The organism is Sphingobacterium allocomposti, from assembly GCF_008124885.1.
Taxonomy (GTDB): Bacteria; Bacteroidota; Bacteroidia; order Sphingobacteriales; family Sphingobacteriaceae; genus Sphingobacterium; species Sphingobacterium allocomposti.
In genome coordinates this window covers 1-57,671 of the sequence record NZ_VNHX01000006.1, presented here as the reverse complement: position 1 = coordinate 57,671, position 57,671 = coordinate 1, and the positions used below count along the sequence as shown (strand labels likewise).

Genomic DNA, 57,671 nt, shown 5'->3' with positions numbered 1-57,671 from the left:
CTTACCGTAACGGATCAGGTCGTTGCGGCGCCAACCTTCCCAGCTGAATTCTCTAGCCCGCTCTTGAAGAAGGATTTCGAGATTCACGTCCGACAATACGGTGGCTTGACGTACTTGTCTCAGTTCGTTCACCAAGGTTAGCGGAGTCTGATCGTTGGTAGCTGCAGCACCTCTCAATAACGCCTCAGCCTTAATTAATAAAATGTCGGCGTACCTAAATACAGGTACATCATTGCTAGCATTGCGGTCGATGGCATTCGGGTCTGGCGCGTACTTGATATTCCGATATCCTTTTGCCCTTCCGAGTTCATCACCTCCGGCCTCAAACAGAGCTTCGTTGATCAATGTGACCTTCGGTGTGAATTCCAAATGATAGTCGATGGCCTCTCCTCCGTCTGCACCAGTATAATTAGCATCTAACCCCCGTTTTGTTGTTCTTATGATAATCGGATTTCCGGCGTTATCATATTGCTTTCCGGTGAGCCAGGATTGCGTACGTATATCGTCAGGATCGTTAAAATTCGCGTAATATTCCGGTGTGGTACTCGCCGGTCCGCTGATGCGGAAGTTGAGATTATATTTCTGTTGCAGCGCATAGTGTAAGCCATACCACGTAAACTGTTGGCCACTGGCCTGTGCCCAGTCATAGGGAATGGCAAAGATGAATTCCTTGGTGTGCGGGCCGTTGTTGGCTGCAAACATCCCAAAAAAGTCTGGGTTAAGGTCGTACACTCCCGAGGAAATGACGTGATCGGCAGCTTCTACTGCATCCTGATAGCGCTCCTGATTTGTGTACACTTCGGCGTTTAGGTACATCTTGGCAAGTAATGCGTATGCCATATACTTCGTTGGACGGCCATAGGTAGACACCGATACCTGGTCTGAAAGGTGTGGAATCACTCCAATCAATTCGCTTTCTATAAATTCAAAAATCTCCTTTCTTGATTTTTGTTCGGGAAGCTTGCCGCTTCCAAACTCGACACTTAATGGAATATTGCCATAGAGATCCATCATAAAGAAAAACGCCAGTGCGCGGATGGCCCGTACTTCAGCTTCGACCTGTGCCTTGGCGTCGCTGTCCGGAGCAGCAGCGAAAAGGGCCAGCACTTGGTTACTTGTGCTGATAACGCCATATCCCCAACGCCATACTTCTCCTACCTGAGGATGATCAGCATTCCAGGAATGGAGGTGGAGTTGCTGAAACCGTGCTCCGTCGTACCAGCCGCCGGCCCGTGCAGGCAATATTGCTTCGTCCGTGCTAAGCGTCTGGAGATGCCAATATGTTGTAGAATATAAGCCACGGAGTTGTTGGTACACCGCTCCTGATGCCAAAATGAGCTGGTTCTCGTTCGAAGGAAAATTGTCTGGCGTTAGTTCATTTTCTACAGGCACCTCTACATCTGTACAACTTTGCATTAAAACAGTCAGAAAAAATGGGATGATTGTAAATATTAGTTTAAATTTCATCGGATGCTAAATTAAAAGTTGACGTTAAGACCAAAGAGAAAAGACCGGGTCCGCGGATAGTAGTTTTTATTGTCTATGCCCGGCGTAAGCCCACCTAAGTTGATTTCTGGATCAAGACCTCTATACTTACTGATTAAGGCCAGGTTATTACCTGTTAAATAGATCCGCAGTTTACTGACCTTCGGAATATTGGTAAACGTATACCCCAGCGTGGCGTTGTCTAAGCGGACATAACTGGCGTTCTCGATGTAGCGGTCCGAGTAGCGGTTCGCGTTGCCGTCCTCCGGACTTTCGTTCATGGCGAAGACCGGCAGGTTATAACTCTCCACTTCGTAGGGACGGTTTAGGTCAGCATATGTCGCGTTGAACACTTTTCCGCCCAATGAACCTCTAAAGAACACGTTTAGGTCTATGTTTTTGTAGAACAAAGAGTTGTTCCAGCCGAATAATAGCTTTGGCTGCGCGCTACCTGCATATCTATAGTCTTGGAAATCTATGGGTTGCGTGGTAATATTACCCGCTTTGTCCAGGAACTGGGATACGCCGGCTTCGTTTTTCCCCATATACTGGAAAGTAAAAAACTGTCCGATCGGATAGCCTGCTTTTAAAATCTGAACGGCGACGCCGCTTTGTCCCTGTCCACCGGGATAGCCCTGAGGAATGGAGTCGGATGCAAATAGATCGTTTGACAATGAGACCAGTGTATTACTGTTGTGGGCGACATTCAGTCCGCTAACCCATCGAAACGTCTTATTCTGTATCGGCACAATATCCAAGGTAATCTCAAAACCCTTGTTTCTGATATCTCCTACGTTAGCTGTATATCGGTCTACGAAGTACTGTGTTGTCGATACATTGTAGTCCCAAATAAGATCGCTGGTCTTCTTGTCGTAATATTCAGCAGTCACATGAAGGCGGTTGTTCAGCAACGATGCATCGACTGCGACATTAGCCATGGCCGTTTTTTCCCAGCGTAAGTCGGGATTTGCATTCTGTGTCGCGAATATGGCGGTCGTGAAATTGCCATCATAGAAAAAGGTTCCAGCATTTCCGTAACGAACCTTGGAAATCAGTGGGTTGAATCCCAGTGAGTTACCTGTTATTCCGTATCCAGCACGTATCTTCAGGTCGTCAAAGATCCGTTGTCCATTCATAAACGGCTCTTCGGATATCCGCCATGCTATCGACCCGGCGGGAAATGTTCCCCATCGGTTGTTCTCTCCGAACGCTGAAGATGCGTCTCTACGCAACGATACCTGCAATAGGTACCTTTCCTTTAAGTTGTAGTTTAGACGGCCATAAAACGAAATTAAACGAAGCTTGGCATACTGATTGGTGCCCCAGTCGGTGCGGAAGTTGCCCTGTGGGCTTCCGAGGCCAATATTACTGAAGCCGAGATCATCGCTGGGAAAGTTACGGTTGTTCGCCTGGAAGCCATCACCGTTTAGATCTTCCTGCCAACTATAGCCGCCCAGTACTTCCAGGTGGTGCTGGGACCATCTGTTCTCAAACTTCAAGAAAGATTCCAACATTTTCCGGGTGTTTTCATAAGAGGATCGGTATGCCTCGCCGTTGAACCCCTGTTTGAGCGAATAACCGCTTTCGTAGTAAATTCCGCGATTGTAAAGATCCTTCTGCGTCGTCGCGCTGATGTTGTATAACAGATTAAAGGGCAGACGCAGCGACGCGTTTACGTTGAGCAATGTCGTGTTGTTTCTCAGCCGTTCTGTCGCTTGATTCTGCAAGGCAACGGGGTTGTAGTACTGTACTCTGGGTAAGTCTTCTGTATATGTTCCATCCGGTTGGAACACCGGGACCGTCGGCATAAAGCGAAGCGCATTGTAGAGGACAAGATCTTGGTTTGGTATAAGCTGGGAGTTACTAGAAGCATTGTTCAGATTAATACCGATCGTCAACTGGTCGTCGAGCAGACGCTGACTAAGATTGAGTCTACCGGTTAGCCTCTCTAGTCCGCTATTTCGTAGAATGCCGTTATTGTCGAAATAGTTTAGACTCGCATTGTAGGATGCATTCTTCAGTCCGCCGCTAAGGGATAAGTTGTGGTTTTGGATAGATCCGATTCTACTTATTTCTTTCTGCCAGTCGGTATCCGCGCCTTGCTCGTCCATAGGCTTCGCGGATCTGCCCATGGTCTCGAGATATGCTTTGCGCTGCGCTGCGTCCATCATCTCAATAGTTTTTGATGACTTTTCATTTCCGACGTACCCCGAGTAGCTGACGGATGTGCCTTCCGCGCGGCCGCTTTTTGTCGTAATCATAATAACACCGTTCGCTGCCCTGGTTCCGTAGATAGCCGAAGCGGAGGCGTCTTTCAATACGCTGATATCTTCAATGTCGTCCGGAGCGACCAATTTGGGATCGGCTCCGGGAATTCCGTCGATGACATAAAATGGTTCCTGGGCGGCGCCGGTTCGTAAGGTCGACGGTCCCCTGAGGCTCACCGAAGGCGTTTCATTTGGGTCGCCAGACCGCGTCACATTCAGTCCTGCGACTTTACCTTGCAACAGCTGCAGCGGGTTACTAAAACCGCCGCGATTGAAATTTTCCTGTTTCACCGTAGTCACAGACGTGCTTATCAGACGGCGAGACTGTGTGCCATAGCCAACTACCACCACCTCATCCATCTGAGACAAGGTGGGAGTAAGGCGAATAGTATCCGTTAGGCTGTTGATAGACAAAGAAGCGGGCTGATAACCAATATAACTGAAGGTCAATATATCGTTAGGCTCGGCCGCGATCTCGAAATAACCTTCCCCATTGGTAAATGCTTGTGCCGATTTACCACGGACATGGACAGATGCTGCAGAGAGCCCCTGATTGCTTATCTCGTCGACAACCACTCCCCTTCGGATATGTTGTTGCGCCTGGGAAGGACGCTCCTTAACGTAGATTGTCTTGTCAGCAATTTCAAATTTTAAGTTGGTCTGTTTCTCGATCTGCTGCAAAATATCGCGTAAAGGTTTATTATCTTGCTTTATCGATATTTTGACCTGTTTCGTACGGTTGTTTGGCATGTAAAGGAAGCGATAGTCTGTTTGCTTTTCGAGCACATCGATGACTTCCTTCATGCCGGCATTCGTGAGGTGGATACTGCACGTATTCTGGGGATCTTGTTTTGCGTAACTAAGGGTTGCTGATAGAAACATCAACACAAAGAGACCTAACGTTATCGCCAAACGCATTTTTTCGGAATATAAATTACTATGCATTGGTTCTAGGGTTGTATGGAAACTAGTTGTAAAGGAATTTTTATACACTTCGATAATCCTTCGTATACGAAGTTTCGTTACTTTTGATAATTAATAACATCTATTGATTCTACCGGCTACAGATTACTTTGGTCAGGCATTTGTAGCGGTACAGGGAAGTGGGCCAATCTTATTGGCTCACTTTGTTTTTTCCAATATTGATTTCTACATATATAATCTCCGTTTTAAGGTTCTAACCTGGGTTTAATAATCACAGTGTCTTTTTTAATATCGTAAGTTGCGCCGCTGATGAAGGCTATCTGCCTTAATGTCTCTTTTAGAGGAAGATTTATGAACGTGCCTTTTAAAGTCTGTGTGTTCTGTACCGGACCTTCCAGTCTAACTGCAATTCCGTACCATCGCGATAGCCGTTTTACAACCGTTTCCCACGTATCATAATGGAATGCCAACGTGTTGTTCTCCCAACCTACTGTCCCTTCTTTATAGAAGTCGCGCAGCGCAAAAGTCTGGTCGGAAAGCCGGTATGACACTTCTTTTCCGGGAGATAGGTTGACCGAGTGCGGATATTCGCCTGCCATATCCACGCGGACTTTACCTTCTAGCAGCGACACGGTGACACAGGAGTCCGTACCATAGGCGTTGACATTGAATTTGGTACCTAACGCCGTGGTCGAGACATTGCCGCTTCTGACAATAAGCGGAAGTTTGGCATTCGGCCGCACCTCAAATATCCCCTCTCCGTCAAGATGGAGCGTTCTGGTTTCCGCGGCATAATCCTTCGGTATTTTGAGTGTCGACGAAGCGTTTAATCGGACGACGGAACTATCAGGCAACGTGATGGTTTTATGTTTATGCGCGTCTGTTTTGATGATGGTAAAGGCCGGCCCAGAAACAGGCTGGAGATAGCGCAGCTGGGAGATCCAGAGAAAGGATAGCATTCCGAGCAGCACCGCTGCCGCAATATACCACTTGTAGTTTAATCGCCTGGCCGTTCGTTCCGCTGCTTCGCTGACGCTTTTTTGGTAATCGTCAGGCGCGGTCGTTTTCCATCGGTCCAAAGCCTGGAGAGCGTCCCCGTGCTCATGTTTTGCCGGAGGCTTACTCCATAAATCGGCCATTTCACTGAGAGCAAGAGCAAATTCCGGATTTACTTCCACCTTGTGCAGCAACTCCTGCACCTCCGCGTCACTCAGGTTTCCTTCTAAATACCCAATAATCAAATGTAGATCGTGCTCTTCCATGTATTGCATTTACATGGTAGTTGCAGTAAGCGATTTTTTTGATTACAGCGATTGGTTGATTTAATAATAAGATAACATCGGTAATATTTACTTAACCTTCTTCCATTGGTCATGGACAAAAAGGACAGCGCGATAGAGCAGCGTGCGGACGGTATGACGGCTTTTGTGTAAGAGATCGGCCACTTCGTTGTCGCTGAGCTGATGCTGCCACCGCAACAGGAAAACAGTTTTAGTCTGCTCAGGTAGGCGCGAGACGACGCTGTTCAGCCAGTCCAGCCGGTCTTTCTGCGTCAGGAGCTCATCGGGCTGGGGCTGTTGATCGATGACCGAGAGCGCGGCATCGGTATCCGAAATGCATTCGATCTTTTTCTGTCGGTACAACAGGTTCGTCTTATTTCTTGCGGCGCCAAAAAGATAAGCTTTTAGTGTCGACCGTATCTGGATTTTATCTCTGGCGCTCCATAAGTCGGTGAATAAATCAGCAACGCAGTCTTCGGCCTGCTCTTGCTGCAGGCCTAGGCTGCAACAAAAGGTAAGAAGGGATGTGTAGTACTTGATAAATATGCTGTCAAATGCTTTTGGATCACCATTCCTCATTTTACTGAGTAGTATGACATCCTCCTGTTCGCGCTCCATGGAGGCAATGATACGCTATTGAAATTAAGTTAGTAAAAACAGATTGTTAAATGCTCGTATACATATCCTGAACTTGACGTTCACAGACAGAAGGGCCATCGATACTCCGTTACAGGTTTACAAGGCCTTTAGCTATACGGCCGGATATATCGGCAGCAATGCCGACGCGCGGGGAGAGGGCATCATTTTTAACGCCGATGTTGGTCTGCATTTTGTTTTTTTTCGTAGATTAGGATTTTGAAACCTTACCTATATAAAAATATGATGAAGAAATACATCGGATATGCCGGCATGATGTGTCTTTTGGCTAGCAGTGTCACGTCGTGTACAGACACGGCAACAGAGAAGAAAGAAGCCGAAGAAGTGCATAATCCCGCTAGCCAGACGATTCCGGAAGAAGCAAAAGATCTGATCGGCCGGTGGGATCTGACGGTCGATAAAGAAGGGAAAGAGGCGCCATCGTGGCTGGAAATCAAGTTGTCGGGTTTTAGTACGCTGGTAGGCTATTATGTAGGCGATAGCGGCAGCAGCCGCCCCGTATCACACATTAAACTGGAGAACGGAAAATTTTCTTTCTCTATTCCACCACAATGGGAGGGGGGCGAAGGTGACTTTACCATAGAAGGCGAGTTGGTTGGGGGCCAGCTGAAAGGCACCGTCACAAGCAACAAAGGAAACAAATTTGATTTTACCGGCGTTAAAGCTCCCTATCTCGTGCGAACGGGGGAGGCACAATGGGGAACTCCTATCGAGCTTTTTAACGGAAAAGACCTGACCGGCTGGAAGACGTCAGAAGGAGAAAACTACTGGCATGTCGAAGATGGTATCCTGATAAACGATAAGGCAGGCGCGAACTTAATTACCGAGCAAAAGTTCGAGGATTTTAAATTGATTGCCGAGTTTCGATATGCTGAGGGAGGAAATTCCGGTATATATCTTCGCGGCCGATATGAAGTGCAGATAGAGGATTCTCCTAAAGATAGACATCCGGGATCGTTGTATTTCGGGGGCGTTTACGGTTTCCTCTCGCCTAACGAGATGGTAGCAGCCGGTCCAAACGAATGGAACAGATATGAAATCACGCTCCGTGGCCGCTTGGTGACGATCGTAGCAAATGGAAAGACGATTATCAGCAATCAGGAAATCCCTGGAATTACCGGAGGTGCTTTGGATAGCAAAGAAGGAGAACCGGGGCCGATTTATCTACAGGGCGATCATACAGGCGTCGAGTTTAGAAAGATTACCATTATCCCTGCCAAATAAAGGAGCAGAACGGCACATCAAAACAGGACCCTGGGCTGCACGGGCGTCCCTTAGCCGCGGGGCAACGAGGTGCGAGCGGAACAAGGCGCGCTCATGTGCGCCATCTTTATCGTCGTGGGGTAGAGGCAGAACGGCACAAGAAAAAACGGTGACGATGATGTAGCACATTTTAATCTGCGGGCATCCCTTTGATAGATGCCCGCAGAAGTACAGCTAAGTCGTTTTTGAACCACAGACCACCTTTGCTATTAAATCTGCAGCCAACTTTGCGGTCCTCCCGTCAATGTCATAGGTCGGATTGAGTTCGGCGATATCCACACTGATGAGCTTCTCGGAGCGGATAAGCTTGGTAAATATTGATCTAAAAAAGGCGTCGGGTAGTACACCATTGTATGCAGGTGCGCTTACCCCGGGGGCAAACGGACTGGCAAATACGTCGAGATCTACCGTGACGTACAATACATCTATGCCGTCGAGAAAAGAGTCGACCATCTCGTTGATGACAGTTTGGTTGGCAACATGAAAGTCGTCCGCCTCCACCCAGCGGACGCCAAGTTTCGCGGCGGCTTCAAAAAGAGCTTTGGTGTTGCTGATGCGTTGGATGCCCAGAGCGAGATAATGGATAGGTTCTCCTCGCAGCGCTTCATCCCTGGCAATTTCATAAAAACCGGTACCCGAATTGGAACCACCGGCCGGAATAGGCCGGAGATCAAAGTGGGCATCGAAATTAACGATGCCTATCCGTCCATTGGTGGTCTGTCGAAGCCCGGTGTAATGACCGTATGTCATCTCATGTCCGCCGCCGAGCAGCAGTGGAAAGCCTCCTTGGTTGACGATCATTTTTACGGCTTGCGCCAACGCCTTTTGAGCCCCTTCAAGGTCGTGCTGCGGGCAGCAGATGTCGCCGGCATCCAAGAGGACGGCCGGATCTACGTCGTGAAGCGGGATGTTACCCAAGGTCTGGCGCAGAAGGGCAGGTGCGCCGGCGGCTCCCGTTCTGCCCATATTCCGCTGTACGCCTTCATCGACCGGAAAGCCCAGCAGGACATAGCAACCCTTGATTGACCGTGGGCGACGCAGGTCGAGTGTAGACACCACCTGATGCCACCGCAACCCGGTTAAGTCGACGCCATCTACGCGCCCTGTCCAGATGGCTGGATCAGTGGCAGTATAGTAATTGTCAAAGTTGAACATAAGCGATTAGTTGAATAAACTGTCCAATACGGCGGGCTCCACATGTTGCGCCGCCGTCACCTGTAGTCCCGGAGACCGCTTAAGCTCTATTTCTATAGCCTGCCTCGCCTCTTTGTTTCTTGCCCATGCACGGCGGGCAATGCCGTTGTTTACATCATAGAACAGCATGTTCGTTAGTCTGCGGTCTGTCTCGTCTGTGCCATCGAGCACCAGGCCGAACCCACCATTAATAACCTCGCCCCATCCTACACCGCCGCCGTTGTGAATCGACACCCATGTGGCGCCGCGGAAGCTGTCGCCTATCACATTATGTATAGCCATGTCCGCCGTGAACTTACTGCCGTCGTAGATATTGCTGGTTTCCCGATACGGGGAATCGGTGCCACTTACATCGTGATGATCCCGTCCTAATACTACGGGAGATTTTATCCTCCCTTGTTTAATTGCACGGTTAAAAGCTTTTGCGATCTGTATCCGCCCCTGTGCGTCTGCATACAGGATACGGGCCTGGGAGCCGACAACCAGCTTGTTGGCTTCGGCTTGTTGAATCCAACGGATGTTGTCTGCAAGCTGCTGACGGATTTCCGGATAGGCGTTCTTCTGCAGTTCTTGGAGAACCGCTAGGGCGATCGCATCCGTCTCGCGCAGATCGTCGGGCCGACCCGAGGTGCATACCCATCTAAATGGCCCGAATCCGTAGTCGAAGCACATGGGGCCAAGGATATCCTGGACGTAAGACGGGTAGCGAAACGCCTGTCCGTCTTCGGCCAGTATGTCTGCACCGGCGCGGCTGCTTTCAAGGAGAAAGGCGTTCCCATAATCGAAGAAGTACGTTCCACGGGATACATGTTTGTTGATTGCGTCCACCTGCCGTATCAGCGACTGCTGAACAGCACGCCGGAAAGCGTCTGGATCACCGGACATCAGTGCGTTGGCCTCGTCAAACAACATCCCTGCCGGGTAATATCCCCCTGACCAGGGATTGTGCAGAGAGGTTTGGTCTGAGCCAATAGATATAGGAACGTTTTCGTCGAAGAAGGTTTCCCATACGTCGACAACGTTCCCGAGAAAAGCAATCGACAGGGTCTCTTTCTTTTTTATGGCATCGCGGACACGTTCCACCAACACCCGTATATCGTCAATTAGCACGTCGACCCACCCCTGCGCGTAGCGTTTTTGCGCCGCTGCGGGGTTTACCTCTGCGCAGACCGTAATGCATCCAGCAATGTTGCCGGCTTTTGGCTGTGCACCGCTCATACCTCCCAGCCCCGATGTCAAAAATACCTTGCCGGCGGTTTCCCCGCTCTGGTCAAGGATTTTTCGGAAAGCATTCATCACGGTAATGGTTGTTCCATGTACAATGCCTTGTGGCCCAATGTACATGTATGATCCGGCTGTCATCTGTCCATATTGCGTCACGCCCAGCGCGTTGTATTTTTCCCAGTCGTCGGGCTTGGAATAGTTTGGAATCATCATCCCGTTCGTGACAACTGCGCGGGGCGCGTCTTTGGAGGATGGGAACAGTCCCATCGGATGACCGCTATATATATGTAAGGTCTGCTCTTCGGTCATTGTCGCCAGATACTGCATGGTCACAAGATACTGCGCCCAATTTTGGAATACCGCGCCATTGCCGCCATAGGTGATGAGCTCATGGGGGTGTTGGGCGACAGCGGGATCCAGATTGTTCTGGATCATCATCATGATCGCCGCGGCATGCCGACATCTGGCGGGATATTCTTCTATCGGTCGGGCGTACATCGCGTATGTAGGGCGGAATCGATACATATAAATGCGGCCGTAGGCCTGAAGCTCGTCCAGGAACTCCTTGGCCAGGTGTTGGTGCCATTCTTGCGGAAAGTAACGCAACGCATTTTCCACAGCGAGCCTTTTTTCTGGCGCGCTAAGTACGTCTTTGCGTTTTGGAGCGTGGCTAACCGTTGTATCGTATGCGGGCTTCGCTGGCAGCTGAGCCGGAATTCCCTGTAGAATCTGTTCTTGAAACGTCATGACTGTCCTCCTTGTTCGAAAATTAAGCGACCATTCTTCCACACCTGCTGTGGCTTAAGCGTGCCCTGCAGGTATGCGATGTCTTGGTAGTTGTCTGTAGGGTAGATGTTGAAGTCGGCAAGCTTCCCCACTTCGAGCATACCGCGATCTGTCAGCGAAAGTGCTTTAGCAGCGCGAAATGTGATACCGGCGAGCAGTTCCGCTGTTGTCAATTTTTCTGCGGCAGCCAGAACCGATGCCTGTGTCATGAGCTGTCCCATCGGTGCTGATCCAGGGTTCCAGTCTGTTGCTATGGCTACACATGCGCCTGCGTCCAGCAGCCTGCGTGCGGGGGCGTAGCCACATCCCAGCCCCATTGATGCGCCGGGCAAGACGACCGAGACGGTGTCCGCTTGGCCAAGTAGCCTGATCGCCGCCTCTGTGGACGCTTCGAGGTGATCCGCGCTCACGGCACCCAGCCTGACAGCAAGCTCCGAAGCGCCCGGCGTAAACTGGTCGGCGTGAACGACAATGTCGAAGCCCCGTTCTTTGGCCAAAGACAGGTAGGGCTCAGCTTCTTCTATTGAAAAGGCGCTGCGTTCCACAAAGATGTCTATGCGATCGGAAAGGTTTTCGTCGCGTAGTACGGGAAAAAGCTTGTCAGCTATTGCCTGTAGATACGCCGACGCGCTTCCCGAAAAATCGGACGGCTTCATGTGAGCCGCTAAGCATGTAGGGATGATATCTATCGGAAGCTGCTGCGCCGAGAGCCTGATGGCACGGAGGATTTTGATTTCTTCTTCTAACGAAAGGCCGTATCCGCTCTTTATCTCCAACGTGGTGACTCCCTGTTGTATAAGCTGCTTCGCGCGCTGCACCGTCAGCGCTGCCAGTTCTTCGACTGTAGCATCACGCGTGTGGCGGACCGTGCTCCATATTCCACCTCCCGCTTCTGCAATTTCCAGGTAGCTCGCACCCGCATTTCGAAGCGCGTAGTCGTTGGCCCTGCTACCGGCGAAAGCAATATGTGTATGACAATCTATGTATCCAGGCAGGCAGACTGACGGGTTTTGAATCGTCACGTGCTCGACGTCTGAGCCGTATCGTTGCCGCAGTTGGTCATATTCTCCGATGTCGACGATGCGTGCATGCTCCACGACGAGACCGCCTTGACGGATCGGTTTAACCTGATCATCCTGTATGGCGCCACGAAGAGGTAGAGACTGAAGTGCAATAAGTTGCGTAAAAGGACCGATAAGTTGCTTTTTCATCATTTAAAAGTTGTTGAAAAGTGAAGCGTGGTGGCCATGATAGGGGACGCCATCGGCCGCAGCTACACGCTCGGCCAGCTGGACCAACGTGCCGGAGCGAACGAGATCATGGGCCGACTGCAGTATGTTTTCCATGATTTGATCTTCTTCTATGTGCGGGATCTGCCGGCGGATTTCCTGATGAACCGCTTCAATGATGGGAGTCGACCGCAATGGGCGATGAAAGTCTACAGCCTGCGCAGCGCAGAGCAACTCTATACTTAGTATGCGGCCAACGTTGTCGATCACCTGCCGCAGCTTGCGTCCGCTTATCGCACCCATACTCACATGGTCTTCTTGGCCCAATGAGGTGGGGATACTATCGGCACTCGCCGGAAAGCAGAGGCTTTTATTCTCGCTGGCAAGTGCTGCTGTGGTGTATTGCAGGATCATAAAGCCGGAGTTTAGGCCGGTGGAACGGAGGAGAAGCTTCGGAACGCCCGCGACATCTCCTTCCAACGAAAGGTACACCCTTCGGTCGGAAACGTTGCCGATTTCGGCCGTAGCCAAAGTAGCATAGTCCATAGGCAGCGCTATGGGCTGTCCGTGAAAGCTCCCGCCGCTGATCGTCAATTCGCTGTTAATGATGATAGGGTTGTCCGTGACGGAGTTAATTTCGGTCTCGACGGCATCTTTAAGATGGAGCCACGCCTGTCGGGACGCTCCGTGTATCTGCGGTATGCACCGTAAAGAATAAGGGTCCTGCACCCGTGAACAGTTTTTATGCGATTCGACGATGCCTGATCCCTGCAATAGGTTGAAGATCGTACCGGCCACATACTGGTTGCCGCGATGTGGCCGTAAGGCATGTAGTTCCTCCGAAAAAGGTTTTATGGATCCATTAAGCCCCTCGAGCATTAAGACTGCGATAAGATCGGCATTGGTCAGCAAATTATGCATATCCGCCACAGCGAGTACCCCGTGTGCGGCCATAAATTGCGTACCATTAATAAGAGCCAACCCTTCCTTGGCTCCTAGAGAGAGAGGCCGCAGACCATTCGCTTGTAAGACAGAAACCGTATCTACTGTCTTTTCACCGTTCCATACTTTCCCCAAGCCAATCAGGGGAAGAAAAAGATGTGACAGGGGCGCAAGGTCGCCAGAGGCGCCTACCGATCCTTGCTGGGGTACCACCGGAATGATGTCATTGTCCACGTGCCACAACATACGTTCGACCGTAGACCACTGTACACCCGAATATCCTTTTGCTAAGGCGTGAATCTTCAGAATAAGCATGAGCTTAGATAGCAGCCTTTCTATGGGGGCGCCAACGCCAACGGCATGGCTTTTTAGGATGTTTTCCTGAAGTTTCCGTGTATCGTGCACATCAATGAGCGTCGTACAAAGGGGGCCAAATCCGGTATTAATCCCGTAAACCGTTTGTTGAGACTGCACGATGTTCTCGACGTGTGCGGCGCTCTGGGCAATGGCCTGTTTAGCTGCGTCGGAGATAACTCCCCGCAGTTGTCCCCGCGCGAGCCTAATAGCTATATTACTCGTGAGATGGTCTATTCCATATTGGAAGGTATGCATGGCGTTCATCTTTAAAGGTATACATCAAATAAGTTCAAATTGACCAAATTTAATGCCTACCTTTAATAATTATAAATATCAATTTTATCAATTCTTAATAACCATGGGTTATCAAATAGAGTTGCGTCATTATCTTTATTTTCAGGTATTGGCTGAAGAATTACATTTTCGGAAAGCGGCGGAGCGTCTTTTTATTTCACAGCCGGGGCTTAGCCGGCAGATCAAGCAGATGGAAGATATCTATGGCGCGGTGTTGTTTGAGCGGGGAAAACACTACGTCCGGCTAACGCATGCAGGACGTTACCTAAAAGACGAGGTGGACGCGTTGTTCCACCACGTGCGGAAAATGGAACGGGAGGTGCGCCTTTTGGGGCAGCATGCTGTAATGGCATTAAGACTGGGTTTTATCGGCTCGGCGGTACAGTCGATATTGGCGCAGCTGCTCGTAACGTTGAAGCACGACTATCCGCATATCGATGTTGACCTGCAGGAACTCTCCAATGGGGCGCAAATTGATAAGTTGTTGCGCCGGGAATTGGATTTCGGATTTGTCCGTGTAGATGAGATACCCAAAGGGCTTACTTGTATTCCGGTATTGACCGAACATTTTTCATTGGTTGTTCCCAGACATTTTGCCGTACAGCCGGAGAATTTTGATGGACTCCACCTTTTGAAGAATGAACCGTTTATTTTGTTTTCGAAGGATTATAGCCACTCTTATTACGACCTTGTGATGAGCATCTTCCGGGATGCCGGTTTCGAACCACAGGTCGCGCTGCGTACCGTCAATGCGCTTTCAATCTTTAACCTCGTGGAACAGGGCCTCGGTGTGGCTATTGTGCCGGCGTCTTTAAAAAGGGGCTACACGACGAAGGTGAACTTTATCGACCTGCAGGATATTCCTCAGCGTACGACGCTGTCGTTGGCGTGGAATATTCATCAGGAAAGCAAAATCAATACGCTTTTTCTGGGTATCCTGCAAAAACATCTGCCGTGGAAAGCTGTTTAATCATATAAACATTCACTCGGGAACATGGTTAGGACATTTCTTTTTTTACTTTCTTTTTCGTTTGTGGCACATGCATCAGCACAGGGGTACGATTCGCGGTTGGAGGTGGTCGCATCCTTTGGCAGGTCGCAGCCGATAGGTGTAAGTGTATCGGGCACTAACCGCGTATTCGTATCTTTTCCGAGGAAAGATCCTTACATTGGGGGCTTGGCGGAAATTAGAGAAGGGGGGCGTATTCCGTTTCCCGACAGCCTGTGGAACGACAGACCTGCTGGGCATGAAAATGGATTTGTTAACGTACAGGACATCTATGTGGATACCGACGACCAATTATGGGTGCTGGATTCCAAGCCCGGCGCTGGAAACTCGGTGTTTGGCAAGGCCGGAAACGAAAGCCGCGAAGGCCAATTTAAACTTGTCCAAATCGATCTGGCTACAAATCGGGTTGTCCGACAGTACCGCTTCGAAGGACTCGATAAGTTCCGTTCTGCACTGAACGATGTACGGGTTGACACCGGCCGGAAGCTGGCGTATCTTTCGGATCCGGGACAGGCGGGACTCGTCATTTTGGATCTGGAAACCGAGGAAATACGCGTCGTTTTGGCGCATTCTGCATTTACGAAGGCGGATCCCACTTTAGTTTTACGGTATGAACAGAACGAGATGCGCGACAAGGACGGAAAGCCGTTTATGTCGAATGTCAACGGAATTGCACTCACCAAGGATAACCGTTATTTGTATTTTAAACCGATCAACGCGACGCGTCTGTACCGGATCGAAACGAAGTTTCTAGCTGATAAGTCGCTGAGCGGAGGTGAGCTCCGTGCGAAAGTGGAAGATATGGGGGAAACTGTTGTCACGCACGGTCTGGTAGCTGATAAGCTCGGGAATATTTACCTGACCTCATCATTGGATTACAGTATCAAACGCTGGTCGCCAAGCGGTAAAATGGAAACGGTTGTTCAGGACTCCCGCCTCATATGGCCCGATTCTCTGGGGATAGGGAGCGATGGCTATCTTTATTTCTCCTGCGCGCAGGTTAACAGGCTCCCACAATGGAATGGGGGAGAAGATCGGACAACCTACCCTTATCAGGTTTATCGCGTCAAAATCTTATAGACCGATTACGACCACCACGATATCTTCATTTTTGTAGGAGGGATAGTAGCGGGCGATAGCGCCGCTTTCTTTGTAGTACGAGAGTTCTTCATAGACCGCTCGCTTTAATACGCCTTTTCCTTTGCCGTGTACGAAGCGGATTTCGGTGTATCCCCAATATATGGCGGCGTCGAGCTGCTCCCGAAGTAGCGTAAGAGATGCTGCGAGTAGTTCGTCGGTTTCATAAGCCTCCAGATCGGGCAAGAAAGCATCCGCATGTAAATCCACTTCCTTCGGAGGTTTTGGTAATGATCTAGCCATTTCCAAAAATAATACTTATGTTTAGCATTCTAAATAGAAAACATCCGTATTTGCGCCGGAAGAGCCATGCGGGTTATGCAAGCTAAAACGAAAAACGAACATATCTGAAGTCGAAATGTACATGAAAGGAATATTTGCTGTGTTGCTTTGTGGAGCATCTTGTGTCTGCCAGGGCCAAACCTATCCAGACTCCGTAATGATGGAACGTATTTATGCCACCTCCTTTGTAGATGGCGAGGCTTATAAAAATCTACGTTATTTAACGAAGGAGATCGGGCATCGGATCGCTGGGTCGCCGCAGGCCGGAGAAGCCGTGCAGTGGTCCAGGTCGCTCATGCAGGAGCTACCCTTCGATCGCGTCTATTTACAGGATGTAAAGGTGCCGTACTGGGAGCGGGGAGCTAAAGAAGAGGCGTTCATCCTGCCGACCCGGGAACCCTTAAAGGTGCTGGCCCTGGGAGGCTCGGTCGCTACACCGGCAGGCGGTTTGGAGGCTGAAGTTATCGAAGTAGAGTTACTCAGTGAATTGCGTCGATATGGCGATGCGGTGGCTGGGAAGATCGTATTCGTAAACAAACCGTGGGACGAGTCGATTGTCGAGACAGGAGTAGCATATGGCTTAAATAGCAGCCAGCGTAGTAGAGGCCCTGCCGAAGCTGCAAAATTGGGAGCTGTGGCTTACCTTTTCCGTTCGCTTTCGTCGTCGCCCGACGACGATTTTCCGCACACAGGTGGTACCCGCTATGTTAAAGGAATTGACAGCATACCGGCGTTGGCCATTTCGGCCGTCGCTGCCAACCGGCTGTCAGAAGTGCTAAAAGAGAACCCTAAAACGAGGATACATATCAAGAATGCATCCCGCTGGAACGGAATGGTAGATACGCACAATGTGATAGCCGAGTGGACCGGATCAGAGAAGCCGGATGAGATTATAACCATTGGCGGGCATATTGATTCTTGGGATGTGGGAGAAGGTGCCCATGATAACGGGACTGGTACCATGGGCACATTAGACGCTATACGTACGCTCATGAAACTTGGGTATAAGCCTAAACATACCATCCGACTAGTCTTTTATATGAACGAAGAGAACGGCGTGCATGGGGCGACCCGATACGGAGAAGCGGCTAGAGACAAGAAAGAGCGGCTTGTGGCGGCGATAGAAAGCGATGCCGGAGGATTTGCGCCGCGCGGTTTCGACATTAAATCGTCGGCCGAAAAGGTTGCATGGATACAGCAACATTGGAAGCCCCTATTTGAACAAAAGTTCTGGGTATCCCGCTTCTTCGCAGGAAGTCCCGGTGTTGATTCAGGGGTATGGGGACAGCATTTTCCCAACACAATGATGTTCAACTTCCGTCCCGATCCGCACCGATATTTCGACATCCATCATACGGATAAGGACGTTTTCGAAGCCGTGGACAGAAGGGAATTACAGTCAGGTGTGGCGGCATTGGCTTCTCTGTTATATTTACTTGACCAACAGATCGACGAAATTGGTCAGAAATAACGTGCTCAGAGAAGTGGCCGGAAGGGCGACTGCCGGATATGCTCCAATTTGATCTGGAACAAAGCGGCCATTTTCTGTCCCCGGGATTTTGCTTCGTCGGCCAGCGTGCCTTGGAAGAGATCGTCTACTGTGGCCGAAAAGATCGTAAGCCATCGTGAAAAGTGTTCCTCCTGTATAGGAAGCTGGGCGTGTGGAGGAAAAGGGCGTCCCTGATAGGTGTGTTCATCCAGCAGGATCGTCTGCCAGAAGGTATACATCTTCTCAAGGTGCTCCGGCCAGCGGTCCTGTATTCTTTCGTTGAAGATCGGGCCGATGAGTTCGTCGTGCTGAACCTTTTCATAAAATGTGTTCACCAACACCTTGATATCGTCGAGCGTTTCTATATCTCTTTTCGCCATTGCATTTCCGCCTTTCTCTTTTTGTAAAGTTAGCAAACAAGCGAGGGAAAATACAGGACTTAAAACATAAAAGGTTGCACTGCCTATAAAAGCGTGCAACCTTTGACATTAATATGTATATTTCTCCACCGATTTAATCTGATTCTGTCCCTCGGTGAAAACCAATGTGGGTTGATAGGTGTCTGCCTCTTCGGGCGACATATTGACAAATGCAAGAATGTGAACCGTGTCGCCCACCTTGGCATGCAATGCCGCGCCTCCGTTCATGCAGACCTCGCCGCTTCCACGTTTGCCAGGGAGCACGTATGTCATGATACGGCTTCCATTGACCGCGTTATTGATATACACCTGTTCGTATTTTTTTATACCTGCAGCATCTAATAAATCGGCATCGATAGTAATCGAACCATTGTACGCCACGTTGGCTTCTGTTACTTTGACGGTATGAATTTTTGCTTTTAAAATTGTTAATTCCATATAGTTATGATATCGCTTTTATTTTATCTTGATTATTAAACTCAATTGCTGATGATTCTTTCCATTTGAAGATAAATAAGTTATCCTCTTGCAAAATGGTGTAATGTGTATGGCTAAAGTGGTAGGTAAAGCTATACGGCCTGTCTATGTGAAAGTGCTGTATGCAGAGTGTTTCTATGGTATATTGTAAATCGCCGTCGGCGCTGTATTTCGAAATTAGATATTGCGATTGTGTCTTTTTAGCGATATGTAGCCATGCTCCTTCGCCCAGTCCGCCCAGCCACTGAGCCGTAGCAGGTATAAGGGGTTTCCTTTCAGGACAAGCAACCATGCCGGCCGTTACATCGTCGCCAAGGAGGGCAGCGTACTTTTTGCTAAAGTTCTGTTTGAGTAAGCCGAACTGAAATCTAAGGGAATCTCTGCGACGCATATGCCAAACCTCCAAACGGTGTTCGTGGTAACAGAAAACCTGAGCGCTTTCAGCGGCATTGACAACGTTGCTTGTCGGGCTCGGTTTCATACATTCGGGATAGCAGATCCGCTGGCGTCTCCTATCGGTACTGTCCATCGCCTGCGCAAGGACTTGCGCGACAAATCGGGAGCAGCTGTTATTATCGGTTGCAAATGCGCCGTAGGGGATAGGACCTTCCGAGACGAGCTTCTCGGCATATGCTGCTCCTTTCTGGAACGAAACACCGCGGCATACGGAAAAGAGAAGCCGCCCGCCGCCGTGGGTAGCGGTCTCTTTTTGAAAAAGCTCGTCGAGTATTTCTTCTATATTGTGTATCTCTTTAGTCCCGGTAAGATGGGCCCTTGTAGACAACCGGAGTCTGGGGTCAAAGCGGGCGGATCGGGCGCGTCCAAAACCGCGCGGCACAAGATAACGTCCGAAGTCGAAATAAAGAATCTCACCGCTCTTGCTATCTATCAGAAGAATAGCAGCGTGCCCCACCTTGAAATTCAGATTTTTTACAATCCCTATCCTTTTAAGGTAGGCCATCCACCTTTCGTCACCCCGGGCCGTCTGATCTGGCCAGGAGATAGGTATAGCAATATCATTGAATGTGTGCATGTTTACAGTTAAAGGATATGTTGAGGATAATGAATCGCCTGCCCTTCGGCGGCATAAAGTTTGCTGATGTATCGGCTGCCATGATCTGGAAAAAAGAGGACGACATGGTCATGTCTCCCGATGCGCATCGCCTCCATGTATTTCGAAAGACAGGCGACAATAGCGGCACTGGAAAAGCCAATAAGGATACCCGTCTCTGCAGCGTATCGTCGGGCCGCCTGCTTGGCGTCGTCACTCTCCACCTGAAAGATATCATCGATAACTTCGACATCGAGCGATCCCGGAATAAAGTTTCTTCCGATGCCTTCGATGGGCTCGAACGGCTGTAAGCAGTCAGGCATGCTCCCGCTTTTCAGAAAGTGGCGCAGAACCGATCCCCGCGGTTCTACTCCCCATATTTTAATATGTTTGTTTTGTGCTTTTAAAAACCTCCCGACGCCGGATATAGTACCGCCGGTGCCGATGCCTGCGATGAAATGCGTTATCTTGCCCTGCGTTTGCTCCCACAGCTCAGGCCCCGTACTTTTGTAGTGCGCACGGATATTTTGCGTGTTGTAATACTGATTGGTAAAGTAGGCATTATCGTTGGTAGCAGCGTAGGATTGCGCTCGAAACTGTGTCGAATTAAAGTCATGCAGGCCGTTGGAGTTCTCGCAGATTTCGATCTCTGCCCCCGCCGACTGCAAAGCATCTATTTTTTCGTCGGAACAGCTTTTAGACACAAATATTTTAGAGCGATAACCCAAGGATTTGGCAATCAGTGTAATGCCCAGACCTGTGTTGCCGCTGCTGGCTTCGACAAAGGTGCCTCCAGGTTGTATTTTGTTGTTTGCGATCGCATCCTGCACCATATAGAGCGCTGGCCGATCCTTTGCAGACATGCCGGGGTTATGGAACTCTTCTTTGATGAAGATGTTCGTGTTGAACAGTGCCGAAAGTGTACTGCACTTGCGGACGGGAGTATTGCCTATGTGTATTGTCGTCAAGTTTTTTTCTAGTTGCTCCAATAATGAGATGATGTTTTAACAAACATTGGACCTATATAATAACGGGCAATCAGCGCATTTAGTTTGTCGGTGAAAAAGTTGCCACAGGCAGGGCACCTGTGACAACCATATTGAGAAGAGATAATGTGCTGTTATTTAGATTAAATATAAATAACAATACAAATATAGGCGCTTATTTCATATATACAATAGCATAATCAAAAAATATCCTATAAAATCGGGAATTTTGGTGGGTTGAAAGCGGCTTTCCGACCAAGAATATTAACAGCATTTTTACATAGCACGGAGCCCCGATGGTATATTTGCGCGTACGTTTTGTGTACTATTTTCTTGACGGCGTAAAATAGCGTGAATTTATACCGTTTATTTGCAAAGAAAAAAAAAGAGCCCTATATTTGTGCCACACAAAACAAAGGTGATACCTTTTCGGGGTGTAGCGTAGCCCGGTATCGCGCCACATTTGGGATGTGGAGGTCGTAGGTTCGAATCCTGCCACCCCGACCAGCCAAGAGGGAGCTCTCCGTCAACGACGGAGGGCTTTTTTTTATATTATCATGGCGAGCCAAGTTTACTTGAGCTCGCCATGATAATATAAAAGCCAAAGGCACTGCAAGTGCCAGCTTTCTCTGGCTGAGACTACCGCCCCCACACAGGATGATTGCGGCCAAGTGCGCGGGGTGGCAGGATGAGAGCCCTGGGTTCGATCCGCAGGAACTTTAGGGTAGGAGTTCGGGGATATGGGACATATATCATTTACCTTCCAGTAAGTCCATTTCGTTTTAAATTTTGAATAATCTAGTCGGAAAAATGCTCGTGGGAAAAGATACTGTGTGCTTTTTCTTTTCGCCTGTCCGATATCTAGAAATTCACTTTCACTGAGCTTTCATTATATAACCCAAAAACTCCTTCTGCTCCAATAATGTTGGAATAAAGGGGGCGGACCGTCTGAAATATGGACTCACCAAGGTAGCCCAGTTCATCTGATTCCTTTTTGAATCTAGCTAGTTCCATAGACAGAAAAGCAAGCCTAACATCGACTGCTTTTGCAAGTTCCGTGGTCCCGCCATCGTTTTTTACCTGTAGATAAAAACGTTTATTCCCTTTCCTCTCATGCAAAGGTTTTCCGTCCGTATATCTGAATTCGGGAGACGAGTAATAGGCTGAAAGTCCCGGTTTCGTAGCCACACCTCCTTCTTCGCCGATCAAGAAAGGGTATAGCGCAGCCGCCCCTATACCTTCGTTAGCTGCACCTTGCGTCCAGACCAATGTATACCACGATGGCACATTCGGGTCTAAATCTACCTTTACATCCGTCAAAACTGGTTTCTCTGGTAAATAGCATTTTTCGGAGGTGATCCTTTCTCCCTTTTCTTCCATCACTATCTCAATGGCGTAACTAGCTCCAGATCTAGGGCTAAAATCTTTTGGATTAATGACAAAATATCCTGTAGAATCGTGGACTTCATTGAATTTGGTGATGCGCACGCCGTCCTCCAATAAAAATACAGAAAGCTTAGGTAGTACCGGTACAACACCTGCTTGACCTCTTAATGGCTTGCTCCAAGACACAACGGCTTCTCCGCCCGAAACAGTTCCGAGTGATGACAATACAATCAATCGGGGTTTATATTCAGGGAACTCAAATGGAATAGCAGTTTTATGGTCTGTGCATCCGACGAGCACAACCGCTGCACATATAACGATCCATAAATTTCTGCTAAATTTGCGTAATATCATAGTTCGGTGCGTATTAAAGTTCAAATCCGATATTGAAAGAGGGCATGACAGGGAACATTCCCGTGACTTCCAGCTTGCCGGGAATATCCGAGGGCTGTGCAAAGAATGGATTTACCCTATTATATACGTTGTAGACACCTACCCCAAACCATCTGGTATTCCCCCTTCTTGTCTTCCATCTTCGTTCTATATTGATGTCCAGCCGATGGAAGGCCGGCAGCCGCATGTTGTTAAGACCTTCCATAATGGGGAAGGTGGATCTCCAGTTTCCTATCTCGGCCGTACTCGTAGGCACCGTGAATGGTCTTCCTGTTTTATAGGTCCAGGCTCCCGAGAGCCTGTACCCCCTTCCGAAATTATACATCATCAGATAGTTCACGCTGTGCCTAAAGTCGAAGTCTGAATCAAACCAGTTGCCTCCATTCAGGGATCCGAACACGGACTGCGACTTCGCGTAGGTATAGGATAATGAACCGTGCAGCTTTCCTGTAGTCTTTTGTAAAAAGACCTCTAACCCGTACGCCCGCAATCTTCCATTTCTATGGAGGAAACTGGAATATTCCACCACATCTTTATCAAAATCTGTGGAGGGTACGAATTTTACAACATCGGATTGATCCTTAAAGAAGAGTTCCACGGACATGTTATCCAATAACCCCACGGGATTACGGAAATACCCTAACGACCATTGTCTGGACTGGGATAGAGCTGAAATACCATCATTCGATATGTAAAATTCTCTGAAACGGCCTATATCATCTGTAAACCCCAAGAGCATAGTGCTTTGGCGCTGTATATTAAAAGCCGCATTGATTGTCGACCTGTCATTGAGTTGATAGGTTAAAAGGATTTTCGGCTCCGGGAGTAGCGTGGCGTACTTGCCGTAGGAATATCGGGAAAGTCTAACTCCAGAATTGATCTGAAATCTGTTACCCGGCCTATATAAAATATCAACCGAGAAGGCTGTATTGCTGATGTCCGTCGTTTCCATGGACTGGTTATAGTCACGCGTTATTTCTCCGTCTACGGCCTGACTACGGTTGAGGGATATCCGGTAATCAAACTCTTCCCGCTCTATCCCATAATGTAACGCCAGCGAGTTATTGAAGTGTGTCTTCCCATGAACATTAAATTTGATCGAGCTGACACTGTTACCTATTACACTTGAGGTCTCTAGGCTATTGTGTTCCATTCCTCCATAGTTGGGTCCATCATCGCCCTTTGAATAGGCATCGTAAAAGTGCTTATAATTGGAATAGCTGGCATGGCCCCTCAGTGATGTGGACATGCCAAGATTGGCTTTATAATTCAGAGCCAGCACCTCATTATTAATACCATAATTGTCTTCTGACAGCTGATTGTACAGGGGGTAACGCTCTAGAAAAGAATGCCTGTCCCGCGCATGTAACGCTGTCAGCGAAAGATGTTGGTTATTCCCTAGACGGCCGTCCAGCCGTACCGTCAGATCCTGTGTAAAAAGATTGCCAACATCACCACTACGGTCTCCCCTACGGATTTTCCGCGCTACCGCACCGGTTGCCAGATCAACAATTGTCCTGCGCATCCCGATTCGATAACTCAGTTTATCTGTTGCCAAAGGTCCACTGGCGCTGAACTTTGGTGCAACAAGGCCAAACTGAAAGGACTGGTGATGCTCTTTGTAATTTCCTTCCTTGGTCCGTATATCCAGTACGGAAGATAGCCACCCCCCGAACTCAGACGGCCAATAGTTTTTGTAAAAATCTACTCCTCCTACAAGTTCGGGTTGAAACATAGAAATGTAGCCCCCGAAGTGGTTGACATTGAGCATTGTAGCTCCATCCAGCAGTATCTGGTTCTGATCTTGGTTACCTCCTCGGACAAAGAGGTGCGAATACCCTTCCTTCCCATCTGTAACGCCTGGTAAAAACGTCAAGCCTTTTAAAATGTCCGGTTCCCCAAGAAAAGAAGGGGAGGCAGTTAGAAAAGGTAAAGAAACCCGGTTTACGCCAAGAGCAGCTTTTCTGTTAAACGGCTGGTCAGCATAGACCTCGACAACATTCAGTTCTAACGGATATAACGCTACATGTATTGGGCGTAGAGCGCTCGCCACTTGGACAATGGTATCCTGAAATGAAACATGGGAGATGGATAGTCGTCCATTATCGGAAACCGTAATCCGGCAACTTCCTCCAGCATCGGTTGTCCATGTTGTTCCTGTTTCAAGATTGGTGACATTTGTATTTTCGATTGGAATACCGCTACGGGCATCACTCACATAAATGACAGCTTTAACTTGGGCACCAAGCTTTGCCGGATTTGAAAAAAATAATATAGCGAGAAACGTTCCAATAAAAAAAATACACTCAGGTCTTATCATTTTAGATAATAACGCGTATTCAACCTGACGCCCATTTCCCTGAACTCATAATCATAAGTTGGGGTAACAGGGTTAATCTTCAATCTCGGTGTGACGTCGGTAAAGAAATCCAAGTCCATCCTTAACCGCTCGTTGATCGGCGCAAATACGCCAATATGGGCCCCGATCTGAAACGGATGCTCATATTTTGGGGTATAATAAGATAGACCCATTGCTTTTCCTAATCTTCCATAGGGAAACTCGCTATCCGTGATATTCGAAGAGAACTGATAATACAGGTCAGCACCAAATTTAAATCCTATATATTCAAACGGAAGGTAGGTGATGGAAACTGGTATATGTAGCGCCCAATACCGAAAGTTTGTTGTTTTTCCGAATTCGGGCAACATGTCCTGGTAAAAATCGGAAAGTTCCCCTTTGCGGTCGAGAAGCTCCGGGGTAAGCCCGAAACCCGCGCTTCGTACATTTAGGCCCACATCCCAGCCCAAGAGGCCATCTTGCTGAAAGGTTCCTGAAAACCCAGCTCCACCGTTGATCAGAAAACCTGGCTTGCTCTTCAGCTGATAGTCGATAGAGGCATCTGCTTCCTGGACACTATATTGAAGATCACTAAATGTCGCGTTAAAATCCCGAACTGTGGTTGCTCCAGCGCCAGCAGTTACATACCATTTAGGTTTGTTTTGAGCAGATACTAAGCTACAGAACAGTAAACCAATTGCAGACAATAATAAAGTCAATAAGATGCTATTCCCTAAGTTTTTCATCAATTATCCATTATCAACTTCAAAGCTAAATAGAAATGCCATAATAACAAAATATTTTTCTCTAGCTAATGAAAAGGTAGTGTAACTTCGATAGTTAAATATGGCATTATGTCTATCCGAAAACATTATGATTGTATACGTCTTGACTTCTTAATATTGCGGCAGGTTTTATGTTCAATCGTGTTTAGCTATGTTTATACTAATCCTTGAGGACCGTAATATGCTCCCCAGTTTCGATTTTTATATCTTAATATATTTCCTCTGTAAAAGAAAAATTTTAAAATACTTTGACTGGGGAGCCTTAAGGCCTACTCTTTACTCGCAAAAGATAATTCGACATATGACACGGAATTTTATCGTGAATTACTGTTGGTGTTCTGTTTGCCTACATCAAAGTATATAGGTATTTAGGCTGATGTTTTTGAACGCTAGCTGAAAGCTGAAGTTTGCACAGGATAATAATTTCCTATGCCACTCCTGAGCACTGTATAATTTTAGGTTTTCTCGTCGTTTGTTGCACATTATTCATGTTTGAGGATAAGAAATATAAAATAACTGCTAATTCGACATTAGTCACCAAAAGGAAATAAGATTGTTTTTTGGAATAGCTTTAAACAGCGTTCAATATGCCCGAAGCAGAATATTGAATATAAACAGAGTCGGCACGATGAGCATCTTAAATGGTTCGTGGTTTGCAAATGCACAAGGTGAGGTGATTTATATTGGGAAAGATGATAACGGAAATATTGTCAGTTTGGAAGATTATAAACGGCTGATGGACGATATTCCCAACGAAACCCGCAATGCAGTGGGAATAACCGTTGATATTACTCCCTATTTGTAATTTCCCTTTCTCCTTCACGTACTCAACTGCTTTCAGCTCGCTCGAAATGTCTCTGTGTTTTTCATGAAAATTTAAAACCCAGGTAGTGAGCAGACTGCAAAATGTCATCATCTGGAAAGCCCTACAGCCAGTCGATTGTTTTTCATCGTCATAAGAGTTTTAGGAAATATGTCAGCCGCCAGGATAGGCTAATCATCAAAAAATAGACCGCGGAGCGGTTGTGTCGCCTATAAGTTCAGGGATAGGATTTAACTTCATAATACGTTAATTAAGGCTTAATACAGCAACAATAGCTTTGTAAAAAAGCGATGATTATGCGTTATATCTTTACATTTATTATCACATTGCTCCTGCTTCCAGCGGCTAGCATGGTTTGTTATGCGCAGCAGCATAGTGTTTCCGGTCGCGTTGTAGACGAAACGGGAGCTCCCTTGGTCGGGGCAACTGTTGCCTTGGAGACCACTGGTTTTCAGGCCACGACGCAGCCAGATGGCACATTTCACCTCGCGCAAATCCCCCCGGCTACCTATCGGTTAGTCGTTTCCTATCAAGGGCGCGTCAATTACTCCCGATCGGTAGAAATTAGCGGTGGGGACGTACGGCTCGACGAAATACGGCTTCAGCGGGGGCAGATTGCTCTCGGGGAGGTCGTTGTAAGTACACAGCGCCGTACACAGACAAGCATAGAAGTGCCCGTTACGGTAAGCGCCATGTCTGGCGAGACACTTAGCCGACTCAACATGCGCCAGATGGATGAAATGTCAACTTTTATACCCGGCATGCAGGTACAACTGCAAAGCCCGAACAATCCAGGATATGTGATCCGGGGTATTACGTCGGATGATGGCGACTCGCGCACGCAGCCGCGTATTTCCATTTTTCAGGATGGCATTTCCATATCCCGGTCGCGGGCATCGGTGGTCGAGCTGTTCGATATCGAGCGGGTGGAGGTAGCCAAAGGTCCACAGGGTACACTCTTTGGCCGGGGCGCGCAAATCGGAGCGCTGCACATTATCCAGAATAAGGCACAAGATCGCTTTGGGGCGGAGATCTATGGGGGATATGGAGCCTATAACCATCGATTTGTCAATGGCTATATCAATACCCAGATCACAGAGGGTATGTTAGCCAATCGATTGGCATTCAGCTATGAAGGCAGGGATGGGTTCATTGGCAATCTGTCCGGTGGAAGGCTCAACGGGAAGGAAGTAATCGCACTGCGCAACAGCACACGCCTTTGGGCAGGTTCAAACACTACGGCAGATCTCATCCTGAACTACCAATACGACAACTATCCAGGTACAAGTTTCAAGAGCCGGCGTTTTGCGCCGGCGGGTGGCGATACCGATCCTACTACTTTTGCCGATCTGGAACAGGGAGAAGATCTGTATATCAAACGGCATGTAGGCGGGGCAACGCTACTCGTGGACCATCGGTTGAGTAATGCATGGCGGCTGTCGTCCCTTTCAGGGTTCCGGGCCTTCGACAGCGATGAGTCCTTCGATGCCGACGGTACCCCGGCCCAGCTATTATGGGTTTCCGAACGGGCGAAAGGAACGCAATACAGCCAGGAACTGCGGCTGACTTATGAAAACAAAAGTCGCTTCTCCGGATTCGTTGGGGCCGGCTATTTCTATGAAAACTCTTCACAGGAGGTGCCGTTGCGGATAGACGAGCGCGCATTGTATCCAGCGTACATCGCTCCGGTACTGAGTGCCCAGCTGTCTGGACAGTTGGGTCAACTTGGCACGTCGCTGGGCTTGCCCGACGCACAAGTACAAGCACTTACCCAGCAGGTACAGCAGCTTTTCCATACGGAGCCTGTTATTGCGAACGGGCAACCCCAACTTGTTGAAAACTTGCCCGACTTGCAACCATTAGCGCTGGGCTTAATCAGTCAGCTGGTTCCGGGGGGCCTGCCTCCGGGCATCACCTGGCAACAGCTCCTTCAATCGGGTATGTTGCCTCCCGCGCTCCCCGAGGAACTCATTGCATTGGTCACCTTGTTGGATGGCAGTCCCATCAATCGTTTGCATACCGAATCATACACGAACTATGGAAGGAATCAGGCCGTGGAGCTATTTGCAGACGGTACGTTCGATCTGACCGACCAACTGAAGCTAACGGCTGGCCTCCGCGGCACATATGAGGCTCAGCGTGGAGGCTATCAGGCCGATGCCGCTTCGCCGCCAAGCGTATTTGGTATGATTGCCAACAATGGATCACCGAATTTGCTCAATCCGGTATCAAATGGTACGATATACGCCAGCAAAGACTACTACTCCTATGTGGGGCGGTTGGCGCTGAACTATCTTTTCGCCCGCAACAACGTGTATGCCAGCGTTTCGCGGGGTAGGAGACCGGGCGTTATTTCGATATTGCCTGCCGAGACGACGTACCTGAAACCCGAGGTGGTGTGGAGTTACGAGGCAGGTCTTAAAGGGTTGTTAGCCAACGGTAAACTGGGGTACGAGCTGGCAACATATTACTACGACTGGTACAATTTCCAGACGCTGTCGTTGCAGCAAGTGCCAGGAAGCATTGCGCCGATGCTGCTGGCTGACGACGCGGGCAAAGCCCACAGCTTCGGTATCGAAACCGGTCTGCGGTATTTCTTCACGCCCACCGTCAATGTCTTTGGTAACTATGCGTACATTGATGGAAAATTCAATGACACAGACGAAAATGGGAATCCGCAGGAATACGCGGGCAATCGTTTTCGCCTGACGCCTGAGCACAGCTTTGCCATCGGACTCGATGCCGATATCTCTGTTAACGGCCGTTCGTCCATTTACCTGCGGCCTTCGTACGCTTACCAATCAGGTATATATTTTGAAGACAGCAACCGCGAAGATCTGTATCAGGCAGGGTATGGGCTGGCCAATTTCACGGCCGGGTATCGGTTTGTGGTGAATAATATACGCTATGACATTGGTGCTTACGGCAAAAATGTTTTTGATACGCGCTATCTTATCGACGCCGGGAATACCGGAGACACTATTGGATTCCCCACCTACATTGGCGGCAGCAGAAGTGTTGTCGGTGCCCAAGTGAGGATAACGTTTTAATGGATACCCCCATGAAAATAATCATCCGGATTGTGGCAGCCATCCTCCTGCTTGTCTCGGGCTTTGCCACCGCGTTTTACTTTTGGGCGCAGCAGCCCAACCGCTCTGCAACGGAGCACGTGTTGTTGCGTACGGACAGCCTTCGTGCCGGGGTCGGCAGGGAGGAAGTGGATACCGTGTTTTCCATCATGACCTATAACATTGGCTACCTCAGTGGGATGACCAATAATGAGCCGGTCAAGCGGGATGAATCCTTGTTTTCAGCCAATCTCCAGCAGGCCGTGGGCTTACTGGGACATCTGAAACCTGATATCGTGTGTTTGCAGGAGATTGACTATGGGAGTGTGCGAAGCTATTTGGTCGATCAGGAAGCCGAGTTAGCTGATACCATTTACCCGTTCGTAGCCCGGGCGGTCAATTGGGATAAGCGGTATGTGCCCTTTCCATATTGGCCGCCAAGCGTGCATTTCGGCAAAGTCCTCTCCGGGCAGTCGGTCTTATCCAAGTTTCCCGTGACGGAACACCTGGTGGACACGCTGGCTCAAGTTGCCTCTGTTCCCTTTTACTATCGGGCATTTTACCTTCATCGTCTAGCTCAAGTGGTTAAGGTCGTTATACACGACAAGGAGGTCATGGTCATCAATGTACACCTGGAGGCCTTTGACAGGGATACGCGCGAAAGACATACCAAAGCTGTACTGCGTTTGTACCGGCGGTACAGTGCTCAGTATCCTACGGTAATGGTGGGCGACTTCAACAGCAGTCCGGATGAAGAGAATCCAACCATTGAAACGATACTCCGGGAAGGCCTTAGGACGGTCGATTTGAGGGACATGTCTACTATCCCCTATACCTACAGCAGTGGAACCCCTTCATCAAGGTTGGACTATATTTTCTATAATGAGGCCCTTGAACGGGTAGATGGCGGAGTGGTCACAGAAGCTGGTCAAATATCAGACCACTTGCCCGTGCGGGCAGTTTTCCGGTTTAAAGCACAAAGCGAATAACGATAAGCTATGTGCCTGGTTGATGAGCGAACTACGAAGGACAGTTCCGGCAGCAGGCTATTGAACGGGTTAAGGTCTACTGGAATGGTTAAGTAGATCTTTACCTGATCAACACCGCCCTTTCTTCGCCCTTTTACCTGCCGTTCTTCGGGGTGGCCGTTGGGTTTCCTCGGGGTGGCTTCGACTGGGACCCGAGCACGACCCGAAGCGCACCCGAGGAAACCTTGGAGCCGACCCGACCACAGGGCGGTTAAGGGGCGGTGTTTGTACGGTTTTCTTCAGGCGCTGTTCCGGGACAGCGCAGGCTGCCATCTTTCTACTATATATGTTCTCACCAATCAGCCTGTTGATGTACGCCGAAGGTTTTGCGCATTGTATGGCAGAACGAGGAGTGGTTACGAAATTTGAGGCTCTTGTTCGAGAAATCGGTTAAGCTGCATCGGGACACGGCGGATGTTCATTGCCGGGTCTTCGACAAACCTTTGGCCGCATCTCAAATCCAGGGCGAAGCCTTGTCGAATGAAACCCGAATGTCAATCGAAGATGTGTCGAACCTGATGTAGAGTAGGGGCGAAGGTATATGGTAGGAAATACGGACTTTGACGGACTTTGACGGACTTTGGCGGACTTTGGCGGAGAATTAAGGAGATAGAAGATGCAGGTTTTTATGGTTTATTCTGTTTCTCAAAGGTAAAAATTTCTTATATTAGAAGCAAGTCGCTTGTTTACATGTTGAATTTAACTTTTCGTTTCGCATGGAAAGCATAATGGAGAAGTACATTCGGAAGAAATACCGGAAACGCGGTGACAACTACAAACTGAGCGAGGGGATTAAAGTTGCGGCACAAGAACTCAGCTAGTCTAGCAAGATGGCGGTCCAGATCTACCATATAGCTTGGAAAGAGATTATGGCAAAACCGATTATTACTCCGTTTAATCGGTCTCTTTTTTGTATGAGTTTCTCGTCGCTTAGGCTGGGCAAATTGTTTTCTTTCATGTTATATCGTTGGTTAATAGCTGCTTTTCGTCACTTTCTCCATTATGCCCTAGTCTACCTTCGGGACACTTATGAAGACGGTTGTATTACCGGTTTTCGCAGTCGGCTTCTACAAAAAGAGCAATTAAAACAATAGCGCAGCTACTTATCCGCGGTTGTAACGGGATTTTATTACTATAGAAGGATTTACTTTAACGAGATCCTCTATGAATCCTTGTTTGTCCTTTGGCGACACGAGAACCGTGTCAAACCGGTTGTAAAAGATTTCCAACCTGTCAAACGACACTGCGGGAGCGCTGATAGGATTATTTGTTTCCTCGATTTTTCTGATCGTACTGATTTCCAGTGTGATCTTATGCAGAAAGCCCGACCGGATAAATAGCAGTTGCCCGTCAATGACATAATGGGTGGTTAAGACGAGATGAATAGTAAGGGCGACAAGGCCAAGCAAAAGTACAGCAAAGAACCATTCGGCAATACCTTCCTCGCGGGGCGTAGCGTTCACGGCTTTAATAATTATCTGTAGGGCCGAAGCGCCCATAATAGTTACCGTTGGGAGAACAATAATCAGATCTATTTTTGAAGCATATTTTTTCATCGTTATACGCAGGTATGAAGATCAGTGCTGTGCCGGCTTCCTGACAGCTATCTTAGGCGATAGCTCGTTAGCGCGCCCCCCCCAACTGGCGATTTCGCGAAGCACGGGGGCCAGGCTCTTTCCAAATTCCGTTAACGAATACTTCACCATCAGGGGCGGCTTGGACGTATAAACCTTTCTGGCAATAAGGCCGTCGGCTTCCAGCTGCTTTAGCTGTAATCCCAACGTACGTTCCGTGATCGTCGGCATCAGCTTTCGGAGTTCGTTATAACGCTTGCTTCCATCGACAAGATAGATCAAAATTACCGCTTTCCATTTTCCTCCGATGAACCGCATCGTCACACTCGTGCGGCATGGGTACTCCTTATCGTCTATAATATACATCATACTATCCTTTTTGACTGTTATTGCATAACCGAATAACACTACTTAGTTTTGCAACTATCAAATGTATAGTATAAGATCAAACAACGCAACATAAACATGAGCAATTTTTTGGAAAAAATGCAACAGCGGTATACCGTAAAGCAATATAAACCTGACGTTAAGCTGTCGCAGACTGTGCTTGACGAGCTGAAGGCAATCCTTCAACTTAGCCCGTCATCCATCAATAGCCAACCGTGGAAATTCACTTTCGTCACCGATAAGGAAACTAAAACGCAGCTGGCTCCATTCTCCTACCATAACAAGCAGCGTGTGCTGGATAGCAGCTGCGTCGTGGTATTTCAGGTGATAAAGGACGTGGCCGCTTTTGAACAGCAGATTAAGGATCATTTGCCTGAAGGAGCGGTTAACTACTATTACAATATGATCAAGCCCAGCGGCGACGAGGAAATCAGCCGGTGGCTGGTCAACCAGGTGTACATCGCGCTCGGCGTGTTGCTTTCAGCCTGCGCACAGATGGATATCGGCTCTACACCGATGGAGGGTATCGAGCCTGACAAATATGACGGTATCTTAGGTGACGACAAGTACAGAAGCCTCTTCGCTGTGGCGCTGGGCGTGCAAGACGAAAACGATACGAACCATCCCGACAGGAGACCTAAGTTACGCCTCGATCGTGAAAAAATTTTTCAGGACATTTGATCTGGGCTATCTATTTAGGAATAAATTATCGATAAATCAAAAATGAGATGAATATGTCAGAAACAATAACAACGGCGGCTAAAGCCTTCGGTACACGGGAGGCCTCGGCTCCCTTACAGCCTTTGACCATTGAGCGTCGCACACCGACTCCACATGATGTGGAGATAGATATTTTATATTGTGGGGTATGTCATTCCGACCTGCACACTGCCCGCAACGAGTGGCACGGAACGGTGTATCCCTGTGTTCCGGGGCATGAAATAATCGGAAGAGTCATCAGCGTCGGCGCACATGTCGCTAAGTTCAAAGTGGGCGACATGGTAGGTGTGGGCTGCATGGTAGATTCCTGCCAGGACTGTGAGCACTGTAAGCAAGGTCTGGAACAGTATTGCGAGGTCGGAAACATCCAGACCTACAACTCGCCGGACAAGCATCTCGGCATACAAACGTTCGGAGGATATTCGGAGCGCGTAGTCGTTGATGAGAATTTTGTGCTGCATATACCCGACAATCTGGATCCTGCCGCAGCAGCGCCGCTACTCTGTGCGGGCATTACGACCTACTCGCCGTTACGCCATTGGAAGGTAGGTCCGGGCAAAAAGATCGGAGTCGTCGGAATCGGCGGTCTGGGCCACATGGCTATCAAACTTGCCCACGCGATGGGTGCCCACGTGACCGTTTTTACAACGTCTGAAAGAAAGAAAGCAGACGCGCTGCGGTTAGGGGCCGACGAAGTGGTTCTATCGACGGACGCCGAACAGATGAAGCTATCACGCAAACTGGACTTTGTTTTAGACGCTGTGTCGGCAGACCACGATATCAACGCCTACCTCCATCATGTGAAGACGGATGGAACGTTAGCATTGGTCGGAGCTCCTGAGATGCCGCTTCCGGTAGCTGCATTCTCGTTGATCCCCGGGAGAAAGAACTTTGCCGGCTCGATGATCGGCGGTATCGCTGAAACACAGGAAATGTTGGACTTCTGTGGCGAGCATCAGATTACCTCGGATGTGGAAATTATTAATATCCAGGAGATAAACCAAGCTTACGAGCGTATGTTAAAAGGCGATGTGAAATATCGTTTCGTTATCGACATGAAGTCGCTTAAAGAGGCTTAAAATCAAGAACAATGAGTGGGTAGGCTGCACCGCATCTGGGGGGGCAGTCTATTCCGTGTTCTACGCCAGCCATAGCTCCTCGCGACCATACGCTAAGTATCGCAAACTGTCAGATCATTGGTGCGAAAATGTCGAAGCTCATCTGATGATCTTTGTACCGGATCGGCAGCCATGATATACCGTGTCTAATTTTTGACATTCGAGCTTCCGTAACCATATACGATATTTCAAAGCGTTTCCGTCCGCGGCTCCAGTTTCTTGTTTCAGTTCGGCACAGGTGGGAGGGAAGCCACCCGTCCAGCCAGGGCAAATGTGTATTAAAATCAATCTGCAGTAACATAGAAAAACATCTGATATCTTTTGACAGCGCCTCCATTGTTTTAGGATCTATGTATTTTCTTTTCCCGAAGACGGCTTCAAGATCCATCACAGGCTTCCGCTAGTGACAATTGAGATAATTAATGGCGGTGTCATCGTTTTTGGAGGAGGAAATGAAGCAAATTAAACGTAAAACATATTGTATCATCTGATGTTATTTGTCGTTTACGGTGAGGCGCTCCTGGAACACATGCCGTTTATCTTGGATCTGGGCTATGCCTATTGCTTTGATAGCGGTGATGGGAGAAGATATCCTGTATATCAAAGCGTGTTGGAATGAATTTGGAAGATATCCCGCGGGAAGATACCGTCTGTCGGTTTACGATTTTAGAAAAAGCACCCGTAATGATTCTAGACACCAAAAAAGATGAAAGGACGACCCTTAACGCCATCCTTCGAGAAGCAGGTATCCGGTGTTCATGCCGTAGCCCAGCCGTTGAACGAGGGGTTATTGATTACCTGAGAAAGAAGCACAGCTGGGGAGAAATGACGAGACAGGGGTTTTAACGACGATGTTCCTGAAAACCAAGAGGTCGGGTGCTGTGTTCTATGGACATGACGCCTTTAGACGATTACCACAAAAAAAGAGACTTCGCACAGACCAGCGAACCCAAAGGGACGGTGGCTCCCAAGAGAAAAGAGCTTCGTTTCGTGGTGCAGCGCCACCATGCATCGCGACTACACTACGATTTCCGGTTGGAAATGGACGGCGTCCTAAAAAGCTGGGCGGTTCCCAAAGGACCCTCCCTCAATCCTGCCGATAAGCGGCTGGCGATGATGGTCGAGGATCATCCATATAGTTATCGGACATTTGAAGGTGAAATACCGAAAGGAAACTACGGATATGGCACGGTGACCATTTTCGATGAGGGGTCCTACACACCCCTGGAGGGGGAAGGAGAGAAGGAGCTTCTAGATGGCTTAAAGCGGGGTAACCTGAAGGTGGTGCTGCATGGAAAGCGATTGAGAGGCGAATTCGCGCTCGTAAAACTGAAGAACGGAAAGGAAGAGAACGCGTGGCTGCTGATCAAGCATAAGGATAAATATGCAGTGGAAGAACACTATGATGCTGAAGACCATGTAAGCGAAGCTGTAAAAAAGCGGGGAAAGGAGTTCCGGAAGTCGAAAAAATCGGCAACGCCGACAGCAACGAAGCGCCGAAACAAAGAGGTGCCCGAAAACAGGGATACCGAGGAGGATAAGCCTGCAGACGGGAGTATAGTAGCTCCGATGCTGGCCACCTTATCCGAACAGGTTCCCGACGATACCGCCTGGTTTTTCGAGAAGAAGTTAGACGGGTTTCGGGCCATTACGGAACTGAATGGAAAACAGGTGAAACTGTTGTCGCGTAATCAGGTCAGCTTTAATAAAAAATTTCCGTCTATTGCCCATATCTTCGAGGACGTGTCGCAAGAAGCCGTCATCGACGGGGAGATCGTGGCGGAGGATAGCCGGGGTAAGTCTAATTTTCAGCTCCTGCAGCATGGAGAGCCCCTTCCCGGTAAATACAGGTTGAAGTACTATGTATTCGATTTATTAGCATTGGATGGAAATGATCTCCGCGACTTCCCGGTCGTCGAAAGAAAAGAGCTATTGAAGCTGTTCGTTAAAAAGTGGAAACATCCCCAATTGCAGTTGGTCGATTTCGTCGGGGACGATTTGCCCACCGCCCTGGCGAAGGCCAAGAAGGAAGGTTGGGAGGGCGTAATGGCAAAGGAGGCCGAGAGCAGGTATCTTTCCGGCCGGCGCTCGTCGTTGTGGCGTAAAATCAAATTACAGCAATCTCAGGAAGCGATTATCGTGGGATACACCGGGCCCGAGGGTGGACGCAAAGCTTTCGGCGCGCTGGTGCTAGCCGTATACAGTGACAGCGGTTTGGTCTATGCTGGAAATGTAGGCACCGGATTTAACGATCAGCAGCTCCAGCAGCTGGGTGATGAGCTGCAGAAACTAAAAGTGTCCGATAAGCCATTCGACAAGACGGTCAAGGTGGCCAATCAAAATAAGGTAGTGTGGGTAAAGCCGAAGCTGATCGCAGAGATAGTCTTTTCAGAGTGGACGAGAGAAGGCCACTTTAGGCATCCCGTATTTAAGGCGCTCAGAGACGACAAAAAGATTGAAGAAATTAAGCGGATTGAGCCCATACGGGATATGGTCAACGAGCGTGAACTTAAGTTTGGCCGCAAAGTCGTAAAGCTGACTAACCAAAAAAAGCTATACTGGCCGGAAGATCAAATACGAAAAGGCGATCTCATAGCCTACTACGAGCAGGTAGGAGAGCTTATGCTTCCATTTCTAAAGGATAAGCCGATTTCCATGAATCGCTATCCTAATGGTATACACGAACAGAGTTTCTTTCAAAAAGACCTGGAGCGTTCAAGCATTCCGGGTTGGCTTAAGACTGTGGAGTTGTCATCGGAAAGCACGGGTGGCACGGTGAACTACCTGATATGCAACGATCTGCCTACGCTGCTTTGGATTGCCAACATGGGATCAATTGAGATCAATCCTTGGCTGGCCCCATACAAAAAGAAATTAAACCCCACCTTTGCCGTGCTGGATCTGGATCCAAACGGCGTGGATTTCTCCGAGGTAATCGCTGTTGCAAGGACGGCGAAGGAGATCCTTGATGCGGTAAATATTAAGAGTTACGTGAAGACGTCGGGTTCCACCGGTCTCCATATTTATATACATGTTGGCGGAAAGTACGATTTCGAGATCGCCCGTGATTTTATTCAGATGGTGGCAGAGCTGGTACATGAACAGCACGAAGATATCACCAGTTTAGAACGTTCGCCATCCAAACGCAAAAATAAATTGTACCTTGATTATATGCAGAATAAGCGGGCTCAAACCGTCGTGGCACCGTATTCTGTACGGCCGAAACCGGGAGCTACGGTATCCTGTCCCTTAGCTTGGTCGGAGGTCGAGGATGGCTTAACCATCGGGCAGTTTACCATGTCGACAGTGTTAGATCGGATAGCGACCATAGAAGATCCCTGGGCGGACATTTTCGACCAGACGGCAAATCTGAAAAAGGCCATTCAGGCGTTCTAGGCGAGGCTGGCCTTCAGCTTTGCCAGCAGCTCAGAAGCCTTGGTGTTTTCTTTATCGACGTTGATTTTTCGGATTGTGGCGCGTTTTCCCTGCGCTTTCTGTTTAATGATTTTTAACAGCTCTTTACTGTATTCGTTTTTGTACCCCGAAATGTCAAAATCTGAACTGTTCTGTTTGATGAGCTGTGTAGCCATATCCATTTCGGCTTTTGAGAGACGTGAACTCGGAACTTTCAGGTCGCCCGTTTCCCGGATCTCCTCTTCGAACCGCAGTTTGTTTAACACAAGCATCCCTTTGTGGGGCCGTACAATGGCTAAGTTTTCCATGGTACGCATAACGAACGTACTTAGCCCAACCGAACCGGTTTTTTCCAGTGCTTTGCATAATAGTGTGTAAGCTTTTTCACCGCCTTTTTGAGGTTCCAGATAGTACGGCGTATCAAAATAGATGCTATCAATATCCTTCTCTTTAACAAAAGTCTGTAAGCTAATCATCTTGTTTTTTTCGGGCATCGCGTCCTCAAAATCTGCGTCCTCCAGCACAACATATTTATCCTTGAGAAGGTATCCTTTGACGATATTATCCCATTCGACCTCTTTGCCCGACTTCTCGTTTACCCGCTTATAACGGATATTTGCCAGGTCTTTCCGATCCAACATATCAAAATCCAGCTGGCTGCTCTGTATGGCACTGAAAATTTTGATTGGAATATTTACCAGTCCAAAGCCAATGGCTCCTGTCCAAATTGCTCTCATAATTATACCTATGTTGCTGTTGTTATATTATAGATAACGAGTATACGCCGGATAAGTTTTCTGTTAAAAATTCGTTAATCAATCGATTGCGTGAAGAAAATTTTTATATTTATGGCCTATTAACAATAAACTTAATACTATATGTGTGGAATTGTTGGCTACGTCGGTAGCAACTTAGCTTATCCGATTCTAATCGACGGATTGAAAAAATTGGAATATCGTGGTTACGATAGCGCAGGCGTCGCACTACATACCGGAGAATCGCTAGAAGTATATAAAAAAGAAGGTAAAGTTTCGGCATTAGAGGAATCTGTATACGGGAAAAATATACAGGCGACGGTGGGGATAGGACACACGCGCTGGGCGACCCATGGGGAGCCCTCCGATCGGAATGCGCACCCGCATTACTCACGATCGGGTAATCTGGCGATGATCCACAACGGGATTATCGAAAACTATGCACAGCTTAAGAGCGAGCTGGTCCAAAAAGGGTATACGTTTAAAAGCGATACCGATTCGGAGGTTCTGCTGAATTTTATCGAAGATATCAAGATCAATAACGACTGTTCCTTGGAAGAAGCTGTACGCGTAGCACTCAAACGGGTGGTGGGAGCGTACGTTATACTTTTGCTGGACAAGGATCTGCCGGACACCATTATCGCAGCGCGAAAAGGCAGCCCGCTGGTGATAGGTATTGGCGATCGTGCACATTATTTAGGTTCTGATGCTTCCCCGATGTTGGCTTATACCAAAGAGGTGGTTTACATTAATGACTATGAGCTCGCGATCGTGCGTCCCGACGAACTTATTCTTAAAAATCTGGGTAATGAGCGGATCACACCATTTGTACAGAAGCTGGATATGGAGCTGGCAGCGATAGAAAAGGGTGGGTTTGACCATTTCATGTTAAAAGAGATCTTCGAACAGCCCCAGACCATCTTTGATTCGCTTCGGGGCCGTCTTGATGCTGTGCAACAGACTATTACGTTAAGCGGCGTTGAAAAGATTGCCGACAAGCTCTTAGCTGCCGATCGCATTATTATTGTGGCTTGTGGAACGAGCTGGCACGCCGGATTGTTGGCTGAATATGTCATTGAAGAGCTTTGCCGTATCAACGTGGAGGTGGAGTATGCTTCCGAGTTCCGCTATCGAAATCCCATTATCACTGACAAAGACGTTATTATCGCTGTTTCCCAAAGTGGGGAGACGGCTGATACGCTGGTAGCCATCGAAAACGCCAAAAAGCAAGGTGCGACAATCTTCGGTATCGTCAATGTTGTCGGTTCCTCTATTGCGCGGCTCTCTGATGCCGGCGCTTATACCCATGCCGGACCGGAAATCGGGGTGGCAAGTACCAAGGCCTTTACTGCGCAGTTGGCAGTGCTCTATCTGGTAGCTTTGAAGGTTGCCCGTATAAAAGGAACAATCGAAGACACTTTATACGATCGCTTGTCAGCCGATCTGGCTAAGGTGCCGGAATATGTACAGCAGATTTTGGATAAGCAGGACATGATTATCCGTGCCGTTGCCGCCAAATATAGCGACGCCCGCGATTTTCTATACCTCGGCAGGGGCTATAACTTCCCGATAGCGTTGGAAGGAGCGCTGAAGTTAAAAGAAATCTCCTATATACATGCTGAAGGGTATCCTGCGGCCGAGATGAAGCACGGGCCCATTGCGTTGGTAGACGAAAACCTCCCGGTGGTGTTTGTTGCCACCAAAGACAGCTATCACGAAAAAATTGTCAGCAATATCCAGGAGATCAAAGCCCGTAAGGGAAAAGTTATTGCCGTCGTATCCGAGGGGGATAGTGTGGTAACAGATCTCGCAGACGATGTGATGACGGTGCCGCAAATACATGAAATTATAGCTCCGCTGTTGTCCGTTATACCACTTCAGCTACTGTCTTATTATATCGGCGTTAACAGAGGTCTGGATGTCGATAAACCTCGTAATTTGGCTAAGTCGGTAACTGTCGAATAACAATATGGCGGAAATCATTAAGGAAAAACTATCGGGGCTTGGCTATCACTTCATTCCGGAGGAATATTGCCCTGCCGAAGGTGAATATGTGCAGCGGGATGTGCAGTTTCCGCGCGGGCGGCATTTCCGTCGCCTGACAGCGGCCGAAATTGCCGTGCTCGTGGAGCATCAGAATTACGCTAACAATTGGAACGACGTGCTGGTCACGGACAAATTTATCCCGCAGCAGATTCAATATTGCAAATTTTACGGGCTGGTACGTATCGGAGATATGGAAGATATCTACCTAAATTACCGCGATCTGCGGCTGCCTACAGGCGTCTACCATTCTACGATTGTCAGCTGCGACCTCGGCGATGCGGTAGCCATCCATCATGTCCGTTATATGTCGCACTTCGTTGTAGGCAATGAGGTGATGTTATCCAACGTCAACGAGATGGAGACGAGCCATAATGCAAAATTCGGAAACGGCATTTTGAAAACCGGAGATGTGGAAGAACGAAGGATAAAGCTGGAGCTCTGCAATGAAAATGGTGGACGCTCGGTATGGCCCTTCGATGGTATGCAGGCGGGCGATGTCTTCCTGTGGTCCAGAAACCGTCAGGACCACGTTTTACAGGAACGCTTTCAGGAGATGACCGATCGGCGCTATACGAAGGAACACGGATACTACAGCGAGATAGGTGACCGTTGTGTTATCAAGAATACACATACTATTAAGGATGTAAAAATCGGCAGTCACGCCTATATTAAAGGCGTCAATAAGTTAAAAAACCTAACGATAAATTCTTCCGGGGAGTCGTTTACGCAAATTGGCGAAGGATGTGAGCTTGTAAATGGGATTATCGGATACGGATGCCGTATATTTTATGGCGTAAAGGCTGTCCGTTTTATTCTTTCGTCCAATTCGCAGCTTAAATATGGAGCCCGTCTTATCAACTCGTTCTTAGGAGACAATTCAACAATTTCCTGTTGTGAGGTTCTCAATTCGCTGATCTTTCCGGCCCATGAACAGCATCATAACAACTCGTTTCTGTGTGCGGCGTTGATAAAAGGACAGAGTAATATGGCTGCAGGAGCGACGGTGGGATCTAACCACAACTCCCGCGCTGCGGACGGCGAAATCGTTGCCGGTAGAGGATTTTGGCCCGGGTTGTGTGTGAGCCTCAAGCACAATTCCCGGTTCGCGTCATACACCTTGATTGTAAAGGGCGATTTTCTTCACGAGCTCGACATAAAGTTTCCCTTTTGTCTCGTTAGTAACGAAGTGCATACCAACCGCCTTGTCATCGTGCCGGGCTATTGGTTTTTGTATAACATGTATGCGCTGATGCGGAACACGTCGAAGTTTCATGCCCGTGATAAGCGTAAGTTCAAAAATCAATATATCGAATATGATGTGCTGGCTCCCGATACGGTCAATGAGATGTTTGAAGCGCTACGGGAAATAGAGAAGGCTGTCGGAAGAGCATGCAGCTCAATAGGTGACGATGCTGATCTGCTGCTGACCGGAAAAGCCGTGCTGTTAGCAGACGGACCGCTTCCCAAAAAAGATATCTTGGTCGACAATGTGGAGTTTTCCAAAAGGGAGGTCGTTCTTGCTAAGCCGCGCGAAGCTTACCGCGTCTATATCCGCATGATCAGATACTATGCGGCCCTGCAGATTATTTCGGAACTTCAGCAAACCACGTTTGCGGAATTGGTTGGGAAAATGATTGCCCTTCCTGCCGGACGTCGGTACTTCGAAAACGTTGGCGGGCAGCTTATTCCGGAAGACAAGCTGCAGTCTCTGTTGGACGAGGTGCGCGCGGGAGCCATATCCTCTTGGGACGACATACATGCCAGCTATCATCTATGGAGCAGGGAATATCCGGCAGATAAGTTAGCCCATGCCGTGGCATCGCTGGCAGAGATCGCGGGCATACCCGTCGCTGCGTGGGATCTGGATTTCGTGAAAGAGCTTATAGGAGAGGCACTGGAAACACGTAAGTGGATTTTTAGTGAAATTGCAGCATCGCGGACAAAGGACTACCAAAACCCGTTTAAGCAAATGGTCTACAGCTCCTACGAAGAGATGGAAGAAGTTGTAGGCGCTCTGGCAGACAATGATTTCATTAACAGAGAGCGCTTAGCCTTACAGGAATTTGAGGCGACAGTGACGGGTATTCTTGCAGCTATTGATGGCCGATAGTAGCCTGAAATACGGTTCAGAGCAGAGTAACCTAACTTTAGTCCGTCAGGTACTATCTCAGTGCCTGACGGCAGAGATGCGATAGGGTTTCCTTACTGCTTTATGGGCCGCTTCTTTGGCGATTATGGCCTGTACATCGGTAACATTGTTGGGTTTGTAAGAGTTCTTGCGGACATCTTCCCCAAATATTTTCTCAAACCACGTGCAGGCGGCTGTAAAACGTCCATAATCGAGTTGCAGATGGTAGCCGTCCCGCGTATAGGTATCGCCCATGGAGCTGGTTCTTGCGTTCTGTATGGCGGTGCCGGCAGGGACGAGGTGCTCGAAGAATCCCAGCTTACTAACTTTCTTCGAGGTCTCCGCAATGGCTTTGTACATCGCTATCTGATCCCTATTATAATTTTTAAACCCTTCGTGTTGGGAGTTTTGTTGGTATGCCCATGTCTGGTGGTATACAAACCTAGGGGAAGATCCTACCTGTGTACGGACATAGGTGATAAGCTCGGGAAGGCTGGCAACGATGGTTTCATATTTGCCTGAGAGCGGGCTCGCCTGCTGGAAGCTGATATAGTCCCAGTCCTCATCAGCGAGCGCCTGTGCGATGCTGACGTTGCTCGTGGTCGTTTTCGTGCCGTCGACGGCTATTTTGCGGTAGCTGTAATGAGCGTTGTTATTTCGGACATTTTCCACATGCAGGGAAAGGGGCGCCCCCCCGATGTACAGGTTTCCGATCACCGTCTTTTTGTCAGAAGCAGCAGCCAGCTCATGTAAGTGGTTTTCGATGGCATCTTCGGAGAAGCTGTTGCCGATTGCTAATATTTTGACAATACTATCCGCAGCAGCTAACGGCACCGCATAGATGTACGCCGTATAGCATAAAAGGCTGATCAATAATAAAAGTAATTTCTTCATAGCGCTGTTCCTATTTGGATGTGATCATTCCAAGAGACTTACCCAAAATTCCCCCGAGGAGGAAGAAAGCCTGGCGGGAGAACACACGGTCAAGTCAAAAATCATCAGCTACGAAGATAACGAAACGGCCCAACTTATACCGCCTTGACCTTAAACATTTTGCACTTTATTACGGTAAATATGCAGTAACAATGGTATTTTTGAGGTATAATGGCATATAAGTTTGTAGATAATTATCGGGAGAAGGGTGCTCGTAAGCAACTCGTAAAGACCTTGGAAAAACGGGGTATAGAAGATAAGCGGGTGTTACAGGCAATAGGAAAGGTGCCCAGACATTTTTTCTTCGATGAGACCTTTTGGAATCAGGCTTACCGCGATATCGCATTTCCGATAGGAGACGGGCAGACTATATCCCAGCCTTATACCGTAGCGTACCAGTCCGAGCTGCTACATGTAAAAAAAGGGGATAAAGTGTTGGAGATCGGGACGGGTTCGGGCTATCAAACGTGTATTTTATTGGAACTTGGTGCAGAAGTCTATACAATTGAACGTCAGGAAAACCTATACCACAGGACTATACAGGTGCTGCCCTATATGGGTTATAAACCGCACTTTTTTCTAGGCGACGGCTCCCGCGGGATACCTGAACATGCGCCCTACGATAAGATTATCGTCACGGCGGGCGCTCCGTTTGTGCCGGAAATTATGTTGAAACAACTTAAATACGGAGGTCTCCTCGTAATTCCGGTCGGCGACGAGAAGTCGCAAAAGATGGTTACTATTCTCCGTGTCGGGGAAAACGATTTCGAGCGGATTGAGCTTGATACGTTCCGCTTTGTTCCGCTGGTGGGCGATCAAGCCTGGTAAGCGCATAGGAAGAGAACTGTAAACGCCAGCGCCCGTATCTTCCGCCAAAGGGATTTTGCATGCCTAATCTTTTTTTGATGAATCTCCGGTTTTGTGTTTTTTCCTGCACCCAAAGCGGATGAAAGTTTTATTTTTATGGCATGATCTATCAACATTATCAGACAAATATCGAGCAGGCACAACGGGAAATACAGCGGCTAAATAAGGCTGTTAACCAAAACAGCTTTGCGCGGCTGTTTGTCATTCTAGGAGGCGGCGCACTGCTGTTTTATACCTTCTCGTCGAATAGCGTATTACTGGTTATAGGGGTAATACTGGCCATCGTGCTTTTGTTTGCCTATTTGGTTCGCCGGCAAAGCCTGCTGGAAAAGCAACGGGATCATCAGCAGGCGTATCTCCTGATCAACGAAAATGAAATACAGCTCAAGGAACAGCGGAACACGATGTATGACGACGGTGGAAAATTCGAAGATGGAAGGCATCCTTATAGTGCGGATCTCGATATTTTTGGTCAGTTTTCCCTGTTTTCGTTGGTAAACCGGTGTGCTACGAAGCTGGGGGTGGATATCCTCGCAGGCTGGTTTCAGAAGGCTGCGCCCAAAGAGACGATCAGGAGACGACAGGCTGCCGTCGCGGAACTGGCCGAAGATATACACTGGAGTCAGGCGTTTCAGTCGAAGCTCGTGTTCAACCTTCAACAGCAAACGGAGGTGAAATCCTATCTGGCCCGCTACTTTCGGGGTTCTGGCCTTACGTTCGGGAATGCTGCGATGAAGTACTATGTTCAGGCCGCTCCGTTTTTACTCCTGGCGGCCGTTCTGTTTTCCTTACTCGTATTTCCCATATGGTCCTGGATCGCTATGCTGGCCCTGGCTCATCTATGCTGGACTCTTGCTATGGCGGGTAAAGTCAGTCATTTTTCCAGCAAGATCGACAAGGTGGGACAGATGCTGGCAGCTTACGCCGAGGGGCTGGTGTTGATCGAAGACCGGAAATTTACAGCCGCGGAAAATATCCGGCTACAGAAGCAGTTGTTTATTGCCGACCGACCGCTTTCTGACGCTTTCCGGGAGCTGTCAAAGTTGATAAACAACCTCGACGCCCGTAACAACATGTTGGTCGGCGCCGTTTTGAATATGATCTTTCTTTGGGACTTTAAGTATGTTCTGAAGATTGTGCGTTGGAAATCTCTATATGAGGAAAATATTCTTATAGCCTTCGACATCATTGCCTCTTTTGAAAGCCTAAATTCACTGGCCATATTAAAGCGTAATCATCCTTCATGGGCAACCCCTGCGATCGCAGAAGATCCCTTAGCCGATTCCCTCACGGCGCAGGAAATTGTCCACCCCTTGATAGCAGCCGGACTGCCCGTGTCAAACAGCTATAGTAATGAAGATCACGACATAGCCCTGATAACGGGGTCGAATATGGCGGGGAAGAGCACCTTTTTAAGGACCATCGGCATAAACGCGGTTCTCGCCTATGCGGGAGGGGTTGTATGTGCAAAGGTCTTTCAGTTGCCTATTTACCGCTTAATCTCCTACATGCGTATTAAAGACTCATTGAACGAAAGCACGTCTACGTTCAAAGCCGAACTCGACCGCATGAAGTTTATTCTGGATACAGTGGAACGCCATCCCGACAGCTTCTTTCTAATTGATGAGATGCTGCGGGGCACGAACTCGGTGGACAAATACCTCGGATCAAGGGCTATTATACGCAAGCTGCTCCAAATGGAAGGACGTGGGATGGTCGCTACGCACGACCTCCAGCTGGCGTCGCTCGAAGAGGAAAACCCGGGGAAGTTGCGGAACTTTCACTTCGATATCCAGGTCGTAGAAGGCGAGATGCTGTTTGACTACAAACTGAAAGAAGGACGGTGCACCATATTCAATGCTTCGTTGCTTCTAAAAGGTATCGGCGTGGATGTCGAGACGACCTAAAATACTTACTTTTGCAGAAACTATTTAAAATATGACATTAGAAGAGCGGATCAATCAATCAGAGACGCGGGTTTGCACGACGGTTTTCCCCTTTCTTACCAACCACCACGACACCCTTTTCGGAGGCAAGGCGATGGCCATTATGGATGAGGTGTCGTTCATGGCGGCGACCCGTTTCTGCCGTAAACGACTGGTAACCGTATCAACAGACCGTATAGACTTTGAGAAGGCTATTCCCTCGGGCAGTATCATCGAGGCCGTTGCGAGGGTTCATAGTGTGGGCCGCACTAGCGTGAAAGTTAAAGTGGAGATCTTCCTGGAAAAGATGTATGACGAAGGGCGGGAGCTAGCCATTCAGGGAATGTTCACATTTGTGGCGTTAGATGCGCATAAAAAGCCAATCCCTGTTCTTGAAGGATTGGCTATCGAAGGCTAGACCCAGCGCTATTCCGATGTAAAGCGTTGCACAGAGGTGATCGTTTTCTCTGCCCTGCTGTATTGTGGCGCCCAGTCAAGGGATACCCCCAGTTCGCGGGCGGAATGATATACAAAGTGCGGGTCATCGAGAAAGGCCCGTCCAATGAGGGTGAAATCGGCTTGTCCATCTGCTATAATATTTTCTGCTTGTCTCGCGGAGGTAATGATGCCCACGGTACCGGTTGTGACACCGGTTTCCCGTCTAATAGCTTCGGCAAACGGCACTTGGTAGTTCGGTTCGACAGGTATCACCTGATGTTTTACGGCACCGCCGGAAGACACGTCAATAACGTCAACGCCTTTGTCTTTCAGTGTTTTCGCCAAGGCTATGCTCTGTGCGAGGTCCCAGCCCCCTTCTGCCCAATCTGTTGCCGATATACGCACCCAGAGAGACCCCTCCGAAACCACGGGCCGCACGACATCAACGATTGCCAGCAAAAAGCGGATACGGTTTTCAAAACTACCTCCAAATGCATCGGTCCGCGTATTGGTTAGTGGCGATAGAAATTGATGGATGAGGTAGCCGTGGGCTGCGTGTATCTCAATAATCTGATAGCCTGCCTCTATCGCCCGTTGTGCAGCCTTCCGGAAGTCTTCTATCAGTCTGTTTATGTCCGCATCGCTGAGCGGCACAGGCGTCATGTCGTCATCCTGAAAAGGAAGAGGCGAAGGGGCCACTGTCTGCCAGCCATTGGGGTGCTGGGACGACAGCTGTCCTCGGCCAGCCCACGGCCTGTTATCACTGGCTTTACGTCCGGCGTGAGCGAGCTGGATGCCGGGAATGCTTCCCTGCGATTTGATGAACGATGTGATCTGTCGGTACTTCTCAATGTGCTCATCTTTCCATATCCCTAGGTCCCAAAAGGATATACGCCCTTCCGGTGATATGGCGGTAGCCTCCTGAATGATAGCGGCTGCTTTGCCGATGGCAAACTGACCAAGGTGTACGAGATGCCAGTCGGTGGCGAATCCGTCTTCTGATGAATATTGACACATAGGAGATACCACGATCCTGTTCGGCAGGACGATGTTTCGTAAGGTGAGTTGACTGAATAATTTGCTCATGTATACTTTTTAATGAAGGTACAGTTTATTCCACTTTATTTGGAGGGTTTCGTGAGGTTTCTTACCCGGTCTCAGATAAGAACGATTGTCATTCCACGGGCGCCGGGGGTGTCAATCCATGCGCTCCACAGGAGCTAGATCCCGCAGCTCCTCGTCGGAGAAAAGCCGGTAATGAATCTTAAATGTCTTTCCCAAGGGCGATTCCAGAGAAAAGCCTCCGGGGCCGAATCCGTCGACGACATCCAGCGTAAAATGTGCATGTTTCCAATATTCAAAAAGGTCGCGGTCTACCCAAAATTCGTACCCTTCCACGCGACCAATCAAAGCGTCGTTCATACGCGGATAGAATGAGCCTTTTTCGAAGCATTGTGGCTGTGTGCCTTCACAGCAGCCGCCCGCCTGATAAAACAGAAGGTCGCCATGTTTTTCCGCTAACCCGCGGATCAGTGCGCTTGCTTTTTCCGTTACGGATAATCGTTGTGTCATGATTTGCATGGATAAAAAATGGGATTATCACTTGCCTAATAACCCCATTTTTGGACATATAGTTTGTGCTGTTTAGAAAAATCCCAATTTTGCCTTGTTGTAGGAAATCAGCATGTTTTTTGTTTGCCTATAGTGGTCGAGCATCATTTTATGATTTTCGCGGCCGATGCCCGACTGCTTGTATCCACCGAAGGGTGCACCTGCCGGGTAGGCGTGGTACTGATTGACCCAGACGCGGCCGGCTTGTATCGCACGCGGCACCTGATAGAGCTGGTGAGCATCTCTAGTCCACACACCGGCTCCAAGGCCATAGATGGTGTCATTTGCCAAAGCGATGGCTTCCTCCTCATCTTTAAAAGTTGTGACGGCCAATACCGGACCAAAAATCTCCTCCTGGAAGATCCGCATTTTATTGTTCCCTTTGAAAAGCGTAGGTTGTATGTAGTAACCACCGGCTAGATCTCCGTCCAGCTGATTTTCATCACCGCCCGTCAATACTTCTGCCCCCTCTTCTTTGCCCAAGCGGATATAAGACATGATCTTGTCTTTCTGTATTTTAGAGGCCTGGGCCCCCATCATCGTTTCGGGATCCAACGGATCGCCCACTTTTATCTGGTTTACGCGGTCGATAACACGGGCGATAAAGCTGTCATAGATGTCTTCCTGGATCAGAAGACGGGACGGGCACGTGCAGATTTCACCCTGATTCAGGGCGAATAATACCGCTCCTTCGATGGCTTTATCTAGAAAGTCGTCATCATAGTCCATGACGGAACTGAAGAAGATGTTGGGCGATTTTCCGCCGAGTTCCAGCGTTACGGGGATGATGTTTTCAGTCGCATATTGCATGACCATCCTTCCGGTAGCAGTTGAACCCGTGAAGGCGGCTTTGGCAACTTTTGGGTTGGTGACCAACGCCCGTCCGAGCTCGGATCCAAAGCCGTTTACGATATTGACTACGCCGGGAGGAATGAGGTCGCCGATGATTTCCATGAGGACCATGATAGACGTCGGCGTACTTTCGGCAGGTTTCAGTACCACGCAATTTCCGGCGGCAAGCGCGGGAGCCAGTTTCCATACCGCCATCAGGATGGGAAAGTTCCACGGTATAATCTGCGCAACAACGCCGATTGGCTCATGTACGATGATTGAAACGGTACTCTTGTCGAGCTCGTTGATAGATCCTTCTTCGGCCCGGATGACGCCTGCAAAATAGCGGAAATGATCTATAGCCAGGGGGATGTCGGCTAGGAGCGTCTCGCGGATAGCCTTTCCGTTATCTATGGTTTCTACAGCTGCAATGTACTCCAGATTTTCTTCAATGCGGTCGGCGATGCGGTTGAGCATGATGCTTCGCTCGGTAGGCGATGTTTTTCCGAATACTTCAAAGGCTTTGACGGCAGCGTCGATGGCAAGTTCAATATCTTCTTTTGTGGAATGAGCCACCTGTGTGAAGACCTTCCCATCCACCGGAGAGACGTTATCAAAGTATTTGCCAAGGGTAGGGGCAACGAATTTGCCACCTATGTAATTGTCATAACGTTCCTTAAACGTCGGTTTTTTAATTGCACTCATGTTACTTATACTTTTAAAGTGTTGTTAGCTTGATCAAATTTAAACGCTCCCGCGTGTTTTGGATAGCATTTTTGCATCAAACACTAGCACAATCCGGCCATGTCAGATCCCGTGCCATCGTGACGGCATAAGAGGACGGCAGCAGACGGCTAAGCGCTTGATGACGATGCGCTGAATTTGCAGATGACCGCGGATTTATGTAAATTTGATAGGATCAGATAGGAGGTCGTATGCGTAATACTAACCAATTAAATGTTCTGCCTTTCTCGAAAAAGCAGGAGTTGAATACCCTGGTTGAAAACAGGAGAGCTTACACAATGTCGAGTTTTGAACTTAGTATCTTCGAAACATACGAAACGTCCTCATTAGTGCCCCTGCAGTTTGCCGAGCTCGTTATCATTAATATGATTAGGGGTAAGAAGGTGATGCATCTCCAACAAAGGCCTTCATTCGATTATTATCCGGGAGCCACATTGCTGTTACCCGAAGGTACGAGGATGCAGATTGATTTTCCGGATGCAAACATAGATGCTCCGACGCAGTGCACGGCCATCACGGTGGATGCCGATAAAATCGTCGAAGTGGTGAATTACCTCAACGAATTTTACCCGCAGACGGAGCGTGCCATGCGATGGTCCTTTCAGCTGGATAAATTTCATTTTAGCAACAACGAAGAGTTAACGCGGCTGATCAACCGCCTTTTTCAGATAAGCCTCAGCGGCGATCAGCACAAGGACGCCCTTGCAGATTTGGTGCTCAAGGAACTTATGATCCGGATTATGCAAATGCAGGGACTGCTGGTGCTGTCGGAATCGGCGGAGCGTAATAGCAGTATTTTCACGGCTCTTAGGCACTATATCAAGGAGAATATCGCAGAAAAGCTCTCGATAGATCAGCTATCCCGACAGGCGGGGATGAGCAAGAGTACGCTTTCGCGTGCATTTAGAGAGCGGTTTAATGTCAGCCCGATGGAGTTTGTGATCAGGGAAAGACTAGCATATGCGAAAAAGCTTCTCCGCGCCACCAAAAGCGTAAAAGAAGCCTGTTTTTCTTCCGGTTTCTCCGATGTCAATTATTTTATTCGGCTTTTTAAGCAACGGGAAGGTGTCACGCCGGGCCAATATATTGCCCGGATAGGTTACTAGCGTTTCATGACGCGTTCAAGTTCACGCTTGCTTTCGCGTTCTTTGATTGTCTCCCGTTTGTCGAAATCCTTCTTTCCTTGGGCCAACGCTATCTCGACTTTCGCAAATCCTCTTTCATTGATAAAAATACGCAACGGCACGATGGTAAAGCCTTTTTCCTCGCCTTTCTCTTTCAGTTTTTTTAGTTCTTTTTTAGTAAGCAGAAGCTGCCGGTCCCGTTTAGCTTCATGGTTATAAAACGAGCCAAAGGAATACTCGGCAATGTGCATATTGCGGATATACAGTCCGTCGTCAAAAAATGAACAAAAACTGTCATTTATGGTAGCTTTACCCTCGCGGATGGACTTGATTTCAGTCCCTAATAGGCATATCCCTGCTACGTACCGATCAAGGAGATGATATTCAAAAGATGCCCGTTTATTTTTTATGTTTACGTTCGCTGCGATGCCCATTGTTAAAACAGTTTAACAGCAAAAATAACGATTTTGTTCTTTTGCAGAACTTTTAATCTGAAACTATTGGTAATCTCTTAACAATAATTTAATTTTATGATATTCATATGGTTTTTAAATGCTGTTAAATCGGCGAAGTTTTGTATGTTTGCACCGGTTTTTTTTAGGCTGAAAAGTATACAAAACGAGTTTTAATAGCTGTAGATTAAATTTTTAGTTGCCTGCTTTTAAAAATGAGAGAATTGTATATTTTTATTTATAATTTTATTTTTGACGATTGATACAATAAAGTCAAAAAGTAGATTAGCTTACTTTATAGAAATTATATCACATTAAATAGAAATACCTACAGCATGAGTAAGGGAAAGTTAAGTGAAAGAACAGCTAGATTCCTGCAGAGCGAACTAGAGCCAATCAAGGCTAACAACCTATATGCTTATTTCAGGCCAATTCAGTCTAAGCAAGATACGGAGGTTTTGATTGACGGTAAGCGCGTGTTGATGTTCGGATCGAACTCGTATTTGGGGTTAACTACGGACAAAAGGATTATCGAGGCAGCGCAGGACGCGTTGGCGAAATACGGAACTGGCTGTGCTGGATCCCGCTTCTTAAACGGGACGTTGGATATTCACGTAGAGCTAGAAGAGCGATTGGCGGATTATGTAGGTAAAGAAGCCGCGATTTTGTTCAGTACGGGATTCCAATCCAATTTAGGGCCGCTATCCTGTTTAACGGGGCGTAACGATTACATCCTGTTGGACGAGCGGAATCATGCTTCTATTATTGACGGCAGCCGCTTGTCGTTTTCAAAAGTGGTCAAATATGCACACAATGATATGGAAGATCTTCGTGCCAAAATAGCACGTCTTCCAGAGGATAGTCTAAAACTAATTGCTACAGACGGAATTTTCAGTATGGAGGGCGATATTGTCAAACTTCCAGAGCTGGTTCAGATAGCGGAAGAGTTCGACGCTGCAATTTTATGTGACGACGCCCACAGTTTGGGTGTAATCGGCGATAAGGGAGCGGGTACCTCTTCTCATTTCGGGCTAACCGATCAGGTAGATCTGATTATGGGTACTTTTTCGAAGTCGTTGGCATCATTAGGCGGTTTCGTCGCTTCTGATGCACAAACCATTGAGTACCTTAAACATCGTGCACGTTCTTTGATGTTCAGTGCAAGCATGACGCCCGCTTCGGTGGCTTCAACTTTAAAGGCTTTGGATATTATCCAAACCGAGCCTGAGCACATTGAGCGACTGTGGGCGAATACAAATTATGCTAAAAAATTATTGCTGGAGGCAGGTTTTGATCTCGGTTCAACGGAAAGTCCTATTCTTCCTGTTTTTGTACGGAATAATGATAAGACATATTATGTTACGAAGATGCTGCAGGATAATGGTGTATTTGTAAACCCTGTCGTTGCTCCAGCCGTACCTGCCGAAGAATCTTTAATTCGCTTCTCATTAATGGCCACGCATACGTTTGATCAAATCGATGAGGCCGTAGAAAAGATGGCTAAGGTATTTAAAACGCTGGAAGTGGAATCTTTTATGAACTAGTAAGATGGTAGAGATCATACCCGTACAGTCGAAGAGACAACTAGCTGCATTCATTGATCTGCCACATGACTTGTATGCAAATGATCCAAATTATGTTCCGGAACTGTTTTTAGGGCAACAAGATCTGTTGTCTGCCAATAAACACCCGTTTTACAAACACTCTTCCGCGCAGGCGTTTTTAGCTTATAAGGAGGGAAAATTGGTAGGACGTGTTTTGGCGATCTGGAATACAAACCACAATACCTTTAACAATGTCTCAGAGGGACAATTCGGATTCTTTGAGTGTATCAACGATCAAGAAGTGGCCGATACCCTGTTGGACACCGCTGCAGATTGGGTTAAAGCGCAGGGCGGCAACCTGATGGTAGGGCCAATCAATCTGACAACAAACGATACGTGCGGTCTGCTTGTCGAAGGCTTTAACCGCCCTCCCATGGCTATGATGCCCTATAATCCTCCGTATTATGCAGATTTAATAACCAATGCAGGCTATCAAAAGAAAGTAGACTTACGGGCCTACCTGGTCACCAAGGCGACCGCTAGCCGTAGATCCGTCATGTTGTTGGATAAGTTGGAGGAACGCCTAAAGCGTTCCGGCATTGTTCTGAGGCAGATTAACCTCAAAGATTTTGCTGGCGAGGCAGAAAAAATCAAACGGGTCTATAACAAAGCTTGGGATAAAAACCTTGGTTTTGTCCCCATGACAGACGACGAATTTAGGCATACCGCGAAGGATCTGAAAATGATTTTAGACCCTAAGTATTGTATAGTCGCAGAGAAAGACAATGAAATTATCGGGTTTGCGTTGGGTATCCCGAACATTAATGAAGTCCTTATCCAAATTAAGCGGGGGCGGCTGTTGCCGTTCGGGATCTTCAAACTGTTGTTCGGTTTGAAGAAAATCAAAACGATCCGTGTGTTGATGTTAGGCGTATTGGAGGGCTACCGCAAACTCGGAATCGAGGCCTGCCTATATGGGCGTATCATCAAAAATGCGATACCGTCCGGTATCGAAGCAGCAGAGTGCTCTTGGATGCTGGACCATAATTATATGATGAACCACGCCATTGAGCAGATTAACGCAGAGTTCTACAAGCGTTACCGCTTGTACGAGAAGGCGCTATGAAAAAGAAGATTTTAGTTACGGGAGCAAGTGGCTTTGTCGGGTCTCATTTTGTTGAGGCCGCTTCCGCAGCGGGCTACGAAGTACATGCTTTGGTCCGGAAATCGAGCCAGATAGATGGCATATCTACCTTTGTTGCCAAGTTTTTATATCCGGATCTGGAAGACGGGATGACACTATCGGGGCTATTCCATGAAGAGCATTACGAATTTGTCGTCCATGCGGCGGCTTTGACCAAAGCAAAAACACAGGAGCAGATGATGGCTGTCAATGTAGGAGTCACAGAACGCTTGATCGAAGCAGCCTTTCAGTCTCCATATCCCCCTAAGCGTTTCGTATTCGTAAGTAGCCTCGCAGCGATCGGGCCACTGCAGTATGGCGAAGGGCTGATCACGGAAGATACCGCATACAATCCGGTAACAATTTACGGGAAAAGTAAACAGGCTGCCGAGGAGATGTTAAGCCGTCGATTTCCAGACAAACCGATTACAGTGGTTCGTCCCACCGCTGTTTATGGACCACGTGAAAAAGATCTATTTATTCTATTCAATACAATGTACAAGGGGTTGGACGCCTATATTGGAAAGGCGCCGCAAAATCTTACATTTGTATACGTCCGGGACTTGGTCAACTTGCTGCTTCTGGCCTGTGAACGGCCGCAGCACGGTATGACCGTTTTTAACATAACGGATGGTAATATATATTCGCGGTATGACATGGCCGACATCTTTAAAAGATTGTTCCGCCGGAGGCTTTTCCGTGTGCATGTGCCGCTCGTATTGGTTGAAAAGGTGGCAAAGTTTTCGCAATGGCTGTACCGGAAATCAGAGAAGACGCCGGTTATTTATCCGGAACGTCTGAGGGAGCTGACCGCCCAGAATTGGGGATGCGACATTTCAAAAGCAAAAAGTGAATTAGGTTATAAGCCAGCGTACGACTTGGAAAGAGGATTGCACGAGAGCCTGCTTTGGTATAAAGACAACAACTGGTTTTAAGAACAGACACATGAGTCAAGAAATAAACAAAAAGCTTTTCCAGGATAGGAAAAGGACAAACATATTGAGCTCCCCGGAGCAGAAACTGATATCTTATCTGGTTCCCCGTATTCCGGGTTGGATATCTTCGGACGGCCTTACAGCGATCGGCTTCCTGGGATCTGCGATAATCTTAGGCAGCTTTCTGTTAGGGGAATACGTCTACCGCCCATTGTTGTTATTGGGGATCTTCGGTTTTTTTGTACAATGGTTCGGAGATTCTTTAGATGGCCGTATAGCTTTCTATAGAAATAAATCGCGGAAATGGTATGGTTTTGCCCTGGATATTGTGATGGATTGGATTAGTACGGTGATGATTGGTTTGGGTTATGTCTTCTATGCTCCCGGTGATTTTAAGTACTCCGGTTTTGCTTTGGTCTCGCTGTATGGGTGGGCAATGATCATTTCACAGCTGCGTTATCGTATTACCGACAAATATACGATAGATGCAGGCCTTCTCGGACCTACCGAGATCCGCGTAATTATATGTGCAGTCTTGTTGCTCGAGGTTGTTTTCCCCGGAAGTATAAATTATCTCGTGATAGTAATTTGCGTCGTCTTGTTTATTATCAATTGGGTTGATACCAAAAAGCTGTTGCACTTGGGTGACCTAAAAGATTGGGAGGAAAAGAAAAGCAAGGAGGTTCCTGCTCATGAAACAAAACGATAGGGGACTTCGGCAGGATTTTTTTCTTTCTTTCGGCAAGGCGCAGATCTCTGCTTTTATTGGAGGCCTGTCGGACTTTGCAATTTATACATTTTGCCTCCAGGTCTTTGGGTTTTCCGCTCATGGTTCTAATATAGTTAGTGGCTCTCTCGGGGCCATTGTTAATTTTTTAATCAACCGCTATTGGGCATTCGACAGCCGCACAACACCGATAGGAAATCAGTTGTTTAGGTTTATAGTCGTCGTAGTAGGAAGCATTACGCTGAAGTCTACGGGCATTTATTTTTTAGTGGATTACCTGTTTTTGAATCCGTTCTATTCGAAGATCGTAGTCGAATTGCTTGTTTCACTTTGCTTCAACTTTGTCTTACAAAAATATTGGGTTTTTAGAAAGCGATCCGCGTGAAGCTGTAAAGTCGTTAATCCGTAAAGATGTAAGTCGTGCCCGGTGGAGATCAGCCTTCGGTACATGGCCGGTCCACGTGCGGGGCAGAAGCCAGTCAGCGGTAAGAATAATAGAGGTTTAAATGAGGGCTTATAGAGGGTTGATAGAGGGTTTATAGAGGTAAAACTCTGTATACCCTCTGTTTTCCCTTAAGGAAGACTGTTGCACGACAGCAGGAAAGGCGCCGCAGGGGCGTCGTATGTGCGAAGCTATAGCATGGCTCATAGCTTTATGGCTCACAGCTTATGGTTTATATGACTTATGGCCATTAGCCATCCGCCATCCACTTTCGGCTTATATGATTTATGCCATTAGCCATCTGCCATCTGCTATCTGCCATTAGCCATCCGCCATAAGCCATCTGCTATCCGCTATTAGCGTCGGAAAGGACAGGCATCGGTTCGACTGCGTCAGCGGGCCGCCATAATAGCCGTTAAGAACCGTTCCTTGTCTGAACGAAGTGAGTTTGGAACGGTTTAGGCTAGGATAAGGCACGGTAGCATCAAGAACCTCGGCCGAAGGACCTTGTTTACTTGGGTCCCTCCAAGTAAAACCCCGCCCCGGGTTGAGGGGCTATAAAGAAGTGAGAAATCAGAAGTGAGAAGTGAAAAGTCAGAAATCTCACTCATCTAACTTCACCTCACGACTTTACAAATCAACAACTTTACGGTTTATAGCCACTTGCCATCCGCCATCTGCCATCTGCCATCCGCCATCTGCTATCTGCCATCAGCCATCAGCCATCTGCTATCTGCCATCTGCTATCTGCCATCTGCTATCTGCCATCTGCCATCTGCTATCTGCCATCTGCCATCTGCTATCTGCCATCTGCCCTCCGCTTTTGGCTTATAGACTATAGCCATCCACTACCAGCCATCCGCTATCTGCCATCAGCCATCTGCCATCCGCCATCTGCCATCAGCCATCAGCCGGCTTAAAAATATCGTTCAGGTTTACAGGGGTTTGCGGTTTTTGGGCCGGAAAAAGGGGCACAGGACTTGCACGGCGGTGTATAAAGTTCTATCTTTGCACCACTCCGCGAGGGAGGGACAGCACTGAAAGGCAGAAAAAGGGGGTCGGAAGGGGGATACCGTAAGGGGTTCCGCCGGCAGGAAGGGGAAGTAGGAAATTATTTTAAAATAAATTTTGCGGAAACGGAAAAACCTTTTACCTTTGCAGTCCCGAACGGAATCGGGGAAAACAGAAAAGATAGTAATT

At 48.1% G+C, this 57,671-nt stretch carries 46 protein-coding genes and 1 tRNA gene (1 of these 47 running past the window's edge); 23 read left to right on the top strand and 24 right to left on the bottom strand.

Going from position 1 to position 57,671, the window contains the following annotated elements:
* The 4 genes from BC792_RS06280 to BC792_RS06265 form a co-directional block, all read right to left on the bottom strand.
* On the bottom strand, positions 1–1,467 hold the 5' portion of the coding sequence (locus BC792_RS06280; protein ID WP_148908136.1) for a RagB/SusD family nutrient uptake outer membrane protein. 114 nt of this gene lie to the left of the window's left edge; 1,467 of the gene's 1,581 nt are visible here — the first part of the coding sequence; the start codon lies at positions 1,465–1,467; its stop codon lies beyond the left edge, outside the window.
* Positions 1,468–1,478: 11 nt separating this feature from the next.
* The gene (locus BC792_RS06275; protein ID WP_211357481.1) at positions 1,479–4,697 is read right to left on the bottom strand and encodes a SusC/RagA family TonB-linked outer membrane protein; all 3,219 of its coding nucleotides are present in this window, start codon (positions 4,695–4,697) and stop codon (positions 1,479–1,481) included.
* A 224-nt stretch (positions 4,698–4,921) separates the two neighbouring features.
* Positions 4,922–5,938, bottom strand: a complete 1,017-nt coding sequence (locus BC792_RS06270; protein WP_170249977.1) for a FecR family protein — start codon at positions 5,936–5,938, stop codon at positions 4,922–4,924.
* 87 nt (positions 5,939–6,025) lie between these two features.
* On the bottom strand, positions 6,026–6,574 hold the full coding sequence (locus BC792_RS06265) for an RNA polymerase sigma factor (RefSeq protein ID WP_148908134.1): 549 nt from the start codon (positions 6,572–6,574) through the stop codon (positions 6,026–6,028).
* 261 nt (positions 6,575–6,835) lie between these two features.
* Here BC792_RS06265 and BC792_RS06260 point away from each other — a divergent pair, with 261 nt between their 5' ends.
* Positions 6,836–7,837, top strand: a complete 1,002-nt coding sequence (locus BC792_RS06260; protein ID WP_148908133.1) for a 3-keto-disaccharide hydrolase — start codon at positions 6,836–6,838, stop codon at positions 7,835–7,837.
* A gap of 213 nt (positions 7,838–8,050) precedes the next feature.
* Here BC792_RS06260 and hutG read toward each other — a convergent pair whose 3' ends face one another.
* Genes hutG through hutH form a run of 4 tightly spaced genes read right to left on the bottom strand, consistent with a single transcriptional unit; the run spans position 8,051 to position 13,872 of the window.
* On the bottom strand, positions 8,051–9,031 hold the full coding sequence (gene hutG, locus BC792_RS06255) for a formimidoylglutamase (RefSeq protein ID WP_148908132.1): 981 nt from the start codon (positions 9,029–9,031) through the stop codon (positions 8,051–8,053).
* A 6-nt stretch (positions 9,032–9,037) separates the two neighbouring features.
* The gene (locus BC792_RS06250; protein WP_148908131.1) at positions 9,038–11,041 is read right to left on the bottom strand and encodes a urocanate hydratase; all 2,004 of its coding nucleotides are present in this window, start codon (positions 11,039–11,041) and stop codon (positions 9,038–9,040) included.
* Positions 11,038–12,294, bottom strand: coding sequence for an imidazolonepropionase (hutI, locus tag BC792_RS06245; protein ID WP_148908130.1), 1,257 nt, complete (start codon positions 12,292–12,294; stop codon positions 11,038–11,040). Before hutI ends, BC792_RS06250 begins: the two co-directional genes overlap by 4 nt.
* Positions 12,295–13,872: a histidine ammonia-lyase gene (hutH, locus tag BC792_RS06240; RefSeq protein ID WP_246154881.1), complete on the bottom strand. Its 1,578-nt coding sequence runs from the start codon at positions 13,870–13,872 to the stop codon at positions 12,295–12,297.
* 94 nt (positions 13,873–13,966) lie between these two features.
* Between hutH and BC792_RS06235 the strand changes: the two genes are divergently transcribed.
* A complete protein-coding gene (locus BC792_RS06235) occupies positions 13,967–14,872 on the top strand; it encodes a LysR family transcriptional regulator (RefSeq protein WP_148908129.1) in 906 nt (301 codons plus the stop codon).
* A 24-nt stretch (positions 14,873–14,896) separates the two neighbouring features.
* Positions 14,897–15,991, top strand: a complete 1,095-nt coding sequence (locus BC792_RS06230) for an L-dopachrome tautomerase-related protein (protein ID WP_148908128.1) — start codon at positions 14,897–14,899, stop codon at positions 15,989–15,991.
* Here the strand turns inward: BC792_RS06230 and BC792_RS06225 are convergent.
* Positions 15,986–16,291: a Smr/MutS family protein gene (locus tag BC792_RS06225; RefSeq protein ID WP_148908127.1), complete on the bottom strand. Its 306-nt coding sequence runs from the start codon at positions 16,289–16,291 to the stop codon at positions 15,986–15,988. The genes BC792_RS06230 and BC792_RS06225 overlap by 6 nt on opposite strands.
* Before the next feature lie 121 nt (positions 16,292–16,412).
* Here BC792_RS06225 and BC792_RS06220 point away from each other — a divergent pair, with 121 nt between their 5' ends.
* Entirely contained in the window at positions 16,413–17,801 is a 1,389-nt protein-coding gene (locus tag BC792_RS06220; RefSeq protein WP_170249976.1) for a M20/M25/M40 family metallo-hydrolase, read from the top strand.
* A gap of 5 nt (positions 17,802–17,806) precedes the next feature.
* On the opposite strand, the gene BC792_RS06215 is transcribed toward BC792_RS06220, so the two are convergent.
* From BC792_RS06215 to BC792_RS06200, 4 genes are all read right to left on the bottom strand, one after another.
* A complete protein-coding gene (locus BC792_RS06215; RefSeq protein ID WP_148908125.1) occupies positions 17,807–18,199 on the bottom strand; it encodes a group III truncated hemoglobin in 393 nt (130 codons plus the stop codon).
* Between the two features lie 108 nt (positions 18,200–18,307).
* The gene (gene panD / locus BC792_RS06210; protein WP_148908124.1) at positions 18,308–18,676 is read right to left on the bottom strand and encodes an aspartate 1-decarboxylase; all 369 of its coding nucleotides are present in this window, start codon (positions 18,674–18,676) and stop codon (positions 18,308–18,310) included.
* Between the two features lie 4 nt (positions 18,677–18,680).
* A complete protein-coding gene (locus BC792_RS06205) occupies positions 18,681–19,748 on the bottom strand; it encodes a DUF6695 family protein (RefSeq protein ID WP_148908123.1) in 1,068 nt (355 codons plus the stop codon).
* An 8-nt stretch (positions 19,749–19,756) separates the two neighbouring features.
* Positions 19,757–20,734 (bottom strand): PLP-dependent cysteine synthase family protein, encoded by a 978-nt coding sequence (locus BC792_RS06200; protein WP_170249975.1) that lies wholly within the window; start codon positions 20,732–20,734, stop codon positions 19,757–19,759.
* Between the two features lie 448 nt (positions 20,735–21,182).
* On the opposite strand from BC792_RS06200, the gene BC792_RS06195 reads away from it, so the two are divergent.
* A tRNA-Pro gene (locus BC792_RS06195) sits at positions 21,183–21,259 on the top strand.
* Positions 21,260–21,613: 354 nt separating this feature from the next.
* On the opposite strand, the gene BC792_RS06190 is transcribed toward BC792_RS06195, so the two are convergent.
* The 3 genes from BC792_RS06190 to BC792_RS06180 form a co-directional block, all read right to left on the bottom strand.
* Positions 21,614–22,492 (bottom strand): DUF4249 family protein, encoded by an 879-nt coding sequence (locus BC792_RS06190; protein ID WP_148908121.1) that lies wholly within the window; start codon positions 22,490–22,492, stop codon positions 21,614–21,616.
* A 13-nt stretch (positions 22,493–22,505) separates the two neighbouring features.
* Positions 22,506–24,749: a TonB-dependent receptor plug domain-containing protein gene (locus tag BC792_RS06185; RefSeq protein WP_170249974.1), complete on the bottom strand. Its 2,244-nt coding sequence runs from the start codon at positions 24,747–24,749 to the stop codon at positions 22,506–22,508.
* Positions 24,750–24,847: 98 nt separating this feature from the next.
* Positions 24,848–25,615 carry a hypothetical protein gene (locus BC792_RS06180; protein ID WP_148908119.1) on the bottom strand — a complete coding sequence of 256 codons (768 nt, stop codon included), beginning with the start codon at positions 25,613–25,615 and terminating at the stop codon, positions 24,848–24,850.
* 667 nt (positions 25,616–26,282) lie between these two features.
* Between BC792_RS06180 and BC792_RS18310 the strand changes: the two genes are divergently transcribed.
* The 3 genes from BC792_RS18310 (at position 26,283) to BC792_RS06170 (ending at position 30,534) form a co-directional block, all read left to right on the top strand.
* Positions 26,283–26,459 (top strand): AlbA family DNA-binding domain-containing protein, encoded by a 177-nt coding sequence (locus tag BC792_RS18310; RefSeq protein WP_170249973.1) that lies wholly within the window; start codon positions 26,283–26,285, stop codon positions 26,457–26,459.
* Between the two features lie 314 nt (positions 26,460–26,773).
* Positions 26,774–29,527, top strand: a complete 2,754-nt coding sequence (locus BC792_RS06175; RefSeq protein WP_170249972.1) for a TonB-dependent receptor — start codon at positions 26,774–26,776, stop codon at positions 29,525–29,527.
* Between the two features lie 11 nt (positions 29,528–29,538).
* Positions 29,539–30,534: an endonuclease/exonuclease/phosphatase family protein gene (locus BC792_RS06170; RefSeq protein WP_170249971.1), complete on the top strand. Its 996-nt coding sequence runs from the start codon at positions 29,539–29,541 to the stop codon at positions 30,532–30,534.
* 1,142 nt (positions 30,535–31,676) lie between these two features.
* On the opposite strand, the gene BC792_RS06165 is transcribed toward BC792_RS06170, so the two are convergent.
* Together BC792_RS06165 and BC792_RS06160 are read right to left on the bottom strand one after the other, a co-directional pair.
* Positions 31,677–32,129 carry a PH domain-containing protein gene (locus tag BC792_RS06165; protein WP_148908116.1) on the bottom strand — a complete coding sequence of 151 codons (453 nt, stop codon included), beginning with the start codon at positions 32,127–32,129 and terminating at the stop codon, positions 31,677–31,679.
* A gap of 21 nt (positions 32,130–32,150) precedes the next feature.
* Complete coding sequence (locus tag BC792_RS06160) at positions 32,151–32,516, bottom strand: winged helix-turn-helix transcriptional regulator (RefSeq protein ID WP_246154878.1); 366 nt, start codon at positions 32,514–32,516, stop codon at positions 32,151–32,153.
* 96 nt (positions 32,517–32,612) lie between these two features.
* Between BC792_RS06160 and BC792_RS06155 the strand changes: the two genes are divergently transcribed.
* The 4 genes from BC792_RS06155 to ligD all read left to right on the top strand — a co-directional run bounded on the left by BC792_RS06155 (position 32,613) and on the right by ligD (position 37,768).
* Positions 32,613–33,215: a nitroreductase family protein gene (locus BC792_RS06155; protein ID WP_148908115.1), complete on the top strand. Its 603-nt coding sequence runs from the start codon at positions 32,613–32,615 to the stop codon at positions 33,213–33,215.
* A gap of 53 nt (positions 33,216–33,268) precedes the next feature.
* Positions 33,269–34,333, top strand: a complete 1,065-nt coding sequence (locus BC792_RS06150; RefSeq protein ID WP_148908114.1) for an NAD(P)-dependent alcohol dehydrogenase — start codon at positions 33,269–33,271, stop codon at positions 34,331–34,333.
* 654 nt (positions 34,334–34,987) lie between these two features.
* Positions 34,988–35,218 (top strand): hypothetical protein, encoded by a 231-nt coding sequence (locus tag BC792_RS06145; RefSeq protein WP_148908113.1) that lies wholly within the window; start codon positions 34,988–34,990, stop codon positions 35,216–35,218.
* A 48-nt stretch (positions 35,219–35,266) separates the two neighbouring features.
* A complete protein-coding gene (gene ligD / locus BC792_RS06140; RefSeq protein WP_148908112.1) occupies positions 35,267–37,768 on the top strand; it encodes a DNA ligase D in 2,502 nt (833 codons plus the stop codon).
* Here the strand turns inward: ligD and ku are convergent.
* Positions 37,765–38,523, bottom strand: a complete 759-nt coding sequence (gene ku / locus BC792_RS06135) for a non-homologous end joining protein Ku (protein ID WP_148908111.1) — start codon at positions 38,521–38,523, stop codon at positions 37,765–37,767. The two genes, ligD and ku, sit on opposite strands and share 4 nt — an antisense overlap.
* Positions 38,524–38,664: 141 nt before the next feature.
* On the opposite strand from ku, the gene glmS reads away from it, so the two are divergent.
* Both glmS and BC792_RS06125 read left to right on the top strand, forming a co-directional pair.
* Positions 38,665–40,506 (top strand): glutamine--fructose-6-phosphate transaminase (isomerizing), encoded by a 1,842-nt coding sequence (glmS, locus tag BC792_RS06130; RefSeq protein ID WP_148908110.1) that lies wholly within the window; start codon positions 38,665–38,667, stop codon positions 40,504–40,506.
* Positions 40,507–40,510: 4 nt separating this feature from the next.
* The gene (locus BC792_RS06125; RefSeq protein ID WP_148908109.1) at positions 40,511–42,697 is read left to right on the top strand and encodes a DUF4954 family protein; all 2,187 of its coding nucleotides are present in this window, start codon (positions 40,511–40,513) and stop codon (positions 42,695–42,697) included.
* 57 nt (positions 42,698–42,754) lie between these two features.
* On the opposite strand, the gene BC792_RS06120 is transcribed toward BC792_RS06125, so the two are convergent.
* Entirely contained in the window at positions 42,755–43,609 is an 855-nt protein-coding gene (locus tag BC792_RS06120) for a DUF4886 domain-containing protein (protein ID WP_148908108.1), read from the bottom strand.
* A 210-nt stretch (positions 43,610–43,819) separates the two neighbouring features.
* Here BC792_RS06120 and BC792_RS06115 point away from each other — a divergent pair, with 210 nt between their 5' ends.
* The 3 genes from BC792_RS06115 to BC792_RS06105 all read left to right on the top strand — a co-directional run bounded on the left by BC792_RS06115 (position 43,820) and on the right by BC792_RS06105 (position 46,858).
* A complete protein-coding gene (locus BC792_RS06115) occupies positions 43,820–44,476 on the top strand; it encodes a protein-L-isoaspartate(D-aspartate) O-methyltransferase (RefSeq protein WP_148908107.1) in 657 nt (218 codons plus the stop codon).
* A 140-nt stretch (positions 44,477–44,616) separates the two neighbouring features.
* Complete coding sequence (locus BC792_RS06110; protein WP_148908106.1) at positions 44,617–46,422, top strand: MutS-related protein; 1,806 nt, start codon at positions 44,617–44,619, stop codon at positions 46,420–46,422.
* Between the two features lie 31 nt (positions 46,423–46,453).
* Positions 46,454–46,858 (top strand): acyl-CoA thioesterase, encoded by a 405-nt coding sequence (locus BC792_RS06105; RefSeq protein WP_148908105.1) that lies wholly within the window; start codon positions 46,454–46,456, stop codon positions 46,856–46,858.
* Between the two features lie 8 nt (positions 46,859–46,866).
* Here the strand turns inward: BC792_RS06105 and BC792_RS06100 are convergent, their stop codons facing one another.
* From BC792_RS06100 to BC792_RS06090, 3 genes are all read right to left on the bottom strand, one after another.
* A complete protein-coding gene (locus tag BC792_RS06100) occupies positions 46,867–47,964 on the bottom strand; it encodes an NADH:flavin oxidoreductase/NADH oxidase (protein ID WP_148908104.1) in 1,098 nt (365 codons plus the stop codon).
* Between the two features lie 111 nt (positions 47,965–48,075).
* A complete protein-coding gene (locus BC792_RS06095) occupies positions 48,076–48,450 on the bottom strand; it encodes a DUF779 domain-containing protein (protein ID WP_148908103.1) in 375 nt (124 codons plus the stop codon).
* A 72-nt stretch (positions 48,451–48,522) separates the two neighbouring features.
* A complete protein-coding gene (locus BC792_RS06090; protein WP_148908102.1) occupies positions 48,523–50,025 on the bottom strand; it encodes an aldehyde dehydrogenase family protein in 1,503 nt (500 codons plus the stop codon).
* Positions 50,026–50,255: 230 nt separating this feature from the next.
* On the opposite strand from BC792_RS06090, the gene BC792_RS06085 reads away from it, so the two are divergent.
* The gene (locus BC792_RS06085; protein ID WP_148908101.1) at positions 50,256–51,170 is read left to right on the top strand and encodes an AraC family transcriptional regulator; all 915 of its coding nucleotides are present in this window, start codon (positions 50,256–50,258) and stop codon (positions 51,168–51,170) included.
* Here the strand turns inward: BC792_RS06085 and smpB are convergent.
* Positions 51,167–51,622 carry an SsrA-binding protein SmpB gene (gene smpB / locus BC792_RS06080; protein ID WP_148908100.1) on the bottom strand — a complete coding sequence of 152 codons (456 nt, stop codon included), beginning with the start codon at positions 51,620–51,622 and terminating at the stop codon, positions 51,167–51,169. The two genes, BC792_RS06085 and smpB, sit on opposite strands and share 4 nt — an antisense overlap.
* Before the next feature lie 353 nt (positions 51,623–51,975).
* Here smpB and spt point away from each other — a divergent pair, with 353 nt between their 5' ends.
* From spt to BC792_RS06055, 5 genes are read left to right on the top strand one after another with little or no spacing between them, the layout of a single operon-like run.
* Positions 51,976–53,184 (top strand): serine palmitoyltransferase, encoded by a 1,209-nt coding sequence (gene spt, locus BC792_RS06075; protein ID WP_148908099.1) that lies wholly within the window; start codon positions 51,976–51,978, stop codon positions 53,182–53,184.
* Between the two features lie 4 nt (positions 53,185–53,188).
* Positions 53,189–54,310 (top strand): hypothetical protein, encoded by a 1,122-nt coding sequence (locus tag BC792_RS06070; RefSeq protein ID WP_148908098.1) that lies wholly within the window; start codon positions 53,189–53,191, stop codon positions 54,308–54,310.
* Positions 54,307–55,302: an NAD-dependent epimerase/dehydratase family protein gene (locus BC792_RS06065; RefSeq protein WP_148908097.1), complete on the top strand. Its 996-nt coding sequence runs from the start codon at positions 54,307–54,309 to the stop codon at positions 55,300–55,302. Before BC792_RS06070 ends, BC792_RS06065 begins: the two co-directional genes overlap by 4 nt.
* A 10-nt stretch (positions 55,303–55,312) precedes the next feature.
* Positions 55,313–56,011 carry a CDP-alcohol phosphatidyltransferase family protein gene (locus tag BC792_RS06060; protein WP_148908096.1) on the top strand — a complete coding sequence of 233 codons (699 nt, stop codon included), beginning with the start codon at positions 55,313–55,315 and terminating at the stop codon, positions 56,009–56,011.
* Positions 55,995–56,414 carry a GtrA family protein gene (locus BC792_RS06055; RefSeq protein WP_148908095.1) on the top strand — a complete coding sequence of 140 codons (420 nt, stop codon included), beginning with the start codon at positions 55,995–55,997 and terminating at the stop codon, positions 56,412–56,414. The genes BC792_RS06060 and BC792_RS06055 overlap by 17 nt, the downstream gene beginning before the upstream one ends.
* The last annotated feature ends 1,257 nt before the right edge of the window (positions 56,415–57,671 follow it).

Coding starts and splice junctions, on each gene's coding strand:
- BC792_RS06175 (WP_170249972.1), top strand. CDS start 26,774: ATGCGTTATATCTTTACATTTATTATCACATTGCTCCTGCTTCCAGCG.
- BC792_RS06100 (WP_148908104.1), bottom strand. CDS start 47,964: ATGAGCAAATTATTCAGTCAACTCACCTTACGAAACATCGTCCTGCCG.
- BC792_RS06190 (WP_148908121.1), bottom strand. CDS start 22,492: ATGATATTACGCAAATTTAGCAGAAATTTATGGATCGTTATATGTGCA.
- BC792_RS06260 (WP_148908133.1), top strand. CDS start 6,836: ATGATGAAGAAATACATCGGATATGCCGGCATGATGTGTCTTTTGGCT.
- hutG (WP_148908132.1), bottom strand. CDS start 9,031: ATGTTCAACTTTGACAATTACTATACTGCCACTGATCCAGCCATCTGG.
- ligD (WP_148908112.1), top strand. CDS start 35,267: ATGACGCCTTTAGACGATTACCACAAAAAAAGAGACTTCGCACAGACC.
- spt (WP_148908099.1), top strand. CDS start 51,976: ATGAGTAAGGGAAAGTTAAGTGAAAGAACAGCTAGATTCCTGCAGAGC.
- BC792_RS06120 (WP_148908108.1), bottom strand. CDS start 43,609: ATGAAGAAATTACTTTTATTATTGATCAGCCTTTTATGCTATACGGCG.
- BC792_RS06155 (WP_148908115.1), top strand. CDS start 32,613: ATGAGCAATTTTTTGGAAAAAATGCAACAGCGGTATACCGTAAAGCAA.
- BC792_RS06225 (WP_148908127.1), bottom strand. CDS start 16,291: ATGGCTAGATCATTACCAAAACCTCCGAAGGAAGTGGATTTACATGCG.
- BC792_RS06085 (WP_148908101.1), top strand. CDS start 50,256: ATGCGTAATACTAACCAATTAAATGTTCTGCCTTTCTCGAAAAAGCAG.
- BC792_RS06205 (WP_148908123.1), bottom strand. CDS start 19,748: ATGCACACATTCAATGATATTGCTATACCTATCTCCTGGCCAGATCAG.
- glmS (WP_148908110.1), top strand. CDS start 38,665: ATGTGTGGAATTGTTGGCTACGTCGGTAGCAACTTAGCTTATCCGATT.
- BC792_RS06095 (WP_148908103.1), bottom strand. CDS start 48,450: ATGACACAACGATTATCCGTAACGGAAAAAGCAAGCGCACTGATCCGC.
- BC792_RS06150 (WP_148908114.1), top strand. CDS start 33,269: ATGTCAGAAACAATAACAACGGCGGCTAAAGCCTTCGGTACACGGGAG.
- BC792_RS06160 (WP_246154878.1), bottom strand. CDS start 32,516: ATGATGTATATTATAGACGATAAGGAGTACCCATGCCGCACGAGTGTG.
- BC792_RS06265 (WP_148908134.1), bottom strand. CDS start 6,574: ATGGAGCGCGAACAGGAGGATGTCATACTACTCAGTAAAATGAGGAAT.
- BC792_RS06145 (WP_148908113.1), top strand. CDS start 34,988: ATGAATTTGGAAGATATCCCGCGGGAAGATACCGTCTGTCGGTTTACG.
- BC792_RS06170 (WP_170249971.1), top strand. CDS start 29,539: ATGAAAATAATCATCCGGATTGTGGCAGCCATCCTCCTGCTTGTCTCG.
- BC792_RS06115 (WP_148908107.1), top strand. CDS start 43,820: ATGGCATATAAGTTTGTAGATAATTATCGGGAGAAGGGTGCTCGTAAG.
- BC792_RS06180 (WP_148908119.1), bottom strand. CDS start 25,615: ATGAAAAACTTAGGGAATAGCATCTTATTGACTTTATTATTGTCTGCA.
- BC792_RS06065 (WP_148908097.1), top strand. CDS start 54,307: ATGAAAAAGAAGATTTTAGTTACGGGAGCAAGTGGCTTTGTCGGGTCT.
- BC792_RS06090 (WP_148908102.1), bottom strand. CDS start 50,025: ATGAGTGCAATTAAAAAACCGACGTTTAAGGAACGTTATGACAATTAC.
- BC792_RS06165 (WP_148908116.1), bottom strand. CDS start 32,129: ATGAAAAAATATGCTTCAAAAATAGATCTGATTATTGTTCTCCCAACG.
- BC792_RS06105 (WP_148908105.1), top strand. CDS start 46,454: ATGACATTAGAAGAGCGGATCAATCAATCAGAGACGCGGGTTTGCACG.
- BC792_RS06060 (WP_148908096.1), top strand. CDS start 55,313: ATGAGTCAAGAAATAAACAAAAAGCTTTTCCAGGATAGGAAAAGGACA.
- BC792_RS06110 (WP_148908106.1), top strand. CDS start 44,617: ATGATCTATCAACATTATCAGACAAATATCGAGCAGGCACAACGGGAA.
- ku (WP_148908111.1), bottom strand. CDS start 38,523: ATGAGAGCAATTTGGACAGGAGCCATTGGCTTTGGACTGGTAAATATT.
- hutI (WP_148908130.1), bottom strand. CDS start 12,294: ATGATGAAAAAGCAACTTATCGGTCCTTTTACGCAACTTATTGCACTT.
- BC792_RS06230 (WP_148908128.1), top strand. CDS start 14,897: ATGGTTAGGACATTTCTTTTTTTACTTTCTTTTTCGTTTGTGGCACAT.
- BC792_RS06070 (WP_148908098.1), top strand. CDS start 53,189: ATGGTAGAGATCATACCCGTACAGTCGAAGAGACAACTAGCTGCATTC.
- panD (WP_148908124.1), bottom strand. CDS start 18,676: ATGGAATTAACAATTTTAAAAGCAAAAATTCATACCGTCAAAGTAACA.
- BC792_RS18310 (WP_170249973.1), top strand. CDS start 26,283: ATGAGCATCTTAAATGGTTCGTGGTTTGCAAATGCACAAGGTGAGGTG.
- BC792_RS06220 (WP_170249976.1), top strand. CDS start 16,413: ATGAAAGGAATATTTGCTGTGTTGCTTTGTGGAGCATCTTGTGTCTGC.
- BC792_RS06235 (WP_148908129.1), top strand. CDS start 13,967: ATGGGTTATCAAATAGAGTTGCGTCATTATCTTTATTTTCAGGTATTG.
- hutH (WP_246154881.1), bottom strand. CDS start 13,872: ATGAACGCCATGCATACCTTCCAATATGGAATAGACCATCTCACGAGT.
- BC792_RS06055 (WP_148908095.1), top strand. CDS start 55,995: ATGAAACAAAACGATAGGGGACTTCGGCAGGATTTTTTTCTTTCTTTC.
- BC792_RS06250 (WP_148908131.1), bottom strand. CDS start 11,041: ATGACGTTTCAAGAACAGATTCTACAGGGAATTCCGGCTCAGCTGCCA.
- BC792_RS06275 (WP_211357481.1), bottom strand. CDS start 4,697: ATGCATAGTAATTTATATTCCGAAAAAATGCGTTTGGCGATAACGTTA.
- smpB (WP_148908100.1), bottom strand. CDS start 51,622: ATGGGCATCGCAGCGAACGTAAACATAAAAAATAAACGGGCATCTTTT.
- BC792_RS06270 (WP_170249977.1), bottom strand. CDS start 5,938: ATGGAAGAGCACGATCTACATTTGATTATTGGGTATTTAGAAGGAAAC.
- BC792_RS06215 (WP_148908125.1), bottom strand. CDS start 18,199: ATGGCGAAAAGAGATATAGAAACGCTCGACGATATCAAGGTGTTGGTG.
- BC792_RS06125 (WP_148908109.1), top strand. CDS start 40,511: ATGGCGGAAATCATTAAGGAAAAACTATCGGGGCTTGGCTATCACTTC.